At 59.1% G+C, this 57526-nt stretch carries 55 protein-coding genes (1 of these 55 cut by a window edge); 26 read left to right on the top strand and 29 right to left on the bottom strand.

Annotation, left to right across the window (positions count from 1 at the left end):
• The 9 genes from alsC to HGP17_RS32775 form a co-directional block, all read right to left on the bottom strand.
• Nucleotides 1-423: the start of a D-allose ABC transporter permease gene (gene alsC / locus HGP17_RS32815; protein WP_168816125.1), read on the bottom strand. It extends 519 nt beyond the left edge of the window; only the first 423 of its 942 coding nucleotides appear in the window; its start codon is at nt 421-423; its stop codon lies beyond the left edge, outside the window.
• A complete protein-coding gene (locus tag HGP17_RS32810; RefSeq protein WP_205926235.1) occupies nt 423-1970 on the bottom strand; it encodes an ATP-binding cassette domain-containing protein in 1548 nt (515 codons plus the stop codon). Before HGP17_RS32810 ends, alsC begins: the two co-directional genes overlap by 1 nt.
• A gap of 162 nt (nt 1971-2132) precedes the next feature.
• On the bottom strand, nt 2133-3071 hold the full coding sequence (alsB, locus tag HGP17_RS32805) for a D-allose transporter substrate-binding protein (RefSeq protein ID WP_205926234.1): 939 nt from the start codon (nt 3069-3071) through the stop codon (nt 2133-2135).
• A 114-nt stretch (nt 3072-3185) separates the two neighbouring features.
• On the bottom strand, nt 3186-4211 hold the full coding sequence (locus HGP17_RS32800; protein ID WP_168816121.1) for a hydroxyacid dehydrogenase: 1026 nt from the start codon (nt 4209-4211) through the stop codon (nt 3186-3188).
• Nucleotides 4212-4504: 293 nt separating this feature from the next.
• Nucleotides 4505-5149, bottom strand: coding sequence for a nucleoside triphosphate hydrolase (locus HGP17_RS32795; protein WP_168816119.1), 645 nt, complete (start codon nt 5147-5149; stop codon nt 4505-4507).
• Between the two features lie 3 nt (nt 5150-5152).
• Nucleotides 5153-5911, bottom strand: a complete 759-nt coding sequence (locus tag HGP17_RS32790; RefSeq protein WP_168816117.1) for a glutamine amidotransferase — start codon at nt 5909-5911, stop codon at nt 5153-5155.
• Between the two features lie 54 nt (nt 5912-5965).
• Nucleotides 5966-6976, bottom strand: a complete 1011-nt coding sequence (locus tag HGP17_RS32785; protein WP_168816114.1) for a rhamnose ABC transporter substrate-binding protein — start codon at nt 6974-6976, stop codon at nt 5966-5968.
• 51 nt (nt 6977-7027) lie between these two features.
• Entirely contained in the window at nt 7028-8038 is a 1011-nt protein-coding gene (locus HGP17_RS32780; protein ID WP_168816112.1) for an ABC transporter permease, read from the bottom strand.
• Complete coding sequence (locus HGP17_RS32775; protein ID WP_168816110.1) at nt 8038-10611, bottom strand: ATP-binding cassette domain-containing protein; 2574 nt, start codon at nt 10609-10611, stop codon at nt 8038-8040. Before HGP17_RS32775 ends, HGP17_RS32780 begins: the two co-directional genes overlap by 1 nt.
• A gap of 454 nt (nt 10612-11065) precedes the next feature.
• On the opposite strand from HGP17_RS32775, the gene HGP17_RS32770 reads away from it, so the two are divergent.
• The 8 genes from HGP17_RS32770 to HGP17_RS32735 all read left to right on the top strand — a co-directional run bounded on the left by HGP17_RS32770 (nt 11066) and on the right by HGP17_RS32735 (nt 19888).
• The gene (locus HGP17_RS32770; protein ID WP_168816099.1) at nt 11066-12304 is read left to right on the top strand and encodes an ROK family transcriptional regulator; all 1239 of its coding nucleotides are present in this window, start codon (nt 11066-11068) and stop codon (nt 12302-12304) included.
• A gap of 207 nt (nt 12305-12511) precedes the next feature.
• On the top strand, nt 12512-13798 hold the full coding sequence (locus HGP17_RS32765) for an FAD-binding oxidoreductase (protein WP_168816097.1): 1287 nt from the start codon (nt 12512-12514) through the stop codon (nt 13796-13798).
• 73 nt (nt 13799-13871) lie between these two features.
• Nucleotides 13872-14753, top strand: a complete 882-nt coding sequence (locus HGP17_RS32760; RefSeq protein ID WP_205926233.1) for an ABC transporter permease — start codon at nt 13872-13874, stop codon at nt 14751-14753.
• Complete coding sequence (locus HGP17_RS32755; RefSeq protein WP_168816095.1) at nt 14750-15568, top strand: ABC transporter permease; 819 nt, start codon at nt 14750-14752, stop codon at nt 15566-15568. Before HGP17_RS32760 ends, HGP17_RS32755 begins: the two co-directional genes overlap by 4 nt.
• 43 nt (nt 15569-15611) lie before the next feature.
• The gene (locus tag HGP17_RS32750; protein WP_205926236.1) at nt 15612-16673 is read left to right on the top strand and encodes an ABC transporter substrate-binding protein; all 1062 of its coding nucleotides are present in this window, start codon (nt 15612-15614) and stop codon (nt 16671-16673) included.
• A gap of 89 nt (nt 16674-16762) precedes the next feature.
• Nucleotides 16763-17353, top strand: a complete 591-nt coding sequence (locus HGP17_RS32745) for a cupin domain-containing protein (protein WP_168816093.1) — start codon at nt 16763-16765, stop codon at nt 17351-17353.
• Nucleotides 17343-18428 (top strand): ABC transporter ATP-binding protein, encoded by a 1086-nt coding sequence (locus HGP17_RS32740; protein ID WP_168816091.1) that lies wholly within the window; start codon nt 17343-17345, stop codon nt 18426-18428. The genes HGP17_RS32745 and HGP17_RS32740 overlap by 11 nt, the downstream gene beginning before the upstream one ends.
• 35 nt (nt 18429-18463) lie before the next feature.
• A complete protein-coding gene (locus HGP17_RS32735) occupies nt 18464-19888 on the top strand; it encodes an aldehyde dehydrogenase family protein (RefSeq protein ID WP_168816089.1) in 1425 nt (474 codons plus the stop codon).
• A 122-nt stretch (nt 19889-20010) separates the two neighbouring features.
• Here the strand turns inward: HGP17_RS32735 and HGP17_RS32730 are convergent, their stop codons facing one another.
• Together HGP17_RS32730 and HGP17_RS32725 are read right to left on the bottom strand one after the other, a co-directional pair.
• On the bottom strand, nt 20011-20769 hold the full coding sequence (locus tag HGP17_RS32730) for an SDR family oxidoreductase (RefSeq protein WP_168816087.1): 759 nt from the start codon (nt 20767-20769) through the stop codon (nt 20011-20013).
• Between the two features lie 18 nt (nt 20770-20787).
• Nucleotides 20788-22227, bottom strand: a complete 1440-nt coding sequence (locus HGP17_RS32725) for an aminotransferase (protein WP_246704320.1) — start codon at nt 22225-22227, stop codon at nt 20788-20790.
• A 207-nt stretch (nt 22228-22434) separates the two neighbouring features.
• On the opposite strand from HGP17_RS32725, the gene HGP17_RS32720 reads away from it, so the two are divergent.
• Entirely contained in the window at nt 22435-23199 is a 765-nt protein-coding gene (locus tag HGP17_RS32720) for a FadR/GntR family transcriptional regulator (RefSeq protein ID WP_168816085.1), read from the top strand.
• Nucleotides 23200-23243: 44 nt separating this feature from the next.
• Here the strand turns inward: HGP17_RS32720 and HGP17_RS32715 are convergent, their stop codons facing one another.
• From HGP17_RS32715 to HGP17_RS32695, 5 genes are all read right to left on the bottom strand, one after another.
• Nucleotides 23244-23966, bottom strand: a complete 723-nt coding sequence (locus tag HGP17_RS32715; protein WP_168816083.1) for an amino acid ABC transporter ATP-binding protein — start codon at nt 23964-23966, stop codon at nt 23244-23246.
• A complete protein-coding gene (locus HGP17_RS32710; protein WP_168816081.1) occupies nt 23953-24600 on the bottom strand; it encodes an amino acid ABC transporter permease in 648 nt (215 codons plus the stop codon). The genes HGP17_RS32715 and HGP17_RS32710 overlap by 14 nt, the downstream gene beginning before the upstream one ends.
• A 13-nt stretch (nt 24601-24613) precedes the next feature.
• Complete coding sequence (locus tag HGP17_RS32705; RefSeq protein WP_168816079.1) at nt 24614-25321, bottom strand: amino acid ABC transporter permease; 708 nt, start codon at nt 25319-25321, stop codon at nt 24614-24616.
• A gap of 120 nt (nt 25322-25441) precedes the next feature.
• Nucleotides 25442-26230: a transporter substrate-binding domain-containing protein gene (locus tag HGP17_RS32700; RefSeq protein ID WP_168816077.1), complete on the bottom strand. Its 789-nt coding sequence runs from the start codon at nt 26228-26230 to the stop codon at nt 25442-25444.
• A gap of 87 nt (nt 26231-26317) precedes the next feature.
• Nucleotides 26318-27757 carry an amidase family protein gene (locus HGP17_RS32695; protein WP_348649016.1) on the bottom strand — a complete coding sequence of 480 codons (1440 nt, stop codon included), beginning with the start codon at nt 27755-27757 and terminating at the stop codon, nt 26318-26320.
• Between the two features lie 561 nt (nt 27758-28318).
• Between HGP17_RS32695 and HGP17_RS32690 the strand changes: the two genes are divergently transcribed.
• The gene (locus tag HGP17_RS32690; protein ID WP_168816075.1) at nt 28319-28879 is read left to right on the top strand and encodes a cupin domain-containing protein; all 561 of its coding nucleotides are present in this window, start codon (nt 28319-28321) and stop codon (nt 28877-28879) included.
• A gap of 123 nt (nt 28880-29002) precedes the next feature.
• Here the strand turns inward: HGP17_RS32690 and HGP17_RS32685 are convergent, their stop codons facing one another.
• The 4 genes from HGP17_RS32685 to HGP17_RS32670 form a co-directional block, all read right to left on the bottom strand.
• Complete coding sequence (locus HGP17_RS32685; protein ID WP_168816138.1) at nt 29003-29479, bottom strand: L,D-transpeptidase family protein; 477 nt, start codon at nt 29477-29479, stop codon at nt 29003-29005.
• Nucleotides 29480-29562: 83 nt separating this feature from the next.
• Nucleotides 29563-30318: a DUF1266 domain-containing protein gene (locus tag HGP17_RS32680; RefSeq protein ID WP_205926231.1), complete on the bottom strand. Its 756-nt coding sequence runs from the start codon at nt 30316-30318 to the stop codon at nt 29563-29565.
• Nucleotides 30315-31559, bottom strand: a complete 1245-nt coding sequence (locus HGP17_RS32675; RefSeq protein WP_168816071.1) for a J domain-containing protein — start codon at nt 31557-31559, stop codon at nt 30315-30317. The genes HGP17_RS32680 and HGP17_RS32675 overlap by 4 nt, the downstream gene beginning before the upstream one ends.
• Nucleotides 31556-33274: a molecular chaperone HscC gene (locus HGP17_RS32670; protein ID WP_168816069.1), complete on the bottom strand. Its 1719-nt coding sequence runs from the start codon at nt 33272-33274 to the stop codon at nt 31556-31558. The genes HGP17_RS32675 and HGP17_RS32670 overlap by 4 nt, the downstream gene beginning before the upstream one ends.
• Before the next feature lie 278 nt (nt 33275-33552).
• Here HGP17_RS32670 and HGP17_RS32665 point away from each other — a divergent pair, with 278 nt between their 5' ends.
• Entirely contained in the window at nt 33553-34479 is a 927-nt protein-coding gene (locus HGP17_RS32665) for a LysR family transcriptional regulator (protein ID WP_168816067.1), read from the top strand.
• A gap of 58 nt (nt 34480-34537) precedes the next feature.
• Here the strand turns inward: HGP17_RS32665 and mgrA are convergent, their stop codons facing one another.
• A complete protein-coding gene (mgrA, locus tag HGP17_RS32660) occupies nt 34538-35563 on the bottom strand; it encodes an L-glyceraldehyde 3-phosphate reductase (RefSeq protein WP_168816065.1) in 1026 nt (341 codons plus the stop codon).
• 265 nt (nt 35564-35828) lie between these two features.
• A complete protein-coding gene (locus HGP17_RS32655; protein WP_168816063.1) occupies nt 35829-36725 on the bottom strand; it encodes a fructose bisphosphate aldolase in 897 nt (298 codons plus the stop codon).
• Between the two features lie 644 nt (nt 36726-37369).
• Between HGP17_RS32655 and HGP17_RS32650 the strand changes: the two genes are divergently transcribed.
• Nucleotides 37370-38029 (top strand): hypothetical protein, encoded by a 660-nt coding sequence (locus HGP17_RS32650; protein ID WP_168816061.1) that lies wholly within the window; start codon nt 37370-37372, stop codon nt 38027-38029.
• A gap of 94 nt (nt 38030-38123) precedes the next feature.
• On the opposite strand, the gene HGP17_RS32645 is transcribed toward HGP17_RS32650, so the two are convergent.
• Nucleotides 38124-38318 (bottom strand): hypothetical protein, encoded by a 195-nt coding sequence (locus tag HGP17_RS32645; RefSeq protein ID WP_168816058.1) that lies wholly within the window; start codon nt 38316-38318, stop codon nt 38124-38126.
• A 434-nt stretch (nt 38319-38752) separates the two neighbouring features.
• Here HGP17_RS32645 and HGP17_RS32640 point away from each other — a divergent pair, with 434 nt between their 5' ends.
• The 5 genes from HGP17_RS32640 to HGP17_RS32620 all read left to right on the top strand — a co-directional run bounded on the left by HGP17_RS32640 (nt 38753) and on the right by HGP17_RS32620 (nt 42739).
• On the top strand, nt 38753-39595 hold the full coding sequence (locus tag HGP17_RS32640) for a transporter substrate-binding domain-containing protein (RefSeq protein WP_168816057.1): 843 nt from the start codon (nt 38753-38755) through the stop codon (nt 39593-39595).
• 57 nt (nt 39596-39652) lie between these two features.
• A complete protein-coding gene (locus HGP17_RS32635) occupies nt 39653-40315 on the top strand; it encodes an amino acid ABC transporter permease (RefSeq protein WP_168816056.1) in 663 nt (220 codons plus the stop codon).
• A gap of 4 nt (nt 40316-40319) precedes the next feature.
• Nucleotides 40320-40979, top strand: a complete 660-nt coding sequence (locus HGP17_RS32630) for an amino acid ABC transporter permease (protein WP_168816055.1) — start codon at nt 40320-40322, stop codon at nt 40977-40979.
• 13 nt (nt 40980-40992) lie between these two features.
• Nucleotides 40993-41763, top strand: coding sequence for an amino acid ABC transporter ATP-binding protein (locus tag HGP17_RS32625; RefSeq protein WP_168816054.1), 771 nt, complete (start codon nt 40993-40995; stop codon nt 41761-41763).
• A 166-nt stretch (nt 41764-41929) separates the two neighbouring features.
• Nucleotides 41930-42739 (top strand): IclR family transcriptional regulator, encoded by an 810-nt coding sequence (locus HGP17_RS32620; protein ID WP_168816053.1) that lies wholly within the window; start codon nt 41930-41932, stop codon nt 42737-42739.
• Nucleotides 42740-42821: 82 nt separating this feature from the next.
• Here the strand turns inward: HGP17_RS32620 and HGP17_RS32615 are convergent, their stop codons facing one another.
• Both HGP17_RS32615 and HGP17_RS32610 read right to left on the bottom strand, forming a co-directional pair.
• Nucleotides 42822-43571 carry an SDR family oxidoreductase gene (locus HGP17_RS32615; RefSeq protein ID WP_168816052.1) on the bottom strand — a complete coding sequence of 250 codons (750 nt, stop codon included), beginning with the start codon at nt 43569-43571 and terminating at the stop codon, nt 42822-42824.
• Nucleotides 43572-43694: 123 nt separating this feature from the next.
• Nucleotides 43695-44600, bottom strand: coding sequence for a LysR family transcriptional regulator (locus HGP17_RS32610; RefSeq protein WP_168816051.1), 906 nt, complete (start codon nt 44598-44600; stop codon nt 43695-43697).
• 171 nt (nt 44601-44771) lie between these two features.
• Here HGP17_RS32610 and HGP17_RS32605 point away from each other — a divergent pair, with 171 nt between their 5' ends.
• On the top strand, nt 44772-45155 hold the full coding sequence (locus HGP17_RS32605) for a nuclear transport factor 2 family protein (RefSeq protein WP_168816050.1): 384 nt from the start codon (nt 44772-44774) through the stop codon (nt 45153-45155).
• A 110-nt stretch (nt 45156-45265) separates the two neighbouring features.
• Here HGP17_RS32605 and HGP17_RS33870 read toward each other — a convergent pair whose 3' ends face one another.
• Nucleotides 45266-45985, bottom strand: coding sequence for a hypothetical protein (locus tag HGP17_RS33870; protein WP_246704319.1), 720 nt, complete (start codon nt 45983-45985; stop codon nt 45266-45268).
• Here HGP17_RS33870 and HGP17_RS32595 point away from each other — a divergent pair.
• On the top strand, nt 45942-47069 hold the full coding sequence (locus HGP17_RS32595; RefSeq protein WP_168816046.1) for an NADH oxidase: 1128 nt from the start codon (nt 45942-45944) through the stop codon (nt 47067-47069). The two genes, HGP17_RS33870 and HGP17_RS32595, sit on opposite strands and share 44 nt — an antisense overlap.
• 47 nt (nt 47070-47116) lie before the next feature.
• Here the strand turns inward: HGP17_RS32595 and HGP17_RS32590 are convergent, their stop codons facing one another.
• Nucleotides 47117-48130 carry an AraC family transcriptional regulator gene (locus HGP17_RS32590; RefSeq protein ID WP_246704318.1) on the bottom strand — a complete coding sequence of 338 codons (1014 nt, stop codon included), beginning with the start codon at nt 48128-48130 and terminating at the stop codon, nt 47117-47119.
• Between HGP17_RS32590 and HGP17_RS32585 the strand changes: the two genes are divergently transcribed.
• Nucleotides 48124-48942, top strand: a complete 819-nt coding sequence (locus HGP17_RS32585; protein ID WP_168816044.1) for an SDR family oxidoreductase — start codon at nt 48124-48126, stop codon at nt 48940-48942. The genes HGP17_RS32590 and HGP17_RS32585 overlap by 7 nt on opposite strands.
• A gap of 81 nt (nt 48943-49023) precedes the next feature.
• On the opposite strand, the gene HGP17_RS32580 is transcribed toward HGP17_RS32585, so the two are convergent.
• Nucleotides 49024-50016 (bottom strand): Gfo/Idh/MocA family oxidoreductase, encoded by a 993-nt coding sequence (locus HGP17_RS32580; protein ID WP_168816042.1) that lies wholly within the window; start codon nt 50014-50016, stop codon nt 49024-49026.
• Nucleotides 50017-50351: 335 nt separating this feature from the next.
• On the opposite strand from HGP17_RS32580, the gene bioB reads away from it, so the two are divergent.
• The 6 genes from bioB to HGP17_RS32550 all read left to right on the top strand — a co-directional run bounded on the left by bioB (nt 50352) and on the right by HGP17_RS32550 (nt 56957).
• Nucleotides 50352-51356, top strand: a complete 1005-nt coding sequence (gene bioB, locus HGP17_RS32575; protein WP_168816039.1) for a biotin synthase BioB — start codon at nt 50352-50354, stop codon at nt 51354-51356.
• Nucleotides 51353-52501 (top strand): 8-amino-7-oxononanoate synthase, encoded by a 1149-nt coding sequence (locus HGP17_RS32570; RefSeq protein WP_168816037.1) that lies wholly within the window; start codon nt 51353-51355, stop codon nt 52499-52501. Before bioB ends, HGP17_RS32570 begins: the two co-directional genes overlap by 4 nt.
• Nucleotides 52498-53136, top strand: coding sequence for a dethiobiotin synthase (gene bioD / locus HGP17_RS32565; protein WP_168816035.1), 639 nt, complete (start codon nt 52498-52500; stop codon nt 53134-53136). The genes HGP17_RS32570 and bioD overlap by 4 nt, the downstream gene beginning before the upstream one ends.
• Nucleotides 53133-54401, top strand: a complete 1269-nt coding sequence (locus tag HGP17_RS32560) for an adenosylmethionine--8-amino-7-oxononanoate transaminase (protein WP_168816033.1) — start codon at nt 53133-53135, stop codon at nt 54399-54401. The genes bioD and HGP17_RS32560 overlap by 4 nt, the downstream gene beginning before the upstream one ends.
• Complete coding sequence (locus HGP17_RS32555) at nt 54398-55387, top strand: beta-ketoacyl-ACP synthase III (RefSeq protein ID WP_168816031.1); 990 nt, start codon at nt 54398-54400, stop codon at nt 55385-55387. The genes HGP17_RS32560 and HGP17_RS32555 overlap by 4 nt, the downstream gene beginning before the upstream one ends.
• A 220-nt stretch (nt 55388-55607) precedes the next feature.
• Entirely contained in the window at nt 55608-56957 is a 1350-nt protein-coding gene (locus HGP17_RS32550; protein WP_281412810.1) for a pilus assembly protein TadG-related protein, read from the top strand.
• A 231-nt stretch (nt 56958-57188) separates the two neighbouring features.
• On the opposite strand, the gene HGP17_RS32545 is transcribed toward HGP17_RS32550, so the two are convergent.
• Nucleotides 57189-57526: TOBE domain-containing protein (locus tag HGP17_RS32545; protein ID WP_168814815.1), on the bottom strand; the 338-nt coding region annotated here is incomplete at its 5' end.

The raw sequence follows: 57526 nt of genomic DNA, 5'->3' as shown, positions 1-57526 counted from the left end.
GCTTGCGCCGGAAATGATCAGCGTCACGCCACGGAAGATCGCATTGGTACCGAGCGTGATGATGAAGGGATGCAAGCCGGTAAAATTGACCAGCAGGCCGTTGATCGCGCCGAGCACGATGCCGACAAGCGCGCCGCCGATCAGAACGGCAAGCCACGGATCGAAGCCTGCCAGGAGCAGCTTGCCCGTCACGATCCCCGCAAGAGCGAGAATGGAGCCGACCGAGAGGTCGATGCCGGCGATCAGGATCGGGAAAAACTCGCCAAGGGCGAGAAGGATCGTGATCGAGCTCTGGAGCACGATCTGGATCAGATTGTCCTTGCGCAGGAAATAGGCCGGCGACAGGAAGCTGAATAGAACAAGGATGACGACAAGTATGCAGAGAGTACCGTAGGTCTCCCAGAATTTTTCAAGGCGGCCCATCAGGCAACTCCTCCGATTGCGTATTGTAGAAGCATTTCCTCATTGGCAGTGGCCCCGTCGACGAGACCGCCGATCGATCCTGAGCGGAACACCGCGATCCGGTCACACACGGCGAGAATCTCGGGAAGCTCAGACGAGACGACGATGACGGCCTTGCCCTCATCCGCAAGCTTTCGAATGATCGCGTAGATCTCCGCCTTGGCGCCGACGTCGATACCGCGGGTTGGCTCATCGAAGATGAAGACCTCCGGATTGGTCGCCATCCACTTGCCCACAAGCACCTTTTGCTGGTTGCCACCGGATAGCTCGGTCACCAGCTGGTCGACGGAACTTGCCTTCACGGCCAATCGCCTGCTCTCGGTCTCGGCAAGAGCCCTGTCAGCACGAGACGATACCAGTCCCAGAGCACCACGCATCGCGGCTTTCTTGACGCGGGCTGAAACGACCGTGTTTTCCATGATGGTGAAATTCGGCATGAAGCCGGTCTGTCGGCGGCTCTCGGTGATATAGGCCATGCCGCTCTTCAGCGCTTTCAAAGGGTTACGCGGCGTAATATCGCGCCCGTTGAGAACGACCGACCCCGATGCGCGCTTCTCGGCGCCGAAGAGGCAGTTCATCAGCTCGGTGCGGCCGGAGCCGATCAGCCCGGCAAAGCCGAAGACCTCGCCGTGATGCACGTCGAAACTGACATCTCTCACCCGTTTGCGGTCGGCGGAGGTGACGTTTCGCACCTCGAGCACGGGCTTCGCGGTTCGATCGATCGGATGAGACGACAGAAATTTCTGTTGGACGACGCGGCCGACCATCATCCTGATCAGATCGTCATTCGTATGCTCGGCAATGAGGCCGGTGCCGTTGGAGCTTCCATCCTTCAGGACGGAGAAGCGGTCGCCGATTGCCCGGACTTCATCGAACTTGTGGGAAATGAAGAGGATCGCCATTCCCTGGGCACGCAGCTTGCGCACGAGATCGAGCAGCCGGTCGACTTCGATCTTGGTCAGTGACGAGGTCGGCTCGTCCATGACCAGAACGCGGACCTTGCCCATCAGCGATTTGGCGATTTCGAGGATCTGGCGATGAGCGATCGGGAGTTCGCCAACAGGGCGGCGGAGATTGATGTCGAGCCCGAGCTGCGTGAGGATGGCCCGGGCTTCCGTTTCCATCTGGTTCCAGTCGATCATCGGAAAGCCGAAGCGCCGTTTTGTGCGAAGCCGCCCAACGAAGAGATTTTCGAGGGCCGAGAGTTCGTTGATAACGCTCAGCTCCTGATAGATGATCGAGATACCGGCTTCGGAGGCATCGGCCGGCGTCAGCTGTGGGAATGCCTTGCCATCGATCTCGATGGTGCCTGCCGTGGGCGCATGAATGCCGGACAGAACCTTCATCAGGGTCGATTTGCCTGCGCCATTCTCGCCAAGCACGACATGAACCTCGCCTGCGTGAATGTCGAGATCGACGCCCTTGAGGGCACGAATGCCTCCGAAGGATTTCTCGATGGCTTTCATTCTGACGACAGGCATTTTGATATTGGTTTCGCCATTCTCCATGGCCGTCCTCCTAGACCGGTTCAGTTTTTCACGGAATCTCTGAGCCGCTCTATCTCTTTGTTATCTAGCAATTCCGGACGGAAAACCGCTGCGCACTTTTCCTGGAATTGCTCTCATGGGGAGAGGCCGCCGCGGCGTTTCACTCGCCACGGCGGCTGGGCATTATTTCGTCACGAGCACTGAATCGACGGCGACCTGCTTCGGCTGCGTGCCGACCGGCGTCAGCGAACCGCGCTTGGCAGCTTCGACGACCAGCTCGAGGCCATCGGCGCCGAGCTTCTGCGGATCCTGGGCGACGGTTGCCGTCAGGCGACCGGCCTGGACGGAATCGCGGGCTTCCGGTGCGCCGTCCGTTCCGACAACGATAACCTGACCGGTCTTGCCGGCGTTCTGAACAGCCTGAACGACGCCGAGCGCCATGGTGTCGTTGGCGCAATAGAAGGCCTTGAGGTCCGGCGAGGACTGCAGGATGTTGCTTGCGACGTCGAGTGCCTTGAGGCGATCCCAATCGGCAGGCTGGCTGGCAACCAGCTTGATGCCCTTTGTGGCCTGGAACGCGGTCGTCGCACCGGTCTTGCGGGCTTCACCCGAAGCGACGCCGGCCTTGCCTTCGATGATGGCGACTTCGCCGCCGGCAGAACCGAGCTTGTCGATGATGAAGTCCGCGCCCTTCTTGCCGACTGCGACATTGTCCGTGGTAATGAAGGCTTCAACGTTACCGCCAGCCTGCTTCAGGGCAGCCATGTCGATCTGCTCGTCGATGTTGACGAGCGCAATGCCGGCCTTGTAGGCGCGAGCCGCCGGCTGAACCAGGTTCACCGACGAAATCGGCGCGAAAGCGACGCCCTTGTAGTTGCGGTTCAGCACATCTTCGAAGAGCTGGAGCTGAGCCTGCGTGTCGTCTTCTGATGGCGATGCAAAGATATCGACATCGACACCGAGTTCCTTGGCCTTCGCCTGGACGCCCTTCTGAACATCCTGCCAATAGGGGTTGGCGAGCGTCTTCAGGATAACGGCGTAGTCAGCGGCCTGGGCCTGGACGCTGCTGAACAACGAGGTTGCCGCGAGCGCGGCGGCGGCAAACAGCATTTTTCTATTCATGATCATTCTCCTCCGATAAATCACGGCTTCGCCGCGCCCGGTATCCAACACCAGGATTGGGGACCATTCCCCGATTTAGAAAAACGATTTTCTAAACTATAAACTTGTGCCCGCTCAGGTTACTGAGACGGGCTTCGACTTCAGCCGAGCGGCGGTTGCCGGATCGGCGCGCCGGCAAAGCTGCGGCGGCAGACCCTTCATGATCAACTCGGCGTCGGCGACTGCCATGGAGCCGAGCGCATAGAGGGCATCGCGCGTCCCGCCGGTCCTGTGCGCAGACAGAAGGATCCCAGGCGCCGATCGCACCGGATCGTCTGTCGCAACCGGCTCATCCGGAAACACGTCGGTCGCAACCCGAATATGACCGGATGCGGCTGCCTCGATCATCGCCGGAAAATCAACGACGGCGGCGCGGCTCATGAGCAGGAAGGCCGAGCCGGGCTTCATCATCGCGAACTCGCGGGCGCCGATAAAACCTTCATTCTCGCTGGTCACGCTTGCGAAAACGAAGACCACCTGACTTTCGGAAAGCACTTCGTCCATTCCAGCGGGCACGCAATCGGCCCGTTCAATGATTTCGTTAGGGAGCCAAGGGTCGAAAACGCGCACATGATTGCGGAACGGGCGGATCAGTTCGCGCAATTGCCGGCCAAGATCGCCAAATCCGATGATGCCGACGGAAGCGCCTGCAAAGCGGAACGTGTCTGCATTGCCGGCCAGGCCGTACTCTTCGACACCCTGGCGGAAATCGCGGTCGGCTTTGGTGATGCCGCGAGCCAGATCGAGCGCCATCGCCAGAGAGGACTCAGCCACCGGCGAAGCAAAGGCCGACGCCGGCGTTATGACCCAGATCCCGCGCTCGACGCAGGCCTGATAGTCGATATTCGGCATGAAGTTGGATTCGACGTTGATGATCGCCTTCAGCTTGGGGGCGCGATCGAGCCGCTCTTTCGGCATATCGGTCTGGCCGAAAATCAGCACCGTGTCGGGAAGAAGTTCATCGACCTGCTCGGCACCCATCTGGCGATCTTCGGAGATCACGACCTCGCCAAGCTGATGCAGCCTTGCCTTGACGCTCGGCTCCATAATGAGATCAACCGTCCGCGGCAACGGATCGACGAGAATGATATTGCGGCTCATGATGCCTCCCTCTGATGGCGGGAGTCGTATCAGAAAAACGATTTTCTGCAAGCATCTTTTGTTTATGGCGGCCAAAATTGCGCCGGAGCGATCAGCATAGCGCGATCCCGGCCGTGGATAACGGCTTCCGGTTGACGGATTTGCAAAAATCGAATGGATCTAGCGCTGCCAGAGACGGTTCTGGATCATCTGCCACGCCCAATCGCGGGACAACTCCATGATCGCGCGGGCACTGAAGCGCCCCACGCACATGGAACTGTTTAGGGAAACAAAATCGCCGCGATCGGTGCGGATCAATGCTCGGCGATTACATAGTTCGCTCTGCGGCTCGCCTGCAAAACGAGGTCGACATTGATCATATCGTTGGAATCGACCTGAGCCACGATCTCGTCCTTGGACTTGCCGTGTCGTACCCATCGATCGACAAGCCTGCTTCTCAGCGTCTCGCGAGACACATCGAGAGCGATCGTCATGTCGAAATTCAATGCCATCCAGGGGCCGCGATCGAGGAGAAGATAATTCCCCTCGACCAGAATGGCGCGCACGGCGCGAGGAATCATCGAAGCTCCTGCCCTGGCGATCTCGATATCGCGATCGAAAACCGGCACCGCGATTTCCTCACTCGCATTCGATCTCAGCCGCTCCAGCATGAAGCCGAAACCATCGACATCGAAGGTTTCCGGTGCGCCTTTGCGCGGGCGAAGGCCGCGTGGGATGAGGACACGGTCATCGAAATGGAAGCCATCCATCGGGAAGACTGCCGCATATCCGGCGGCTCGTGCGTTCAGGGCAGATTCGATCTGCGTGGCCAGGGTCGATTTGCCGGAGCCCGGCGGGCCCGCGATACCGATGATGCGCCGCTCTCCGGCCGGAATAGTGCCAAGAAGATCGATCAGTTGCTCGATGGTGATCTTCTTTGGCGCGGTATCGATTGCCATCGTTCAGATCTCGCCGGCAAGCCAGCGAACCATGCCCGCCATCAGCTGGTCATAGCCATCCCACTGCATGAAATCGTTCGATAGCCAATGCGGGCCGATATCCGTCATCCATGCCAAGCTGCGGCCCGCGTGATAATTTCGAACGGCAAGCAGAGGCAATTCTCCGCCAAGTGTCGGGCAGCCGACCAACGTCGTCGCTTCCGGTTTCGTCTGGACGCGGTTCATGCCCAGGACGTAGGGAAGTGCTGACGTCACATCCGCGAGCACGGGATGGTCTTGCTTGCCGATGATGGGATCAAGGCCTTCCGGTGCTTCGAGGCCATCCGGGCCAGCATGGATGGTGACGGGAAGGCATTCTTCTATGGCCGTGCCATGAAACATTGCGCCGCCGTCCATGCCCTGAAAGCTGGTATAGCCGCCGGCCATCATCAACCCGCCGCCCTGCTCAACCCAGCTGCGCAATAGCTCGAGACGATTGACCGAGCGCCGACCGGCGCGCGTTTCCGGCGTGTAAAGCAGCGTCAGCGCGTCGATATCCGACAGTACGACGACGGAATAGGCATTCAAAGCCTCAAGGCTTGTCGGAAACTCGGCTTCGCAGCGCTCTCCCCCGATCTGCACGACATCAATGCCGCAGCTGCCAAGCGCCTGAAGATAGCGCAGGGCACCGTTGGAATAGCGGGAGGATGCGCCGACGTTCAGGCCCTTGGACGCAAAGGAAGTGACGTGAAACGTCTCGCCTGCAAGCAGTACTGGCTTCATGATGGAACTCTCGATGGGAGGAAGGCAACGCCAAGATGGCGTTGCCCTATGATATCAAAACTTGAATTCTTCGACATTCGTCGGCGTAACGATCTTTGCCGGTCCGAGTAGAACTTCGCCCTTGGCGCCAACCTTGAACGATCCGAGACGACCGGCGGTGAAGGTTTCGCCTTCCTTGCCCGTCACCTTGCATTGCGCAACGGCCTGCGCTGCATAATAAGTCAGGTAGCCGAGATCCTTGACGTTCCACCAGATGTCCTGAACCGAGCCGTTCTGGATATACTTCTTGATCAGGGTTGCCGGTGCGAGACCGGTAAGCTTGATCTTGCCGAGAAGACCGGCTTGATCCATCGCGCGAGCTGCCGCGGGCAAACCGATGCCGGCTGGGATGATGATGCCCTTCAAGTTCGGAAATGCCTGCGCAAGGCCCAGCGCCTGCTGCTGATTGACCTGCTCGCTTTCCTGGCCGTAAGCGACCTGAACCAGCTTCATCTTTTCGAACTTCTTGTCGCTGGCCATCTTCTTCTTCATGAAGTCGATCCAGGCGTTCTGATTGGCCGCCGTCGGGGTCGAGGACAGAATGGCGAACTCGCCATCGTAGTTGATCAGCTGGCCCATCGATTCCAGCATCATTTCCGCCAGGCTGTCGCCGGCTGCCTGATTGAGGAAGACGGTGCGGGCGGCCGTCGACACGTCGGAATCGTAGGAGACGACTTTCACGCCCTGCTTTTCCGCGCGGCGAAGGGCAGGCGCAACGGCGTTCGCGTCGTTGGCGGAAATCGCGATGACACCGACCTTCTGGGAAACCAGATTGTTGATGAAGTCGATCTGCGCTTCGGCCGTGGCCTGCGACGGCGCCTGCTTGATGGCTTTGCCGCCGATTTCGCCAGCCGCTTCCTCAGCACCCGTCTGAGCGACCTGGAAATACGGGTCCGTATCGAGTTTCGGCAGGAAGCCGACCGTAACGGGCGCCTTCGCGCAATCTTCGGCCTGAGCGCTGGTGACGGCAACGCTTGCAAGAAGCGTGCTCGCCATAAGCAATGACGTCAAGATTTTCGATTTCATGTGATGACTCTCCTCCAAATCCGGCTTGGACAAACATGCGAGCGCCGGAACTTACTCGCCTGCCTTTGGTTGAAAAAATCGGGCTCTGACCCCGGCGAAAATGCGCTCCGCAGCATTGCTGGCGAGCAGTGAGACGATCAGCAGCAGGCCAATGACGGTGCCTTGCGCATCGCCGCCGATCTGCAGCAAACCGAGGACATTGCGGATGATCGCAAAGAGCAGAAGCGCCCAAAGAACGCCCGTCAGCTTGCCTTTTCCGCCGAAAACGCTGATGCCGCCGAGAAGGGCGATGGTGATGACATCCAGTTCGATCCCGAGCGCATTATTGGCGCGAGCATTGGCAAGACGCGCCGTGTAGACCATCCCTGCCGCCGCGCACACCACACCAGATGTGATGAACAGGCCGAGCACCGTGCGGGCCAAGCCAATCCCCGAATAGCGGGCGGCCTCCGGGCTGCCGCCGATCGCGTAAATCCTGCGGCCGACCGGCATCTTCTGCAGCGCGATCGCAAAGATCGGCGCCAGCACGAGGAAAGGCACGATGGTCCATGGCACAGGAGAATCGCCAACGGTATTGATGCCGAAATCCAGGAAGCTGTCGGGAAAATCGTTGATCGAATCCGAACCGAGCAGGATGTAGCCAATGCCTCGGAACAGGGCCATCGTGCCCAGTGTCACCACCAGCGACGGCAGACCGAGCTTTGTGACCAGAACCCCATTGAAGGCGCCGCACGCCGCGCCCGCAAGCAATGTCAGCGGGATGGCGGCATAGAGCGGCACGCCAGCCTGCGTGAGCAATCCGAAAATGACGCTGGTCAGTGCCAGGGTGCTTCCAACCGAAAGATCGATTTCTCGCGCAATGATCAGCAATACCATCGGAAGCACGATGAGAGCGCGCTCGGAAATGCCGGCAACGGCCTGCGAGATATTGAAGGTCGACGCGAAATTCGGCACGCCGAAGACCGCATAGAGGATGACGAGGATCGTCAGCGCTGCAAGGAAATTGTCCCAATTGCCGATGCGGGCGACAAAGTCGGGCTGATGCTTTGATTTGGCATTCATCAATGCGTCCCTCCACGGGTGGCGCGCCGCGCCACATAGGCGTCAATGGCGATAGCGACGAGAATGACCAGTCCGTACACACCCTGAAGCCAGAGCGGATCGACGCGCACGAGGGTCAGGCCATTGTTGATGACAAGCAATAGCAGCGCTCCCGCCGCCACACCGAGCACGGTGCCGGAGCCGCCTCGAACGGCCACGCCACCGACAACGACGGCAGCGATGACTGTCAATTCGAAGCCATAGGCAACACGCGCATCGACGGTCGCATAACGCGATGCCCAGAGCGCTCCGTCAAACCCCGCCAGAAGACCGGCCGCGGCAAACGCGAGAAGGATACGCGGTCTGGAAGGAATACCGATCAGGCGTGCACCATCCGGGTTGGACCCGATCGCATAGAGCTCGCGACCGAGCGATGTATAACGCAGGATATAGCCGACGATCGCCAGAGTTAAGACCGCGATCAGGAGGATCGCCGGCACTCCAAGGATGTTCGCGCTGGTCATATCCAGCCATGACTGCGGCACCTGATCCGCGCTGACCTGTGTGCCGCCGGCCCAAAGACTGTTCAGCCCGCGAAACACCGACATGGTGCCGAGTGTCACGACGATGGCCGGCACTCTTCCATAGGTAATGATCAGGCCATTGGCCAAACCGGCAACCAGACCTATGCCACAAGCAAGAAGGACGGCGCCGGCAACACCGATCTCGGGATGCAGGTGGAGCGTCGAGGCCGCCCCATAAGCGGCCAATCCAATCACAGCTGCGACCGACAGATCGATGCTGCGCGTGATCAGTACGAGCATCTGCGCGACCGCGACGATCATCAAAAGCCCCGCGTCCATCGCGAGAGCCGCAAGATTGGCGCCGCTCAGCATGCGGATATTCAGGAAAGAGATGGGAATGATGACCGCAAGGATGGCTGCCACCAAACCGAACTCGCGCCGTGCGAAAAGGCGTGACCAGACGCTCCGGGACGCCTCGTGCACAGAGACATCGCCTGCGGTGTCGCTTGCCTTGACGACGATTTCGGCATCGGCTCTTGCCACGATCGCGTCTGTGGCCGCCTCGATGATCTTTTCCTGCGTTGCCTCGCCCTGGCCAAAGCGGCCGGATATCTTGCCTTCGCGAAGGACGATGATCCTGTCGGACATGCCCAGCAACTCGGGAAGCTCGGAGGAAATCAGAATAATCGCCATGCCCTGGCTGGCGAGATCGGCCATCATCTCATGCACGCCGGCCTTGGATTGCACGTCGATGCCCTGCGTCGGTTCATCAAGGATGAGGACACGCGGATTCGTTGCCAGCCATTTCGACAGCACCACCTTTTGCTGGTTGCCGCCGGAGAGCGAACTGACGGGCTGATCGTAGGAGCTGAACCGAAGCCGCAAGCGATCGAGAAATGGTTCGGCAAGCGCCAGTTCCTTCGATTGCGACATCAGGCCACCCTGCGTTGCCTCGTCAAGCACGGTCAGGGACGCATTGTTCAGAATGGAGAAATCCATGACGAGGCTCTGGCCGAGTCGATCCTCGGACACATAAGCCACCCCGCCCTTCATCGCCTCGCGTGGAGACGAGAACGCCACGTCACGTCCGTCGATGACCACCTTGCCCGCATCGGCCTGATCGATCCCGAACAGGACACGGGCAATCTCGGTACGGCCGCTTCCCACAAGACCGCCGAAACCGAGGATCTCGCCGCCCCGCAATTCGAAGGACACATCCTCGAACGCACCGTCTCGCGACAGGCCCTCGACCTTCAGAACGACCTCTCCCGGCACTGCGTGATGTCGGGGATAAAGACCATCCAGCGCACGGCCAACCATCATCTGAATGGCACGTTCGCGTGAGAGATCGCGCGTCAGCTCCGTTCCGACAAAACGGCCGTCCCTGAGCACAGTGATGCGATCGGCAATTCTGTAGATTTCGTCCATGCGATGGCCGACGAACATCATTGCGACGCCATGTTTACGGAGCTCGTCGACCACCGAAAAGAGCCGCTCGACTTCTCGCTGCGACAGCGCTGCGGTGGGCTCATCCATGATCAGAACGCGCGCATTGAGAGACAGGGCTCTTGCCACTTCGACCAGTTGTTGCTCGGACGTACGCAGGCGGCCGAGCGGCAGACTGACATCCGCATCGAGGCCGACAGTCTTCAGAAGCCGTCGTGCTTCGGCCTGCATCGCGAGATGATCGAGCTTCCACCGCGTGCCGGTTTGCCCGATGAAGAGGTTCTCGGCGATGCTGAGATCCGGAAACAGGCCCGGATGCTGATGCATCACCGCGATGCCGGCATGCTGCGCTTCCAATGGCGACGACAGCCGAACCGACTGGCCGCCTATGGCGACATGACCACCATCAGGCCTGTAGACACCCGCCAGAAGCTTGACGCAGGTGCTTTTTCCCGCACCGTTTTCGCCGAGCAGAGCAAGAACCTCACCCGCCCTTAACTCGAGAGTCACGTTGGAAACAGCGACGGTTCCGCCAAACACCTTGGTGACATTCTCAAGCGAAGCAACAACGGCGCCTGCACTTGGCGAATTGGCCGAAGCCGCTCCCGCAGCGAGCTCAGACATATCGCTCACCAAATCCGCTCGCGGACCTTTGCCGGCCAACTCCCATTCGCAGTCCTCCCTGCACGTTTTCGATCGTCCATTTATTAAAGCAAATTACTATAATTGATATTAATGTTCGTCAAGAGAGAGCTCTCTCACTTTTTGAACACATGCCTCGCATCTCAAATTTGAAGTGAACACCGACCAATTCCCGGAATAAAGGCAGTGTTTGTCGATATTTCCGCGCTTCCGCTATATAGGTGATTATTAAATCTCGGCCACGGCAGGAGCGAGCAAAAATAGTCGCAATTAAATAAGACTGATTAATTTAATAGCGGATTGTTCGGCTGAAAATCACGTTCCACGGTTGCGGCCGCCGATGCAAATCTGTAGATATGAGGCCATATGCCTGACACCATCGCGTCGATCGGTCGCGATATGACGACCTCCAACTTGATGTGGCGATTGAGACGAAATGGCAAACAAGGGAAGCAACTCAGTTCAGCTTCGTCATTACAATGAACGGGTTGTGCTCGAAGCCGTCCGCCGCTTCGGCCAAGCTTCCAAAGCTGAGATTGCACGCTTTGCGCATCTGACGCCTCCAGCCGTCGCCAGCATCGTCGACGCATTGGTCGCCGGCGGCTATCTCGCCGAAAACGGCAAACGGTTCGGCGGAAAAGGCCAACCGTCGGCCATGTATGCGCTTGATCCCGGCGGCGCCTATTCGATCGGCCTGCATATCGGCCGCCGCGCGCTCGATGCATTGCTGATCGATTTTTCCGGCCAGACCTGCGCATTCGAGACGCACGACTACACCTATCCGGATCCGGAAAATGTAAAGAAGCTTGCGAATTCGATCATTGGCCGTTTCAAGGCGCAGCTGGGCGAGGATGCACAGGCGCGATTGATCGGGCTGGGCGTTTCAGCCCCTTATTTTATTGGTGGCTGGGATGAAGAGCTCTCGTTTCCGGCAGACGTGCAGCAGGCTTGGCGCTCGCTTGATCTCAAGACCTACTTTTCAGAAACCCACGATCTCCCGACGATGATCGAGAATGATGCCTCGGCGGCAGCCGCAGCCGAACTCATTTACGGTCTTGGAAAGCAATATTCCGACTTCATCCATATCTCGCTGAGCACATTTGTCGGCGGCGGGCTGGTTTTGGACGGCACGCTGCAGACCGGCCCAAACGGCAATACCGCCGCCTTCGGACCATTCCCGGTGACAGCATCGACGCTGAGTTCCGTGCCGCCGCTGGCTCCCGGCAAGAAGTTCGAAGTTCTGCTGCATCGCGCTTCGATCTACACGTTGATTAGGCATCTCAATGTCAACGGCGTGGGAATAAAGCGCGTGCGCGATCTGGCGCCGATGCCGCCCGAAGCCCGCAAGTTCGTCTCGGAATGGCAGGACGACTGTTCGGATGCGCTGGCCCAGGCCTTGATCGGCAGCATTGCGGTCGTCGATGTCGAGGCAATCATCATCGATGGCCTTCTGCCTGCTCCGCTGCTGATGGAAACGGTCGCCCGCGTGCGCGAACGCTTTTCGGAAATGCTGCCCTCCGGCCTGATTGCACCGGCAATCTCGATGGGCGCCTTCGGCTCGCGCGGGTCCGCTCTCGGCGCAAGCATATTGCCCATCTTCTCCATGTTCGGCCCGGACACCGGCGTTCTCATGAAAAAGGGCAGCGACAAGAAGCCGTTGCTTATCGGCTCCTAAAGCTTTCATAACATTGCACCGATCGCGGCAACGTCGATATCGACGCAGGGTCGTTCGTTCAAAATCCCGACATGGCCTTCAATGCCGAGGCTTCCTGAGCCCATTGGCACGGGCCGACTTCGATTCCGCGCAACGTGAATATGAAAATGCTATTTCATATTTTTGAAAATTGTATAAAGATTTTCATAATGTCGTTGGAGGCCACACGTGTCGCAAGATCTGAACGTCCGCTCAGCCTGGCAAAAAGTAGTCGATCCCGGCTCGCTGCATGCGCCGATCGGGAACGGGGAGCAAGTGGATGTAACGATCATCGGCGCCGGCGTCATGGGCCTTTCCACCGGCCTGGAGCTTGCTCGGCAGAGCAAGTCGGTACGAATTATCGAGGCGAGTGACGTTGGCACCGGCGCCTCCGGCCTCAATGGCGGGCAGGTCATTCCCGGATTGAAATATGATCCGGATTGGCTGCTGCAGCATTTCGGCCAGGAGCGTGGCGAGATCGCCATCGCCTTTGCGCAATCGACGGCGGATGCGGTTTTCGATCTGATCGAGCGTGAGGGTCTTGAGGTTCCCCGCGTTCGCAACGGCTGGATACAGGCCGCGCATACCGAAAGCGCGCTCGCAGCGGCGCAGCGGCGCGATGCACAGTGGCGAGCGCGCGGCGCCGACGTACGCATGCTGGATGCGCACGAGATCGAGGCAATGACAGGCGCTCGCGGCTATCTCGGCGGCTGGCTCGACAAGCGGGCCGGCATTATCGACCCGCTCTCTTTCGTCACGCAGCTTGCGCTTGCCGCGAGGCGAGCCGGCGTCCAGATCGCCGAGCGCACGAAGGCGCAAGCGCTTCGGCGCGACCAGGCCGGATGGAGCGTGGAAACCTCCACAGGACACACGATCCGATCGCGTTTCGTTGTTGTCGCGACCAATGCTTATAGCGATGGCCTTATCCCCGGGCTTGCACGCAGCATCGTCCCGCTGCATTCGTTCCAGATCGCCACGGAGCGCTTGCCCGGTCGGCTTCAGGACGCGATTCTGCCGGGCCGGCAAGCCGTTTCCGATTCCCGCCGCATACTCGTCTATTATCGCAAGAGCCCGGATGGCCGGCTGGTGCTTGGCGGTCGCGGGCGCATGGCCGAGCCGAAGTCAGAATCTGACTGGAAACATCTGGAGCGCGCCATGCGACGTCTCTATCCCAGTCTTGACGGAATTGCGATCGAGCGGCGCTGGTTTGGCCGCGTTGCCATGACGCCCGATCACCTGCCGCACATCCATGAGCCGCAACCAGGCTTGATGACAGTCGTTGGCTGCCAGGGGCGCGGCGTCGGCATGATGACAGCACTCGGTCAGAAGTTCGCGCACTATATCGCAAGCGGAGACCGCGCAATTCTGCCACTCCCCATATCCGCGATCAAACCCATCCCGCTTCACGAGTTCCGCCAGATCGGCGTCGCGGCAACGATCGCCTGGTATCGGTTGCTCGACGCGCTTGAAAAGTAAGTTTGCAAAACCGTTCTTGACATTTTCATGAAAATGAAAATTATCAGGTAAATTTCATATTGCAGGTTACGCCATGATCAATGAGGGTGCCTCTCCTCAAGCACTGGACGGGACACGGCTCTTTCGCAGCGCCATGTTGACGCCGGGCATGTTGATGACTTTCGCACTGGTCGTCTTCGCGCTCTGCCTGGTCATATTTCTATCGTTCCGCAGCAATGACGGCTCGCTGCTCGGCGCTGGTATCTCGCTGCAAAACTTTGTCGCCGTGTTCACCGATCCGCTTTACGCGCTTGTGGTGATGCGCTCGCTTATCATTGCCGGCCTCGTCACCCTTGCAACCGTGGTGACGGCCTACCCAGTCGCCTATTATCTTGCCTTTCACGCTGGCCCGCGACGCAGCCTCATACTCTTCCTCGTGACGCTGCCATTCTGGACAAGCTATCTGCTGCGCGTCTTCGCCTGGAAAATCGTTCTCGCCTATAACGGCGTGTTGAATTCCGCCTTGATGCTGTCGGGTCTGACATCCGAGCCTCCGACGCTTTTCCTGAACACGCCGTCTGCCGTGGTGCTGACACTGGCGCATGCCTATGCACCCTTCGCGATCCTGCCGATCTTCGTTGCACTCGACACCATTCCGAAATCGCTGATGGAAGCGGCGGCCGATCTCGGCGCAAGACCGTTCACCACGTTTCGCCGCGTCATACTGCCAAACTCGATGCCGGGTGTTTTGTCGGGCGCAGTCGTCGTGTTCGTGCCGACGGTGGGCGACTATGTGACGCCCGCGCTCATAGGCGGCCCCACCAGCACCATGATCGGCTCACTGGTGCAGGCTCAGTTCGGCAAGGCGAACGACTGGCCGTTCGGCGCAGCACTCGCCGTCGTCGTCATGCTGGTCATCCTCGCCGTGGTGCTGATCGTCCGCAAGGCGGATCGCCTGTTCGGGAGCCGCACATGACGAGCAGGAACAAACCGCGCCGGGAAGGCGGATGGCTGCGATGGTATGTCGGCCTCTATCTGATCTTCCTTTACCTGCCCGTAGCACTGATCCCGCTGTTTTCCTTCAACGACTCAATTCAGGCCGCCTTCCCGCTGAAGGGATTCACGCTCGACTGGTACAGGAGCCTGATCGGCAACGAAACGCTGACCGGCGCGTTGATGACCAGCTTGACGATCGGCGTCACGGCTGCCGCGCTCGCAACGCTCTGCGGCATCACCATCGGCTATATGGATACGCAGGTGCGCTCGCCGCTCGCGAAGCTCGTTTCCGGCCTGGCGCGACTGCCGATCCTCATTCCGGGGGTCGTGGTCGGCATATCCCTGCTCATCCTTGTCAATCTCCTGGGCCTCGGTCCGTCCAGGATCGCCATTGTCCTCGGGCATGTTTTGGTCTGCCTGCCGACCACGGTCATCATCATGCGCGGACGGTTTGCCGCCATTCCCAGGAGCATTCCGGAAGCAGCCGAGGATCTTGGCGCCGGCGAGATGATCATCTTCAGGCGCATTATGCTGCCCTTGGCGCTACCGGCCGTGGGCTCGGCCTTCATGCTCGCCTTTCTGACATCGTTCGACGAATTCATCGTCGCTTTTTTCCTGGCCGGAACGCAACCGACGTTGCCGCTCTACATCTGGAGCCAGCTACGTTTTCCGAAGTCTCTTCCGACCGTGATGGCCTTGGGGACGGCCATCCTCGCCACCTCGATTGTGATTGCCGGCTGCGCGGAACTGCTGCGACAGCGCGGCCTGTCACGATCCGGAACATCCCGCGCCTGATAACGATCAAAATCACAAGAGGAGAACCAAGATGCCAATGTCCATGAAACGCCGCTCGCTCAAAGACGCATGCCGCGTCCTTGGTGCAGCCGCTCTCTCGCTTTCACTCGCGCTGCCGGCCGCCGCCGCCGACAAGCTCACCTATTTCACCTGGTCGGGTTACGAGCTTCCGGATTTCCATAAGACCTTCACGGCTGCCCATCCCGATAGCGTCGACATCTCGGTCTTCGGTGATGACGACGATGCCTTCACCAAGGTCAAGGCCGGCTTTCATCCCGATCTCGCCCACCCCTGCTACGACAAGGTCGCGCGCTGGAACAAGGAAGGCTTGCTGCAGCCGATCGACACCTCTCGCATCAAGAACTGGGACAAGATCTTCCCGATCTTCCGCAATCTTCCGGATATTCAGGCTGGCAATGGCAAGGTCTGGATGGTTCCCTGGGACTGGGGCAATACGTCCGTGCTCTATCGCACGGACCTCGTGAAGAATCCGGAGCCGAGCTGGAACCTTCTCTGGGACAAGCAATATACCGGCCGAATGGCAACGATTGACGCCGTCCATGATACGCCGATCGTCGCGGCCCTGCTGGCAGGCGTCAATCCGTTCGACATGACGCCGGACCAGTTGAACAAGGTGGCGGACAAGCTCCGCGAACAGCGCCCGCTGATGTCGGCCTATACCACGGACATGACCTCGGTCGAACAGTCGCTCGCCAGTGGCCAGCTGGTCGCGGCCATGACCTGGAACGCCTCGGCCGTGGCGCTCAAGAAACAGGGCGTGCCGGTCGAGTTCATGAAGCCGAAGGAGGGCATGTTGACCTGGGCTTGCGGCTTCGTCATGCTGAAGGACGCCAAGAACGTCGATCTGGCCTATGACTTCATCAACAGCCGCCTCGAGGCGGACTCGGGCAAGGGCCTGATCGAAAACTACGGCTACGGCGCATCGACATCGACAGCCTTTGCCTCCGTGCCGAAGGAAGACCTTGAGAAGTTGCAGCTTCCCTCCGACCCCGAGACCATGCTGAAGTCAACCGTCTTTACCGGACCGATGAAGCAGAACGACGATCTCGCCAAGATGTTTGAGAAGGTGAAGGCAGGCGGTTAAGCTTGCCATATGTGGCCCGGACGCGGCGCGACCGGGCCATTTCCATAGGATTGAATATTGAGGGCCGGATGGACGCGGATGATTTGACAATGAAGGCCGAACGCGAAGCGGATGAGGCAGATATCCGCATCGGCCGGCGCGTGAGAGCTTTGCGGCTGGAGAAAAACCTGTCGTTGGCCGACCTTGCCGCGAAAGCCGGGATATCGATCGGCGCATTGAGCCAGATCGAGCGCGGCATGTCATCGCTGCGCGTGCGCGTGATCTGGCCGCTGGCCGCCGCACTCGATGTCGAACCTTCGGCTTTGATTACCGACGGCAATGAGCCGGTCAACGATCTCTATTGCGTTCGCGCCAACAGCCGCCGTGCCCTCCCCGTACATTCAGACGGCATCACCAAGGATCTGCTGTCGCCGCCCGGCGCATCGCTGACCGGCATGGTGGTGACGGTCGAGCCCGGCGGCGGCACCGAGGCCTATGCTCATAGCGGCCATGAATTCGGCATCGTCACCACAGGCGAAGCCGAACTGGTGGTCGATTCCACACGCTATCTCTTGAAGACGGGCGACAGTTTCGCCTTCAAGAGTACGCTCCTGCACTCCTTCCGCAACCCCGGAACCGAGCGCTGCACCATTCTCTGGGTCAACACGACCAAGCCTTCGGAGGCGCGCGATGGCGAGTAATGCCCTGCTTCGTCTCGAAAAAATCTCTAAGCACTTTGCCGGCGGCATCGTCGGCCTCAACGATATCGACCTCTCGATCGCCCAGGGCGAATTCCTGAGCCTGCTCGGCCCTTCCGGTTGCGGCAAGACGACGACGCTGCGCGTCATTGCCGGCTTCGAGGCGCCGACAGATGGCCATGTCTGGCTCGATGGCCGGGATATTACGCCGCTTCGCGCCTTCGACCGGCCGGTGAATACGGTGTTTCAGGATTATGCGTTGTTTCCGCATATGTCGGTCGCAGACAATGTCGGCTTCGGCCTGTCGCTCAGAAAAATCGCAGCCGCCGAGCGTCGCAAGCGGGTAGCAGCGGCGCTCGACATGGTCGGCCTTGCCGACAAGATAAACCAGCGCGTCCAGGCGCTTTCCGGCGGCCAGCGCCAGCGCGTAGCCCTTGCGCGGGCGATCGTCTGCGAGCCGCGTGTCCTTCTTCTCGACGAACCGTTGTCGGCACTCGATGCCCATTTGCGCGAGCAGATGCAGATCGAACTGAAGCGCCTTCAGCGCGAACTCGGGACCACTTTCGTTATGGTAACGCACGACCAGACGGAGGCGCTATCGATCTCCGATCGCATCGTGGTCATGAACAAGGCCCGCATCGAACAGATCGCATCACCCTCAGAACTTTACGATCGGCCGGCTACGACGTTTGTCGCGGGCTTCATCGGCTCGATGAACCTGCTCTGGGCAAAGCTCAGGAGCCGTGACACCTCGACCTTGCATCTTGCTTCCGGGAGCCTGGCTTTATCGGTGCCAGCGGCCGGCGATGCCGCGCTGAAGTCGGGCGATGCCACAACGGTCGGCGTCCGGCCCGAGGATATTCTTCTTTCACGCGAGCGCATCGACGGCGCCGCCGGCGCAAGAGTGGAAAGCGTGGTCTTCCAGGGCCGTAGCCTGCGGGTCCATCTCTTGACGGACGATAATATCAGCCTGACAGCAGACATACCGCGCCAAGCCGAATTGGCAGCCATGGCGGTTGGCGAGCAGATCTTCGCCTCGCTGAGGCCCGGTGCCGCCTGCCCGGTTCTGCCGAGCTGACCGGCAAATGAAAGAGTGAACGACAAGGAGGACACATGAACAACCACCTGAAATTCTTTATCGACGGCTCCTGGGTCGATCCCGTCACCCCCAAATCGATCGAGGTCATCGATCCTTCGACCGAGGAAGCCTATACGGCAATATCCGGCGGTTCGGCTGCCGATGTCGACAAAGCCGTGGCAGCTGCAAAGAAAGCCTTTGTAAGCTTCTCGCGTACGTCCAAGATAGATCGCCTCGCTCTGCTGAAGCGAATTCTCGAATGCTATAACGAGCGCTTTGAGGATATCGCTCAGGCTGTCAGCCAGGAAATGGGTGCGCCCTTGCCCTTCGCCCGCGATTCTCAGGCCTGGGCCGGTCGCGGCCACATGGAAGCGACGATTGCCGCTTTCGAGGAATACGAATTCACCGAGAAGCGCGGCACGACGACAGTCGTCAAGGAGCCGATCGGCGTCTGCGCGCTGATCACGCCCTGGAACTGGCCACTCAATCAGATCGTCTGCAAGGTTGCTCCCGCGATCGCCGCCGGCTGCACTGTCGTCCTGAAGCCCTCCGAGATCGCGCCGATCAGCGGCATCATCTTCGCCGAGGTCATGGAAGCCGCCGGCACGCCAAAGGGTGTGTTCAACCTCCTCAACGGCACCGGCCCGGATGTCGGCCAGGTGATGGCCGGCCATCCGGATGTCGACATGGTGTCCTTCACCGGCTCGACGCGAGCCGGTATCATTGTCGCCAAGACTGCGGCCGATACCGTCAAGCGCGTTGCCCAGGAGCTCGGCGGCAAATCGGCCAATATCATCCTGCCGGACGCCGATTTCGACACGGCCGTGACAAAGGGTGTACAAGGCTGCTTCAGCAACACCGGCCAGTCCTGCGACGCGCCGACCCGGATGCTGGTTCCCGCCGATCGCCATGACGAGGTGCTTGCAATCGCCAAGAAAGCGGCGGAAGCCATCAAGACCGGCGATCCGCGCGCCGATGGCGTCAATCTCGGTCCTGTCGTCAGCCAGATCCAGTACGACAAGATCCAGCGGCTGATCGAGAGCGGCATCAATGAAGGCGCAACGCTCGTCACCGGCGGTCCTGGCCGGCCCGAAGGGCTCAATCGCGGCTACTACATCCGCCCGACGATCTTCGGCCATGTCAAACCGGAGATGACGATTTCACGCGAGGAAATCTTCGGCCCTGTTCTCTCCATCATTTCCTATGAGAGCGAAGAGGATGCAGTGCGCATCGCCAACGACACGGTCTACGGCCTTGCCGCCTATATCCAATCTCAAGATATCGAACACGCACGCGCTGTCGCCCAGCAGATGCGCGCCGGTTCGGTCTATCTGAATTACCCCGACTGGGACACGTTCGCGCCGTTTGGCGGATACAAGCAGTCCGGCAACGGCCGCGAATATGCCGATTGGGCCATTCACGACTTCCTCGAAATCAAGGGCATCGTCGGCTGGGGCTGAGGTGCTAGCGGCTGCCGCGCCACGCAAAACGATCAATATGGATAGGATCAGACCCGGGATTGCGCTTGCAAACCCGGACCTGAATCTTTGGCAATCAAGCGAATATCCTCATCATCATGACGTCACAGAGACGCGGTGATGCCGCCATCGACGTAGAGAATATGGCCATTGACGAAGGAAGAGGCATCGGACGCAAGGAAGACGCAGGCGCCGATCAGCTCTTCGATTTGCCCCCATCGTCCGGCAGGCGTGCGCCGTTCCAGCCAGCGCGAGAATTCAGCATCGGCAACGAGCGCCGCGTTTAGCGGCGTATCGAAATAGCCCGGCGCGATGGCGTTGCACTGCAGGCCGTGCCGTGCCCAATCGGTCGCCATTCCCTTGGTCAGGTTGCCGACTGCGCCCTTTGTTGCGGTGTAGGGGGCAATACCCGGACGAGCGAGCGCCGTCTGGACACTGGCGATGTTGATGATCTTGCCATGACCACGCTTGATCATGTGCCGGGCGACTGCCTGCCCGACATTGAACACCGACGATATATTGGTATGCAGCAATTTCTCGAATGCGTCGGGCGGAAATTCCTCCAGGGGCGACCGATGCTGCATGCCCGCATTGTTGACCAGAATGTCGATGGAGCCAAGTTCGACCTCCAGCGCATCAATAGCTATTCTGGCTGCCGCGTGATCGGTGACATCGAATGCCGCCGTCTTCACCGTGCCGCCCAGACGTTGGGCGGCGTCGGCCAATTTGCTGATGTCACGGCCGTTCAACACGACTTCGGCGCCGGCATCGAGAAGCCCTTTGGCCAGTCCAAAACCGATGCCCTGGCTTGAGCCTGTAACCAGAGCCCGTTTGCCGGACAGATCGAAAAGATGATGGGTCATGGTTCTCTTCTCAGCCTGTTACGCGCCGCGCAACTCGCTCTCGACCTTGAAGAGGGACTCTTCGAAGACGTCGGCGATTGTGTCCACCTGCGTCTCGTCGATGACGAAGGGCGGGCAGAAGGTGATCGTGTTACCCTGTGGCCGCAGAATGATACCAGCCGCTTTCGCGTATTTGTCGATCCGCGACAAGACGTCAAGCTCCGGAGCCGGTGGAGCGCCGCTTGTCTTGTCCGCCACGATCTCGACACCCAGAATGAGGCCGCGACCGCGCACTTCGCCGACGATGGAGGATGCCTCGCCGATTGCCTGCAACCGCCGCATCAGGCGACCGCCCAGCCGGCCGACTGTTTGGACGACGTCCATATCGCGGTAGATCGCAATCGTCTCGTTGATGATGGCAGCACCGACCGGATGACCCGAATTGGTGAAGCCATGTCCAAAGTTGGTCTTGCCGCTGTTGATGCTCTTGACCGACTCGTAGATGTGCGGCCCGACCGCGACAGCGGAAATCGGGAAATAGGACGACGACATGCCCTTGGCCATCGCCATCATGTCGGGTTGGATCCCCATTGTATCGCAGCCGAACCAGCTGCCCGTGCGACCGAAGCCGCAGACGATTTCATCCGCCAGAAACAGGATCCCGTATTTGCGCAGGATCTGCTGGATTTTGGTGAAGTATCCATCCGGCGGCACGATGACGCCCGCACCAGCATTGATCGGCTCGGCGATGAAGGCGCCGATGGTTTCGGGTCCCTCTCGCAAGATGGTCTCTTCAAGTTCGTTGGCGAGACGCGTCACGAAGTCTTCGACGGTTTCGCCGGGGTGACGACCGCGATAGGCGTCCGGGCAGGAAACATGCACGATGCCGTCAAGCGGCAGGCCGAACTCGCGATGCATATGCGGCAGTCCGGTCAGCGAGGCGGCAAAGATCGTGGAGCCGTGAAAGGCGCGATCTCGGGCGATGATCTTGCGCCGGCCTTCCTGCCCCAGGGCCTTGAAATGCAGCCAGGTCAGCTTGACCATGGTTTCCACCGCCTCGGAACCCGAGGTTGCAAAGAAGACGCGCGCATCGTTGATCGGCACAAGCTCGGCAACGGCTTCGGCCGCCGTGATCGCCGACGGCGAGGCCCGCCCCCCAAACGTGTGGTAAAAACCCAGCGTGTCATAGGCCTTGGCGGCGGCAGCCGCGAGGCGGTCATTGGTAAAGCCGAGCGAGGCACACCAAAGCCCTGCCATGGCGTCCAGATAGCGGTTTCCTTCGCTGTCTATGACGTAAGGCCCCTCTCCGCTCGCAATGATGAACGGCCCGGCTTGCTCGTGTAGCGCGGGGTTGGTCTGCGAATGCAACGTGTGACGCAGGTCGCGATCACGCAGGGAATTGGAGCCGGATAAGGTCATGGAAGCCTCGATTGTATCGGCGAGCCATTGGTCGCCGAAGCTGAAATGCGTCTGTTTCATCAATCCGGGCGATCCCACATGGCGCCGCCATCAAACGATGGCAGTTCGCGGCCGAATTTGATATTGGTATATCCAAAGTGGTTTTACCAATTTTGTCAAGTCGAGGTTTATGCTTTAGAAGGTGCCGAACGAAGAGTTTCGGCTTACACGTCGAGCGCGATTGGCATAATCTGGCGCAACAGGCATGAGAAAAGAGAGCGACGCCGTATGGAGTTGAATGAAGCATCCAAGGCCACGGAAAACGCGGAAATATCCAAGGAGCCGTCCTTTCAGCGTGCCTATGAGACTGTGGCGAGCGATATTGCCGCGATGATCCGCGCCAAATACGAGATCGGCGACAAGCTGCCGGCGGAGCGTGATTTCGCGGCCCGATTCGGCGTATCGCGCCCAACAGTTCGTGAGGCGTTGTTGCGCCTTTCTCTTGCGGGCATGGTCGAGGTCCGCAAGAATAGCGGCGTTTACGTCACGAGCCGGCAGGAGCTTGCCAACATCGTCGAGGCCGGCACCGGCCCGTTCGAAAACCTCGACGCGCGCATCACGATCGAGCCTGAGATTGCAGCGCTTGCGGCCGGAAAGATGACGGATCCGTTTCTTGCCCAGCTCGCCGACGCGATTGCGATGATGCGCTGGGAGCATTCTCAAGGGCAGGAAGCCGACGTCGGCGATCGCCGCTTTCATGTCACCATCGCCAGCGCCACCGGCAACGCAACGCTCGTCAGCATCGTCGACCAGCTCTGGAAGAGCCAGTTGGAGTCGCGAATCTGGAATGAAATTCACCGCCGGATGCATATGCGTACCTATTGGCCCATGTGGCTCGCGGATCACGAGCGGATATTCGAAGCGATGCAGTCGCGAAATCCCGACGATGCGCGGCGTGCCATGCACCGGCACATCCGCAACATCAAAGACACGCTTCTGAAGGAGTCCTCACCGGCGAAAACGAAAGCCGCAGATGAGGACGACACACTATAAAGTCGCATGTTCGGTAGCAGTGGTCCCAAGATCATCGTGGGCACTCACAGCGACAGAAAGGTCCGGAACTCCTGGCTGCTCGGCGTGTTGAAGACCATGTCGGGTGGACCGTCTTCCAGAATGCGCCCGCCATGCATGAAGATCACCCGGTGGGCGACCTTCTGGGCGAAGCTCATCTCGTGCGTGACGACGACCATCGCCATGCCTGACTTGGCGAGATTTTCCATGACGCTCAGCACTTCGCCGGTCAGCTCCGGATCAAGCGCGGACGTCACCTCGTCGAACAGCATGAGCTTCGGTTCCATCGCAAGCGATCGTGCGATGGCGACGCGCTGCTGCTGGCCGCCGGACAGACGATCCGGATAGGCATCGAATTTCTCGAGAAGACCGACTTTCGCCAGCACCGCTCGCGCTCTTTCCTCGGCCTGTGACGAGCCGAGCTTTTTGACCAGCTTCGGTGCCAGCATGATGTTCTGCCCGACCGTCAGATGCGGAAACAGATTATACTGCTGGAATACGATACCGACGTCCTTGCGCAGATCGCGTAACGGCGTGGCATCGTAGCTCATGTTATGGCCGGCGACCTCGATCGTACCGGCCTGCACTCTTTCGAGGCCATTGAGGCAACGCAGCAGCGTCGACTTGCCCGATCCGCTGCGGCCAAGCAATACCAACACTTCTCCGGCCGCCACCTCCATGTCGACCTCGTGAAGCACGACGTGATCACCGAAGCTCTTCCGCAGCCCCTTTACCTTAACGACCGGCATGCAAACGAACCTCCAGTTTACGACTGAGCATGGAAAGCGGGAAGCAGATCACGAAATAGATCAGGCAAACCACCGTGAAGACTTTCATGGGAGCCATGGTGGCATTGTTCATCATGCCCGCCGCGCGCATCAGCTCCGTCATGCCGACTATACTGGTGAGCGAGGTGTTCTTGACGATCTGGACGAAGAAGCCGACCGTCGGCGGCGTCGAGATGCGAATGGCCTGCGGCAGGATGACGTAACGGTAGAGTTGCCAGGGCGTCAGCGCCAGAGCCTCGGCCGCCTCGAATTGCGTTCGCGGCACGGCCTCGATGCTGCCGCGCCAGATTTCTCCCAGAAAGGCCGAGGCAAAGAAGGTCAACGCGATGGCTGCGGCGACGATCGGCGACAGCGCGAAGCCGACCAGGCTCAGCCCGTAGTAGATGAGGAACAACTGCATCAGCAGCGGCGTGTTTTGAAACACCTGCACATAGGCGCCGCTGACCGCACGCAGGATCGATGAAGACGACACCCGCGCCAGTGCGATGACGAAGCCGACCAGGCCACCGAGAATGAACGTCAGCACCGAGAGATAAAGGGTCCACTGAGCCGCCTGGATCAGGAAGATAACGTCGTTGGATCCGAAGTAACGCATCTGTTTTCTCCCCTCAGGCTCGGCTTCGCCGCGCGCCGCGCGGCATCCAGGGCCAGATCGCGCGAACGACAAGCGACAGGATGCTTCGCAGCACGAAGGCCAGGACAAAATAGATCGCGGTCACCACGAGATAGGTTTCGAATGTGCGGAACGTCTCCGACTGGATTCGGCCGGCCGCCGCCGTCAATTCCTGCACCGCGATGACGGAAACCACGCTCGATCCCAGCATCTGCAGCACGAATTGGCTGGTCAGAGCCGGAAAGACCTTCGCAAGCGCCGGCGCCAGCTTCACATGCAGAAAAATCTGGAAAGGCGTGAGCGCCAGACTTTCCGCTGCCTCAACCTGTGCTTTCGGAATGGCATCGAGCCCTGCACGAACGATTTCCGTCACATAGGCCCCAAGATTGATACTGAGCGCGACGCTTGCGAGTATGTAAGGCGACGGGCGGATGTGGAGACCGAACCAGAGCGCCATCTGCGGCAGCCCGAAAGCGACCATATAAAGCTGCGCCAGAAAAGGCGTATTGCGGATGATCTCGACATAGGTCGTCGCCAGCCAGCGGCTGACAAGGCTCCCCTCTCGCGTCGCCCTTGCGCAGATCACGCCGAGCAAGAAGCCGGCAATGGTGGCGATGACGGAGAGCTTGATCGTCATCAGCAAACCGCTGACGATCAAGTCCGTTCTCTGAAAAACGGCGCCGAACTGGAAGACGTAGTCCATCAAAGCATCCCAGTTTCATGGAAAGATAAATCTGCGCCAGCCGGATGAAGCCGGCTCGCGCGACAATTCATTGTCTCGGACGTTGCCTGGACGGCAAGCGATCTTCAACTGGCTCGCGGCTCAGTGCAGCGGCGGCATCGGGATGCCCAGCCACTTCTTGTGAAGCTCGTTCAGGTACCCATTCTTCTCGTTGAAGAAGATCCAGGTATTGACCCATTGCAGGAGATCGGTGTCGCTGCGGCGCATGGCGATGCCGGCATAGACGGAGAACGCGTCGAACTTCTGCTCGAGATGCAGATCGGGGAAGCGCTTGGCGAGATCGTCCGCGACGCTCGTGCCAAACACGGTCCCGTCGATCTGGTTGGTTGCCAAAGACTGGATGACCGTCGCGTCGTCATCGTAGCGGCGGACATCGGCACCGTTGGCGAAGCGGGTGACGATATCGTCCTGCATGGTGCCGCGGGTCACGCCGATGACCTTGCCCGACGTATCGCCGAACGCTTTCATGGCGGTATCCTTCGAGGCGATCATCACCATCGGATAGGAGGTGTAAGGATTGGAAAGTGCGACGGTCGCTGCGCGCTGCGGATTGATGCCCACCGTTGCGATGACGAGATCGGCCTTGTTCGTCACCAGCGCCGGAACGCGATTGGCGCCCGTGACAACAAGCATATCGAGCTGGACGCCGAGATCCTTGGCGATTGCCTTGGCGATATCGATATCGAGACCTTCGACCTCGTTGTTGGCGCCGATGCGGCTATAGGGCGGAACGTCGTTCTGCACGGCGATGGTGATTTTCTTCGACGAGATGATGCGGTCGAGCGTCGATTCCGCATAGGCGGGTGCAGCGGCAATCGTCATGGCTGCCAGGGCAGCCAGCATCTGGATCGATTTTTTGAAACGTCTCATATGTAGTTCCCCTTTTTCTTCGCGCTTTGCGCGGGCGTTATTGTTCCAGAGACCGGTTGCCCGATCTCTGGCCTGCGGTTGAGAGCACTATTTGTAGCTTTCGAAGGTCGGTCTCGTCTTATAGACCGGGAGCGCCTGCTCGAAGGCGGCTGATGCCTGAAGCACCCCGAGATCGTCGAAACGTTGACCGACGATTTGCAATCCGACAGGCAACCCTGCTGTGTCGAAGCCGCACGGAATGACGGCCGCAGGGTTTCCGGAGAAATTGAACGGATACATGAATTCCGCCCACGCCATCCAATCCCAATCGTGCTGCGGCCAATGGTCCGGGCGCATCTGCTTCGGCGGGAATGCGGTAACAGAGGCCGCCGGAGTGAGCAAGAAATCCCAGTCCTCGAGGAACGTCTGCATCTCGGCGATGTAATCGTATTTATCCTGACGGCGCAGCAGATAGTCGGCGGAGGTATAATCGGCGCCGGCCCGCATGCAGGCAACAAAATCCGGACCCATGCGATCTTCCCATTCCGGAAGGATCGACAGGCGGCGCGCCTCTTTTGCCGCCCAGAAGAAGCGTGCGAGATCGACGCCCTTCGGTCCCCAGGATGGCGTCACTTCCTCAACCGTCGCGCCGAGCGAGGCAAAGACGTCAGCCGCTGCGCGGATTGACTTTTCGACATCGGGGTCCACGCGCGCATGACCGAGATCGATGCTGAATGCGATCCGCTTGCCCTTCATCGACGCGCCAAGCGCCGAGAAGTAATCCGGCGGCGGCGTCTCGGAGCTGGTGTGATCGAGATAGTGCGGCCCTGCCATGATGCGCAGCATGATCGCGCTTTCGGCGACCGTGCGCGTCATCGGACCGATATGCGTGCCATAATCATTGTTTGAAACCGGAACATGCGGCACGCGGCCATAGGTCGGCTTCAGGCCGTAGATCGAGCAGAAGTGCGCGGGCATGCGGATCGAGCCGCCGCCATCGGACCCGAGATGAAGCGGGCCAAAGCCGGCAGCAGCAGCAACGGCGGCACCCGCAGACGAAGCGCCGGCATTCAGGCCCTTTGCAAATGGATTGTGCGTGATGCCGGTGCGCGGGCTATAGCTGAGACCGGACCAGGCCATTTCGGAGGTCGTCGTCTTGCCGAGAACGACGGCACCCGCGTCACGAAGACGCTTGACGACAACATTATCTTCCGACGCAACGCCCGTCGTGCCGGCGAGCCAATTGGAGCCCGTCTCCGTCTTGAAGCCTGCGACGTCATAAGCATCCTTGATGGTCACTGGGATACCGAGAAGAGGCTTGGAAATGCCTTTGGCGCGATCCTCATCCGCCTTTTTCGCGTCGGCCAGCGCCAATTCCGGCGTCATGACTGCGAATGCGTTCAGATGTGGATTGACCTCATCAATGCGCGCCAAAACGGCTTTCGTCACTTCCGTTGCGGAGAGATCTCCACGCGCGTAGCTCGACGACAGCTCCATGGCAGACATGTAGCCAATTTCGGCATTCTTCGAAAAATCAGTATTGCTCACCAGACTTCCCTGTTCCCGATAGTCATGCGCTCACCGACGTAGCGCGGTGTTTTTTTGCAAAGTGGTCTAACCACTCTGGTAACTCCAATATGCCGTGTGTTTTTTTGAAGTCAAATGGATTCTTGTGCGCTGGAAACATCCAAGCCGACCGGAAGCTTCAGCGGTTTCGACAGGAAGAACCGCGCGAAAACCGGTATCCTCGTTCTTTCTCCGGATAGGGGGCTCGCTGAATTTAGACCACGCTCAAGAATGGTATTTGACGGCCATGGTCACGACGATCGAATTCAAGAAGCCAATGCGAGGCTTTACAACTTTTGAATTTGGAGAAGCACGCCAAGAGCAGCGCGGTTACGCCGAATAAGCCATGCATGAAATCAGCCAGCACCGCGCCTTGGTACAGTCCGTTGTGCCGATCTTGGTTCTGTTTGACGAACAACACCTCTCATATTCTTAGTCGATAACCGCTCGCTATCGAGCCTGCGCATATCGACGTGCCCGGAACAACTTCCCCACGGCAGCCGATGCTCCACGGTTCGAAGCGGCAGGGAAGAGGAATTCGAAATGACCACGTCTTGGTCTGGCAGCGGCCGATGGAACGTCTTTGCAAATGCAAAACTCAGGGAAAGGCCCGCGAAGGTGGGTATTGCCGCCGCGATCTCGCTCGCCGTTGGCGCCGCAATCCTGGCAATCGGCTTCAGCCACCACACATCAGGCACCGATTTCACCGTGGCGATGGAGCATCATGCCGGCATGCATGCCTCCGAAACAGCCACTCCAGCCGAGGCAGGCAGGCCCACTACCGTCGTAAAGCCGATATCCTGCGAAAAACTGCCGAACGTTCCAGGGAAATCCCTGACGCTGGCGCTCGTGGATTATCCTCCCGATGCCTATACCCCGCGCCATCGCCACCCCGGTTCGGTGTCCGCCTTTGTCACGAAAGGGACTTTGCGCTCGCAGCTCGCCGGAGGGCCGGTCGGCACATACAGCGTGGGCCAGACGTGGTTCGAACCGCCGGGCGCCGTTCATCTCTTTGCCGAAAACGCCAGCAAGACGGAGCCCGCGCAAATCCTCGCCATGTTCATTGCCGACGACAATTGCGGCCCGCTCGTCATTCCGGATTGATCCGCGATCGAGGGCAACACCCATTAGCGCTTCGCTCGATGAGCCTCGGCCTGCACCGGTTTGCATCGCTCAACCTCTCCTTTTCGAGGTAGTCTTCGAAGAGGAGTTGGTACTTTCGGTCGACTAGGGCTCGATCGTGATCGGGGTGCCGTTTGGCACCAGCGCCCATATCTCACGCATCTGCGAATTGGTCACGGCAATACAACCATCCGTCCAATCCCACAGGTGATGGATGCCGCCGAGCCAGCCCCAGCCATTCGGCAACCCATGCACCATGATATTGCCGCCGGCGGAATAGCCGGCGCTCTTTGCTCTCTGGCTATCCTCCGGACTCGGATAGGAGATATGGAGGCTGAGATAGTCGAACGATCGGCGGTTGCGCCAATCAATGGCATAGGTGCCGACGGGCGTTCTGCCATCGCCTTCACGCTGCTTGGCGCCGGCATTCGCACCCCGACCAAGCGAAATGCGATAAGAGGCGATCACCTGGTGCGCGCGCAGTAGGTCCATGCGCCGGCTGGCCTTATAGACGTGGATTTCGTCGGCCTGCCTGTCTGCCTCCAGTGCGGCTGGCGGATCTCCAGGGGCGATGCGGGCCATCAGAATGGTGTAGCCGAGCAGGACAAAAACCAGAACAGTGACGAGAAGAACAATCCGTGCGATTTTGGAGTCGATAAGTCTCTTCACTCGAGCGACCACACAGGCATAGCGGGATCGATGGCCCTTGCCGGGCGCGGAATCTCAAGCCCTGCCGTCGGCCAGGGCAGCCGGCGCCAGGGACTTGCCCTATCGCTGAGCAACTGCTGCACGATCCCATCAAAATGATCGAGGCGGTTCGTCCCGCGCCAGAGGTTACGTGAAAGACGAAAATCCTCGGCATATTCGGCCCAGCTGGTGAACCGGCGCTGCACGTCGCGCGCCACGTCGAGCAGATAGTCCCACATGAATTGATCGGAAATCCAGCCGAGCAGCCATCCGGAACGCGCGAGCATAACGGCACGTGCTGCGTCGAAACCGATCAGATCGCCGCCGCGCACGCCATCGGCATCAGCCTGTATGGCATCGACGCGCCACAACTCCTCCAAGGCATCCGGATTCTCCCGGCCGATGTCGCGAAGCTCTTCGCGACGCGCTGCGATCGACGGCCGCCGCCAGATGCTGTAACGGCGCAATTCCAGTCCATGATCTCGCCTGTGCCCTTCCACACCCAGCCAGTTCAGCACACGCAGCAGGTCTTCCGGCCCCTCCACAGACCATCCATCCTTCAACATGTCCCTGAGGGCGGGAACCGTATCCTTGACGGGCTCAGGCAGCGCGTTGAGCGGTACCTGATGCTGCACGTGATAGGGCGCACCCAGTGCGTAGGCCCAGGCTTGGGCGGGCGTCCATTCAGGCGCCTTGCGCATGAGGATCAACTTCGGTGCCTGCTTTGCCATCATTGGCCCTTTTGTCGATAAAGATGGACTTTTGACGCCGAGCCATCCTTGTAAATGACCTTCACACTGACGAATTGCAGGCCAACGGGAGCTTCTACATAGATACGCGTCTGCGGGCCGATTTCGGCCGGCCATGTCTTTGCATCGCCTTCGACCGGAAATGTCTGGTCCGGATCTTCACGATCAAGCCCGTAGCGGATTTCCTTGACTGCCGCCGCGCATGACAAAATCTGTGAGAAATAGACGAGTGTGTGGCCATTGAAGCGGCGTAACTCGACCCAGGCTGAAACGGTTTCGTCGAGGATCTGGCGCGCCTGTTGATCCCCCGACTTCTCCGAAAAAGTTGGACCAGAGCGGAGAAGCCCGAAACCTTGTGTGCTGTAGCCGACGACGATCACGCATAAAACGAGAATGAGGGCGATGGTCCACGTCAGTTGCGAATATTCACGCTCGTAAAATTTCAGAGGTTTTTTGGGGGCAACCGATGGCGCGGCGCCAGCAACAATCAGAGGTGGGCCTTCGACGGCCTCGCGCAATGCCGCAAGTCGGCGGGGATCGAAGCGCAGCAGCACAAATTCTCCGTGCTCCAACAGGGCATTCATCAACGCCCCTACTCCCTCCTTCTGGGCATCGGTCAATCCAGAGGCAGGCATCGTCGCTTGACCGCGGCCAAGTGCAAAGGCGGCGACAACGTCACCGGAATTCGCGGCGCGTTCTCTGAGCTCTCCATACCAGTCCTCGGCGGCCACACGCCTCATCAGAATGGAATGCGCTCTTGGATCGGCCATGGCGGCAAAGCCGCTTGCGTCGCGCCATTCGAAGCGATCCACGAGATGATAGAACAGCCGGGCAGACAGGTTTCTCTGCAATGCCACGGCATGAAACAGGGCCGCACCGATCGCCGCGAGTGACGGATCGCCCGGCTGCTTCACCGAGAAAAGCCGATCGACCAGCTTGACGGCGGCATCAACATCTCCAGCCTGCCGGAAACTTGTCAATCGACGAACGAAGGCATCAGCCTCCTCCGCATGCGGATCGACTGTAGGGGCAACCGCTTCAGCGGCCACCGGCCTTGCGGCGAGGATCCGTTCATAAGCTTCACGCAACGCCTGGAAGCCGGCCGGATCAGCTTCGGGATTGACCGATTTCAGCTTGCGACCATAGGCCCGACGAATGGCCGTCTCATCCACTGTCGGCTCGAGGTCCAGAAGCGCCCAATCTTCCATGTTCAAGAACGCGTTCATCGTTTCTGCGCCGCTTCAATTCTGTCGATCATAGCTTCGAGTTCCGCCCCGCTCATTGCGGCCGCCTGTTGTTCCTCATTGGCCAGCGCGGCCTCGAAATGAGCGATGCACCGCGCGAGTTCCTCGCGATGCGAACCCAGGCTCTCCTCATAAGCGCGCTCGGCGCGTGCCAGCAGCAACCTGTTTCGCGCCGCCTCACGCGCCGGCAACTTCAGGTGCGCCAGAGCCGCCATCTTTTCCTTGATCTCGTCCGCGCTTAGCACGCCGGCGTGCTGCTCGATAATAATACGTTCGGCGACACCATCGATCATGCTGCGGGCGGAAACTTCGAGTAGACCGTTGATGTCGTAGGTGAACCGCACCTCGATCGTTTGCTCCTCCCTGCGGCGTGGCTGAAGCTCGAGCATCAGCTTGCCGAGCGGGATATTGTCTTTCACCAGACGGCTTTCGCCCTGATAGATCCGGACATTGACCTGCGGCTGGAAATCATGAACCGGCGTCACCGTCTGCACGCGGCTGACGGGAACCACCGTATTGCGTTCGATGATCGGCAGCAGCCGCCCGCTTGCGCTTCCGCCACCGAAGGATTCCACCACCTCGATACCGAGCGTGTAGGGCGCAACATCAGTCAGAACGACATCGGAAAGCGCCTTGTCGCGCGTCTTCAGGCCGGCCTGAACGGCTGCGCCAAGTGCGACCACGCGGTCCGGGTCGATGGTCTGGAGCGGAAAGCGGCCGAACAGCGTGGCCGCAAGCTTTCGCACCGCAGGCATCCGCGTCGCACCGCCGGCAAGGACGATATGCGAGAGGTCTTCGCGGCGGATGCGGCTGTCGGCCAGAGCGCGCGCGACAGGCTTTCTAAGACGATCAAGCAGCGGCTCGCTGATGCGCAAGAACGTTGCCGCATCGAGAACCGCTTTCGCCGTACGGCCGTCGATCTCAAATTCCATCACGGCCTGATCTTCAACGCCAAGCGCACGCCGAGCCTGTTCGGCTGCGCGACGCAAGCGCATATGCGCCGAAGAGCCGGAGGAACTCGCATCATCCTGCAAGGGGATATCGATCCGGGCTGTCTCCCGGAACCAGTCCATGATGGCTGAATCGAAATCTTCCCCGCCAAGGAAGTTGTCGCCGGCCGTCGCCCTGACCTCCATGACGCCGTCAAACAGATCGATGACCGACACGTCGAACGTGCCGCCTCCAAGGTCGAAGACCAGAATTTTGCCGTCGCGGCCGGCCTGCTGTTCGTGCAATCCGTAGGCCAATGCCGCTGCGGTCGGCTCGTTGAGCACGCGCTCGACGCGCAATCCGGCGAGCTCGCCGGCAATCTTGGTCGCCTTGCGCTGCGCATCGTTGAAATAGGCCGGCACCGTGATGACGGCTTCTTCGACTGGCATTCCAAGAAAGGCTTCTGCATCGGCCTTCAAGGCCCTCAACACAAGGGAGGACAGCTCCTCGGCGCGAAAGGACCGATCGCCAAGCGTTGACGTTCGGCCGGTTCCCATCATTCGCTTGAACACAGCGGCCGAATGCTGGGGATGGCTGACCATGCGCTCCCGCGCAGCAGCTCCGACCAGAATATCGCCATTGCGATCCAGACTGACGACCGACGGTGTCAGCACCTCCCCCAAGGAATTGGGCACAAGCGTTGCTTCGCCGTCACGCCAGACGGAGGCCAGACTATTCGTCGTGCCAAGATCAATTCCGATAATCATGGGCCGCAAACTTGAATATCGTCGGGCATGGGGGCCTTCGGCAGAATGTCGATGAAATGCGCCGTTTATAGGCAGACTAAACGGCAATATTATCCCGGCAGAATCTATGCGCGCATGCGAAATTTCAACCCATGAGGGTCAATTTCTTTCCGCACGATGGCGCAGATCTTCACAGCCCAATCTTCCCTGTGCTGAATTTGGATAGGAACTGCGACAAGGGATAGGATAGGGTGCTCCGCCCGCTTCAGCGGCGCGAGCGCAGTCGAAGAGATAAGATCATGCCCGGACTTCAGCGTACCGACCTTGCAGACCTGAACACGTTCCTGACGATCGTCAGAAGGGGAAGCTTTACGGCGGCCGCCATCGAGCTGGGATTGACCGCCTCGGCCGTCAGTCATGCCATGCGACGGCTCGAATCCCGGCTGGGCGCGAAGGTGTTGAACAGGACAAGCAGGGCCGTTTCCCCAACGGATCTCGGCCAAAAGCTGGCGCGACGGCTGGAGGATGGGTTCGACCTGATCGGCGCTGCAATCGAGGATCTCGAAGCGCCGGGGAGCGGACGTTTCGGCGAGCTGAAGCTTAATGTTTTTCGCGACGCCGCACATCTGCTGATAACGCCGTCCTTGCCGGAATTCGCGAAACAGTGCCCGGATGTCCGCCTGACCATCGTTGTCGACGATCGGCCGATAGATATTGTCGCCGAAGGCTACGACGCCGGAATGCGATATGGCGATCATGTGCCGGAGGACATGATCGCTGTTCCGTTGACCGGCCCACAGCGCTGGGTGGTTGCGGGCTCGCCAGCCTATCTTGCGGAACACGGCGTGCCCGCGACGCCGAGCGATCTGCAACGGCATAAGTGCGTGCAGCTTCAGTTGGGCGACAACACGGCATTTCGATGGGAGCTTGGAACGGGTGCGGAGGAGCAGCGGCTGCGGGTGCCCGGCCTGATCACCATCAACGACACGGCCACCACGATTTCAGCGGCGCGGGACGGACTTGGTCTGGCCTATCTCCTGCGAGCCCGCATCGAGAGCGAACTTGAAGATGGCAGCTTGCAGCAAGTCCTGGAAGATTTCGCGGCCGAGGGCGCGCCATTCTACATGTATTATAGCAGCCGGCGCCACAATCATCCCGCACTTCGCACCCTCATCAATATCATCAGGGCTCGAAGCGGCTTGGCCAGACTTAGCGAGCGACCTTGAGGGCCTAGCTTTCTCGGCGTGAGTGCCCCCGGACAAGCCGGGGGCCGTCATTGCAATCTTAGAGCTTCGCAGACTGCGCGCGCCAGAGGTCGATGCCGCTTTCGGTCGCGAAACCGTCGATCTCCTTGAGTTCTTCCGCCGAGAACGAAAGGTTCTTCAACGCATCCAGAGAGTCATCCAACTGCTCCACATTGCGAGCGCCGATCAGCGATGAGGTCACTGCAGGGTTTCGCAACGTCCAGGCGATCGCCATCTGGGCCAGAGACTGCCCGCGACGTTCGGCGATTGCGTTCAGGCTGCGCACCTTTTCCAGCACTTCCGGCTTGAGCAACCGATCGCTGAAGGAAGAACCGCGTGCCACACGAGCATCCGACGGAATGCCGCTCAGATATTTCGACGTCAGAAGTCCCTGCGCCAGTGGCGAGAAGGCAATGCAGCCGACGCCCAGCTCTGAAAGCGTATCGAGAAGACCTTCCTCGACCCAGCGATTGACCATCGAATACGAAGGCTGGTGGATCAGCAGCGGAATGCCTTCCTGCTTCAACAACTCATAAGCCTTGCGCGTCCGCTCGGGACCATAGGAGGAAATACCGACGTAAAGCGCCTTGCCCTGACGCACCATCTGGACGAGAGCACCCACCGTCTCTTCCAGCGGAACATCTTCCGTCGGGCGATGCGAATAGAAGATATCGACATAATCGAGCTTCATGCGGCGCAGGCTCTGGTCGAGGGAAGCAAGCACATGCTTGCGAGATCCACCGAGACCATAGGGGCCGGGCCACATGTCCCATCCAGCCTTGGTCGAAATGACCATCTCATCACGATAATTGGCGAAATCCTTCTTGAGGATAATGCCAAAATTCTCTTCGGCCGATCCATAGGGAGGTCCGTAATTGTTGGCGAGATCGAAATGCGTCACACCGCGATCGAACGCCCTTCGGATGACAGCACGGCCGGTTTCGAAGACGTCGGCTCCGCCGAAGTTCTGCCAGAGGCCAAGCGAGATGGGCGGCAGCTGAAGTCCGGAAGCGCCGCTTCTGCGGTACGAGATACCGTCATATCTGTTTTGTGCTGGAATATGCATGGGTCTACCTTTCTGAATTGCTTGAACAGAAGATAGACCGCGATCAGCTCGGCCTCAAATGAGCCAGCTTCACAGCTTCAATGAATCGAGTTCACAGATGTATCAAAACGAGCGGCCGCAGCTACGCTCATCATCCGCGCTTTTGGCTGAAGCCGGGGCCGCCGCGGGCCTCATCGATCAGCTAGCGCCTTAGCACGGTTTGCGCTGCCCCGGCGAAAGAGCGCGGGCGCCGGATTCCTTTTTCGAACCCGGCGCTGCGAGCCGATCAAGCCTTCACGACGCTCGCGGTATAGATCTCGTCGATGGTCTTTCCGAGGCTGGCGTCAAATTCGGCATCGCTCATCGATACGCGCAGATCCTCGGTCAGGGCGCGCGAGAAGCTGGCGATCATGCCATGGTTGTGACTGAGCTTTTCACAGGCATCGCTGCGGGTATAGCCACCAGACAGGGCGACGACGCGGGCAACGGCCTTATGCTCGACCAGCGGCTTGTAGAAATCCGCGACCGTCGGAATGGTGAGCTTCAGCATGACCTTCTCGCCAGCCGGCAGAGCATCGAGGCTGCGTGCGATCTCATCACGCAGGATGGCTTCAGCCTCAGCCTTGGTCGGGCTCTTGATGGAGACTTCCGGCTCGATGATCGGGATGAGACCATGGCCGAGAATCTGGCGGCCGATTTCGAACTGCTGCTTGACCACGGCGGCAATGCCGGTCTTGTCGGCATTGGCGATGACGGAGCGCATCTTGGTGCCGAAGATGCCCTTCTTGACGGCACGCGCCAGCAAGGCGTCGAGATCCGGCATCGGCTTCATCACCTGTGCACCGTTTTCCTCGGCAGCCAGACCCTTGTCGACCTTCAGGAAGGGCACGACGCCGCGATCTTCCCAAAGATAGGACGGAACGGGCTTGCCTTTCGCTTCACCATCCATCGTCTTTTCGAACAGGATCGCGCCGATCACCTTGTCACCGGAAAAGGATGGAGCCGTCATGATGCGCACGCGCATTTCATGCATCAGACGGAACATTTCCTCATCGCCGCTATAGTCTGAATCGGCAATCCCATAGAGACGCAGGGCGCCCGGTGTCGAGCCGCCGCTCTGATCGAGAGCCGCGATGAAGCCCTTCTTCTCAGACATCTGCGACATCATCTTTTCGTCAGCCATGCTATTCTCCCTATGTATAACGACGCGCGGCGCGTACGGACTTTGCAACTCGAATGGCCTTCGGTGGCTCCGACCCAGGTAAGCCTGCCAGCTTCAGCACTCAAACTGACTTTCACCCGGCTGCACAGATGACCATTTTCTGAGGAAACTATAGGATTTCGCGTCCATATCCAGTCGAAATGGGAGGGTTTTGCCGAAAATCCGACGTACCGCCTGCAATGCCGAATTTAAAACGTTTGTATCCGCATTTTTACCGGACTGCAGCCGCGAGCCGTAACGCGCAATGGGCGCCTATCATCAACACCAAACACCTTTGAACCAATTCAAGTCGACGCCTGTTTCATGTTTCTGCTGTCCTATGATTCCAGATTGCATTTTCCGAGTCGGCACCAGCTTCGCTTCGCGGGCTACTGTCTGGAGCGGTAGACGCAAGTTTTCGCCTCACTCAGACGTTCTGAATTACGACACCAAATGCGTGTTTTCTCTTAACCAGAACAAACATCTATAGGTTGATTTAGATCATTGGCTGTTATATGCCTTGAATGAGGGTTTCAGACAAAGACGATGAACAGACGGCAAGCACATTCGCTTTCAGCCGTGAGGGACCCTTTGCTTGATTTTCAACGCCAAAGGAGTTGTCGAACATGGCCGGAACATTCACCATCAATGTTCAAAATCGTCAGCCACAGACACAGAGTTTCTATTTCTTCCAGCAGCCGTCGATCTTTTCGGGAGGTGGACAGGCCTATTCAAACAGCCTTTTTTCTCAGGTGCTTGCAAGCTACGACACGAGTGGGGCAGTCATGACATTCATGGTCGAGCAAAATTATCATGCCGCTATCCAGCAGGCGAACAGCATGCCGCAAGTCGGAATGCCTTCCGGATTTGCAAGCGCGAGCCGCGCTATAGAGCTTGCAGGCATCAACGGCGGCCATTCGAATGACTCGACGATGGCTTCGGTGAATCCGCTCGGCCTTTCCGCACCGGTCAGTTATCAGGGTGTTCAGCCAGGGGCTTTTCGCATCACCACGCCAGGGTTCACCCCACCGTCAATGTACAACGTTGGATCGGCGGTTTCCACCAATGGCGGCATCATTCTGTCGAATTTTGTCGTCGCATACCCGATGAACAACACGGACTGCCAGCCCGTTCTCAAATTCTATGTCCAGACAGGGACTTATATGCCGGGCGCTGTCATCAACTTCACTCAAGCCAGCATAGATGCCGCAATGGTGGATTTCACCGGCGGCCATAGCAGATGCAATGTCACGCTGAACGCCGACGGCACCACGCAATTTCAATAGACATGATCGTTTTCGCGAGCGAGGGAATGCATTGACCTCGCTCGTAAGGATCGTCAATCAATCGGTCATAATGGCGCCTTCGAACCTGTGGCGTCTACAGATTGCCGCATATGAGGCGTCTCGATCGCAACCAGTTCAATAACGTCGTGAAATCCTCGGCGTCAGCCTTGGTCAAGCGAACCAGCTTGAGATCGCCGATCTCGGCGACTTCTCCAGTCACCTTGTTAAAAACCGTCCAGTTCGTATCGGGATCTTGCCGGACCGCATAAAGATCATCAGCCGCCGCCATCGTCAAAGGTCCAATTTCCTACACCGCTGCGCATGCTTTCAAAGCCAAGCTGGCCCCCTCTTCGACCGCCCGCGCGAACAGATACTTCAATGCCTTCACCATCTCGCTAGTTTAGCGACGCCAAAGCGATCGGCCTGCGCCAAGCGCCACGTCGATGCTGCTCTTGGTTCGCCGCCGCAAACGCTAGGTGGATTCCAAATCACTGTCTCCGTCCATTTCTGATCGCTTCAGCGGCGTCCCGACCCGCGCATACAGCGCTGATCAACACCCGACGTGGCTCTGCGACCATAGCGAGCCGTTTTTCACGCACACCACTTGGATCGCCAAACTATTGACAAGTCGGCGAGCGTGCCGCTTGATACACCTATCCGAGATAACAGACACATGTCCGATATATTGGATTATCAGGAAGCGCTTATCCAAAGGGGACCACCATGACCATTTCTTTCCGCACCGGCGTTATGTCGCTGGTTGCCGCAACACTCCTGTCCACGACACCGGCCCTTGCCGATGGCAGCAAGCTCGACGAAGTGCTGGCGCGCGGCCATCTCGTTCTTGGAACCGGCAGCACGAACGCGCCGTGGCACTTCAAGAGCGCCGACGACAAGCTGCAGGGCTTCGATGTCGACATGGGCCACATCATCGCCAAGGCACTGTTCGGCGATCCCGACAAGATCGAGTATGTGAACCAGTCGTCCGACGCCCGTATTCCGAACATCACCACCAACAAGGTCGACATCACCTGCCAGTTCATGACCGTGACGGGCGAGCGCGCCCAGCAGGTGGCCTTCACCATTCCCTATTATCGCGAAGGCGTCGGCCTGATGCTGAAGGCCGATGGCCAGTATGCCGACTATGCGGCGCTGAAGGCAGCAGGTTCGTCCGTCACCATCTCGGTTCTGCAGAACGTCTACGCAGAATCCATGGTTCACGCCGCCCTTCCGGATGCGAAGGTCGACCAGTACGAATCCGTTGACCTGATCTACCAGGCGCTGGAATCCGGTCGTGCCGATGCGGTTGCGACCGACCAGTCGTCGCTCGCCTGGTACATGACGCAGAACCCGGGTCGCTACAAGGACGCCGGCTATGGCTGGAACCCGCAGACCTATGCCTGCGCCGTCAAGCGTGGGGACCAGGATTGGCTGAACTTCGTCAACACCGCCCTTCATGAAGCCATGACCGGCGTCGAATTCGACAGCTATGCCAAGTCCTACAAGACCTGGTTCGGCAAGGACCTGACCCCGCCGCAGATCGGCTTCCCGGTCGAATACAAGTAATGGCCGAGCGGAGCGGGATATCCTCCCGCTCCGCCAGTCTGAAAGGGGCGGCCCGACATGGGTTACACGCTGAATTTTGCCGCCGTCTGGCGCAACTCCGATTTTCTCATAAGTGGTCTGGCGCTCAGTCTCGGGCTGGCGATCATATCGATTCTGATTGGTGCCCTCATCGGCCTGATCCTCGCCTTCGCGCTGACGTCGAAAAGCCGTGCGGCAATGATCCCGGCGCAAGTCTATGTGACCGTGATCCGAAATCTGCCGATCCTGGTGCTGGTACTGTTCGCCTTCTTCGCGTTGCCGCAGATGGGCTTTCGCCTGGACAAGATCAAAAGCTTCGTGCTGGTCCTCTCGATCTACTCGGGCGCTTATCTGGCCGAAGTGTTTCGCGCAGGCTTGCTGTCGATCCCGAAAGGTCTCTCCGAGGCGGGTCTCGCAATCGGCCTGACGCCGATGCAGATCCGTGGGTCGATCATCGCACCGCTGATGCTGCGCAACGTGCTTCCGTCGCTGTCTTCGACCATCATCTCGCTGTTCAAGGATACCTCGCTTGCCGCCGCCATTGCCGTGCCGGAGCTGACCTTCGCTGCGCGCAAGATCAATGTCGAAAGCTTTCGCGTCATCGAAACCTGGATGGTCACGTCAGCGCTCTACGTCGCAACCTGCTTCCTCATCGCCGCGCTGATGCGTCTCGTCGAGCGCAGGCTGGCCTTGCCGAGGTAAATGCATGTCTCACAGTTTTCTCGAACAACTCTGGATCGCCCGATACGTCATCATCAATGGGCTTGGCGTGACGGTGTCGATTTCTCTTCTCGCCATTCTCGCCGGCTCCGTCGTCGGTGTCTTCGTCGGTCTCGCGCTTGTCTATGGCAATGTCATTCTGCGCCTGATCATCCGCGCCTACACCGACATCATACGCGGCACGCCCGTGCTGGTGCTCGTGCTGGCGAGCTACTACGTCTCCGCCGCCGTCGGCTTGGATCTGGGGCCGTTTTCGGCCGGCGTCCTTGCCCTTGCAATCTTCTGCTCCTCGCATGTCGGCGAGATCGTCCGTGGCGCGCTGCAGGCCATTCCGAAAGGACAGACCGAGGCGGCGAAGGCAATCGGCCTGACGTTCAGCCAGACGTTTACCTCGGTTTTGTGGCCTCAGGCCATGAGGCAATGCCTGCCGTCCTGGGTCAATACAGCAGCCGAGATGGTCAAGGCGTCGACGCTTCTGTCTGTTATCGGCGTGGCGGAGCTTCTTCTGCGCACGCAGGAGATCATCTCCCGCAACTTCATGAGCCTACAGTTCTATTTCCTGGCTGGCGGCCTCTATTTCATCGTCAACTTCGGCATCGAACGTTTCGGCAAATATGTCGAGCGCAAGACTGCACTGCCGTCCTGAGGAGATCCGACTGGTGGCCAAGACTATTCTCGATATTAAAAAGCTGCGTAAGACCTACGGCCAGAACGAAGTCCTCAAGGGCGTCGATTGCGCCGTTCAGGAAGGCGAGGTCATTTCCATCATCGGCTCCTCCGGATCCGGCAAGACGACCCTGCTGCGTTGCATCAACATGCTGGAGGAATTCCAGGGCGGCACGATAAGCCTCGATGGCGAGGAAATCGGCTATCACGGCGAAGGCGCAGCGCGTCGCCGCAAGAGCGAAAGGGAAATCGCCCGGCAACGGGCGCTGACCGGCATGGCCTTCCAGCAATTCAATCTCTTCCCGCATATGAGTGCGGCGGAAAACGTCATGCTCGGCCTCATCAAGGTCAAGAAGATGTCGAAGCCGGATGCGCGCGCGTTGGCGGAGAAATGGCTCGACCGCGTTGGCCTCTCCGCCAGGACAAACCATTATCCCGGTCAGCTCTCCGGCGGTCAGCAGCAGCGCGTTGCGATCGCACGTGCCATTGCCATGGCGCCACGGCTGATGCTGTTCGACGAGGTCACCTCGGCCCTGGACCCCGAACTGGTCGGCGAAGTGCTGCAGGTCATCAAGGGGCTTGCCGCCGATGGCATGACGATGCTGCTCGTCACGCACGAGATGCGCTTTGCCTATGAAGTCTCGTCGCGCGTCATCTTCATGAATCAGGGCGTCATCTGCGAAGAGGGCAACCCCAAGGAGATGTTCGCAAGCCCGAAGACGGAGCGGCTCGCCGAATTCCTGAAGACATCGAGTTTCAATTGAGGTTCTGGAAAGCAAGCCGGCACGGGCATTGCGCCATCGCAAAGGCCGATGCTATCGGAGCCTCGTCTTGAGGTTCCGCGGCATCGACGCCGAATAATCGGCAAGAACATGCCGGCGCATGCCCCTTGCGCCGGTTGCGACTGGTTGAGAGTATTCGGAGAAAAGCATGGCCGAGACTGCAAACGACATTGGATCGCGACGCATGCGTGGGCTGGATCGCGCTTTCGAGATCCTCGAGTTCCTGCGCGTCAAGCGTCAACCGATGCGTCCGAACGAGATTGCCAACGAAATCGGCGCACCGCGTTCCTCCATCTACGAGCTCGTCAATCTTCTGCTCGGCCATGGCATGCTCGACTATCAGGGCGGCGACGGCCGGGTGTTTCTCGGGCGCCGCCTCTATTTTCTCGGAACGGCTTATGCCGAACAATTCGATCTGATGCGCGAATGCGGGCGCATGCTGAGCACGCTTGCCGAGGAAACACGGGAAACCGCTCAGATGTGCCTGCTCGAAGGCAACAAATACACCGTCGCCATGATGCGTGAGGGCATTCGACCGTTTCGCATCTCCTCGAATGTCGGAGAGCTTGTCGCCATTCCCTGGACGGCATCGGGCCGCCTCCTCGTGGCACATCTTTCGGATCAGGAGATTCTTGATTTCATTCCGCCGGATGACTTTGTCCTGCCGAACGGCAAACGACTGGAAGCGGGGGATTTCATCGCGCAGGTGCGGCAGGCGGCGAGCGACGGGTATTTCACCTTCAACAGCGAAGTCGAAAACTTCACCCACTGCTTCGCCGTTCCGATTTACCAGGCCGAGGGCGCATGCATCGCCACGCTTTGCCTCGTGACGCCACGGGAAGACGGCCTGCGCAATCGCGAGGCCTATCTCGACAGCCTTTTGAAGGCGGCCCATGAAATCTCCGAGAAACTCGGCTTCCGTTCGTCGAAGAGCCGCTTCTTCGCATCCCAATCCTGATCACAAGCCTGGGAATTTCAGTTTACCAACCAGACATCGGTCGATGCCGGGATTCGGGTCGGCGAACCCCGGCGTCATGCTTTCAGATCTGCGCGAAGCCGCCGTCCGCAGTCAGCTCGATGCCGCTGATATAGCTTGAATCCGTTGATGCGAGAAAAAGGGCGGCCGAGGCGATATCCTCACCTGTCCCGATGCGACGGAGCGGTGTTGCCGCTATCATCTGGGTCTTCACGCCGGCAATCATGTCGTCGCTCAGGCCGGCTTTGCGCATGATATCTGTGTCGATCAGGCCGGGCGACAGGGCGTTGGTGCGGATGCCGGTCGGACCGAGCTCCGCCGTCAGCGTGCGGGCAAGCGAGCGGATCGCGGCCTTGGTCGCCGAATAGATTGCAAAGCCGGGGATCCCTTTCTCATCCTGCATCGACGTCGTCATAATGATAGAAGCGCCGGCCTGCATCAATGGCACCAGCTTCTGCACGGTGAAGAAAGTGCCTTTGAAGTTAGTATCCGCAACCGCGTCGAAATCATCTTCCGACGTCTCGTGAAGCGGGATCGGCCTGCCGCCGCCAGCATTTGCAAAGAGAATATCGAGCCGACCATATCGGGATTCGACATGCGTCTTCAGCGCGTCGATATCGGATAGTTTCGAAATATCGCTTCGGAATGGCGCAACTCCCGAACCGATGTCGCGAGCTGCCGCATCAAGCGCCGCCTGATCCCGCCCGGTGATGACGACCTTTGCGCCCTCGCGCGCAAACAGCTTGGCGGTTGCAAATCCCATACCTGTGCTGCCGCCAGTGATGACTGCAATTTTTCCGTCCAATTTACCCATAGGTACGTCCTTCCTTATCCATCATCTGCTATCGCAGATCGGCAAGGACCCTAAACGTCGTGCGGACACAGTCGTAGAATGGCCGAACGACTAGCATCCATTCCTAGAGGGAATGGATGTGGCTTACTCTATCCGGAGGGTGAGCTCACTAGCGCAGATATTGGCAAGGAAATCGATCACCACCCGAAAGCGTTGCGCGAGCCGACGGCCGCTCTGCGTCAAAACATGGATAGGCACGGAATCGGGTGCGAACTCGTCGAGAATCTGAACGAGACGACCCGAGGCGAGATCCGACGCAAACAGCGCTCTGGACGAATGACCTATGCCTAGGCCGGCAAGTATGGCCGACCTGATGTCTTCTGAATCGTCCGATGCAAAATTGCCGGAAGGCTCGAGCGAGAATTCACCATCCGGTCCCTTGAACCGCCATAGTGCGGCAGCGCCTCGGGAGTGGCGCACTACCAGCTTGTGGGATTTCAGCTCAGCCGGATTCTGCGGCGTGCCATGCCTGGCAAGATAATCCGGCGTCGCAACCGTTATATGGCGAACGCTGCCGATCTTGCGCGCCATCAACGATGAATCGCTTAAAAGGTCGACACGCAAGGCAATATCGATGCCTTCCCGCACAAGATCGACCCGATGGCCCGCGACCGAAATGTCGATTGCTATCCCTGGAAACTCCGCAAGGAAGTCTGGAAGGCGCGGTATGATGAACTGGCTTGCGAAGCCAGGCGGCGTGGCAAGCTTCACCAGACCAGACGGGTTAACACTGCTGCGTGTGATCCGGCTCTCCGCCTCTTCAAAATCGTCGAGAATACGCACCGCCGAATCGTAGAGGTCCTGCCCCGCCGCCGTCAGCCGAAGGCCGCGCGAGGTTCTGCTTAAAAGCTGCGTGCCAAGCCAGGTTTCGAGACCGGCGATTTGCTTGCTGACGGCCGGTTGTCCAAGATTGAGTTCGCGAGCAGCCCTTGTGAAACTTTCACACTCCACCACCCTGACGAACAACTGCAAAGTCGAAAAGCGATCCATGCGCTACCATTCCCTGTTGGAATGCATAGTGGCCCATATGGCGCCAGGCAACAAGCCAACCGGGCGCATCTTCCGATCGCTGTTCAACGCGATGTTACCTGCCGTGACCCTGTGAAACTCAATTCGCGCGCTACCTTCACCAGTGACCCGCCCAATTGCTAAGAGGCTCACATGCAGGAAATGAATGACGTTAACGCTGCCGCCGAAAAACGTGCCGCCGCCATGATTGCCGGCGACATCGATGGCATTGCCGCCCTTCTCGACGAGCGCCTGATTTATACCCATTCCAGCGGCGTGGTCGACACGCGCGAATCCTACATCGCCGCTTTGAACAGGAAGGAATATATCTATCATTCAGTCGAGACGGTGAAGACCGATTATTCCCTGACGGATGGCGACCTTGTCATCAGCAACAAAGTCATGGCCGTCTCCATGACGGTTCGCTCTTCTGGTCAAACCGTTTCCAGGCAGATCCGGGTAACCGAGATTTGGACACGCGGCAACGGAGACCGGGCGTGGCGTCTGCTCGTCAGCCATTCGACCAATATCAGCTGAACAAGGCTGAGGCATTCGACGCCTCGTTTATACCGAGGCGGTTGCCGGTGGGCTGAAGCGCAAATTCGCAGCCCAAGCAACGTGGTCGGATGCCAACGATGTTGACACCGTCAATTTCCGTGCCTTAAATGGGCACTGTCAACATTGGAAGAACCGCCATGGCCTATCACCATCACGATCTGCACCGCGCGCTCGTCGATGCAGCTCTTGACCTTGTCACCGAGGAACAGGCGTGGGATTTCTCCTTGCGGAAAGTCGCGCGGCGCGCCGGCGTATCGCATAATGCGCCCTATAATCATTTCACCGACAAACGCGCGCTTCTGGCGGAGGTCGCTGCAAGTGGCTTTCGGCTCTTGCAACAGCACCTTTTTGCGGCGATAGCGGACGAGCCAGACGCGAAACAAGCCCTTTTCCGCCTGGCCAATGCCTATGTCGATTTTGCAAGCGACAACCCAGCGCTTTACCGTTTGATGTTCGGTCCAATGCTTGCGGATGGGCACCAAAACAGGCCCGATGTCACGATCGAAGCCGGCGCGAAGGCAAAGACCGTGCTTGTCGGCCTCTTGCAGCGAGGTGCAGCAGCGGCTGCATTCTCCTTTCATCCGGAGAATACGGAAGGGTTGGAAACCGCGCATCTGACCGTCTGGTCGGCACTTCATGGCCTCGCCTCGTTCGTGGTCGATCGGAAAGCGGAGACAAATTTGCCGGAAGGGAAGTTGGCCGATTTGGTGCTCACTCTCCTCCTGAACGGCCTCGCGAACCCCAAAAATCGAGAGTCTCAAGACAATGGCTGAAACCCTTTCGGGAATGGAACTGCGCTCGACGATCACTTCGGACGCATGGCTGGAACTCGCCTTGATAAGGCAGGAAGTAGCCTCGCCTGAGGCCGGTGAGGTGCTGGTGCGGATCGCCGCGCCCATCAATCCCGCGGACATCCTCGTGATGTTCGGCCCTGCAGATCCCGCGTCCTTTGAATTTCTCGAACGAGACGGCGTGCCGCTCGTCAGGGCAAGGGTTCCTGCGGAAAAACTGGCTGGCGTGGCTGCAAGGCTTGATCAACCACTCCTTGTTGGCAATGAAGGCGCCGGCATCGTCGTCCAGGCTGGAGCCGGCGCCGAGCATCTGCTCGGCCGCTCGGTCGCCCTGCGGGACCGCATGTTTGCCGAGTATCGCACGGCGAAGCTCACCGATTGCATCGTGCTGCCGACTGGAATGTCGCCACACGAGGGTGCATCCGCATCTATCAACCCGATGACCGTTCTTTCCATGGTCGATACCATGAAACGCGAGGGACATTCCGCGCTCGTCCATACCGCAGCCGCATCCAGCCTTGGTCAGATGCTCAACCGCTTGTGCCTGACCGACGGTATTCCGCTCGTCAACATCGTGCGCAGTGACGAGCAAGTGGCTCTGCTTCGACAGGCAGGCGCCATCCATGTCGTGAATTCCGCGTGGAACGATTTCCCCGCCCGATTGCTCGACGCGATCGAACAGACGGATGCCACGCTTGCCTTCGATGCGATCGGCGGCGGCACGATGGCCTCCGATATCCTTCATGCCATGGAAATCGCGCAGTCACGGAAATCGGCGCAGTTCAGCCGCTACGGATCGCCTGTGCATAAACAAGTCTACGTCTACGGCCTGCTCGATCCCGGTGACCGGGTGTTGAGAACCAATATCGGCACGGCGTGGAGCGTTGGCGGATGGTTGATGAGCTGGCATCTCGCGAAGATCGGCGCGAACGCTACTGACGCGCTCCGTGCACGCATGTTGAACGAGTTGACGACGATATTCCGGACGGATTACGCCGCGGAGATCGCACTTGCGGATATGCTGAACCCGCACGAGATCGCTCGATATGGGAAGCCGGCTACCGGCAGTAAGTTTCTCGTCGTGCGAGGGAAACACTGCTGATGGCGTCGATTATCGAAGCAGGCACGTGATAGTCATCTGCCCCGTTATCAACGAGACAGCAGTTGATTGGCGCGCATGGACTTGGCAAACGCGCCGGGAGAACACCCTATTCGACGGCGGAACGCAGTGCTGAAAGCGCTTGCCGATTCGTAACCTGCCTCCTCCGCAATTTGGCTCAGGGAAGCCTCGTTCCGGCCCAAGGCGTCGATTGCCAAGGTCATGCGCCAGTTGGAAAGATAATCCTTCGGCGCCCGCCCCACCAACTCCGAGAAGCGGTCCGAAAACGACGATCGTGACATCCCCGCAAGTGCTGCCAGTTCCACAACGGTCCAGGCGCGAGAGGGCTCGCCATGCATGGCATGGAGCGACCGGGCGATACCGGGATCGCGCATGCCGGCGAACAGGCCGGGGTCAAGAGAATTGGCTCCGAGGAAAGCGGAGCGAAGCGCTTCGATGAGCACGACTTCCAGAAGACTGCGAACGATCATATCTCGCCCCGGCCGATCGGCCGCCGACTCATCGACAATGAGATCTATCGTCCGTGCCAGACGGCTTGTATCGGTTTCGCTGGCCCAGACATGGATCACACTGGGCAGAAGGGGTTGCAACAGCGCCTTGTTGAGTTGCCCCACTTCGAACGAACCGCCAAGCATCTGAAAGTCAGGCGCGGAATCCTGATCGCCATGATGCACCGCATCGGCGGAGGGCACCCCTTTCAATAACATCGCGTCCGGATCGCTTGTGAGACAGAAGGCCGGCATCCGCGGGATCAGCACGAAATCGCCACGAGACAACTCGAAGGGCGGCGCCCCGTCCAACGAAAGGAGACAGCGCCCTTCGATGACGATGGCGAAACTTGGAGCCTCGTAAGCATCATATTGAACACCCCATCGCCCGCTCGCGGTGATTTTCTTGGAGACGACGGTGGCGGGTTTCAGGACGGATATGATGCTCGTTAACGGGTCCATTTTGGCCAAACAGTAAATAAATATGGATGATTGATTATAGATTGTCCGATCACTTTGTCCATAATGATGGAAAAGGAGATTGAAAAATGTCAAAAACAGTTCTGATCACGGGTACGTCTTCCGGCTACGGCCTCGCCATAGCGCAGCATTTTCTAACGCAAGGATGGAACGTTGCCGCGACGATGAGAAAGCCGTCCGCAACTGCCTTTGCAAAAAGCGATCGGTTGAAAGTGTTTCCGCTCGATGTGACCGATACCGCATCGATCGACGAAACGATCGCACAGGCGAAGGACCATTTCGGCGGGATCGACGCCTTGATCAACAATGCCGGTATCGGATTGGCATCCGCCTTCGAGGCGACGCCCGACGAGACGATAAGGGAGCTGTTCGACACCAATACGTTCGGCGTCTTTGCAACATGCCGCGCGATCATTCCGCTCATGCGCAAACAAGGAGGCGGCACGATCGTCAACGTCACCTCAAGTGCGGCGATCGCGCCAACTTATCCGCTCGTTTCCGTCTATGTGGCAAGCAAATGCGCGATCGAGGGATTTACCGAATCCGTCGCCAACGAATTGCTGCCATTCAATATCAGAGCCAAGCTGGTGGAACCCGGGCTTGCGCCGACGACACGGTTTGGTGCCAACGCCGCAACGCGCATGGACGGCCTCATCCCGCATGACTATCAGGACTATGCGCAGCGCTACTTCCAGAAGATGGCGCATTATCCGACCGACTATTGCAAGGAAACCGAAGTCGCAGCTGCAGCCTTCGAAGCCGCGAGCGATGGCAGCAACCGTCTTCGCTATCCCGCGGGCGCGGATTCCGAACTGCTCGCATCCTTGAGATGGCCAACATCGGAGGAGGCTTACCTGACCCGGATGCGGGAACTCTTCGTGCCGTAACCCCTCAGTACAGCAAACGGCTTCGGCAATCGCGCCGAAGCCAAAGTCCGCAGATCGGCCCGCTTCACTAGCGCTACCAGCCTATGCCGTTTTGGCGGCAAGAGCCTGCCACTCCGTCAGGAAGCCCATGATATCGAGTGAATCCCTCATTCTCGGCGACGGCCGCGGTGCCTCAGTGCGTCCGTTGCCGAGGCAGTTTTCGACCATCTGCACCTGGGAATCGAAGGCATCGTATCTGGAGATCAAGACCGTCTTTTCCGGAGCTTGCCCGTAGATCTCTACCTCAAAGCTGTTTTCACCGGCGACCGGAAGCCATGGATTGGTGACGAAACGGACGGAGCCAAGCTCTCCACGCACGGTGAAGTCGTGCGACATGCCGAAACTATCCGTGCTGGCGAGCGACGCAAGCAGGCCGCTTTCAAATTGCACGAGCGCCGTCGTATCACAAATATTTCCGTCCTTAGACGATCGATTGCCGAAGGCTGACATCTGCCTTTGCGAAAAGGCACCATCGCCGAAGGCCGTCTGCAGGACATAATGCAGCAGCGAGGCCGGATAGCAGCCGAGATTGAAAATCGTCCCGCCGCCATTCGGATTGACGACATTCCATATGTCGGCCGCATAGGTGGCGGAAATGGTCCGCAAGCGCCCCAATCGTCCCGACGCGATGACATCGCCAAAAGCTGCGATCAGCGGGTGACTGAGATACATCAGCCCCTCCACGAAGAACGCGCCGCTTTGACTGACGGCGCGGGCCAGCGCATTGGCATCATCCCTATCCGTCGTCAGGGACTTTTCGCAAAGAATGGCTTTTCCCTGCGCTGCCACACTGATGACGGCCGCGGCGTGAACATCGTTTGGCAAGCCGACATAGACGACATCCACATCGGCGTCAGCGGCGAGCGCCTCGATGCTCTCATAGCACCGCGCAACGCCATACTCGCTTGCGAAAGCCTGCAATCTTCCAGGGTCACGGCCGTAAACCGCCAGCAGTTGCGAATTGTCGCTATTGGCAATCGCCCGCGCCATCGTGTGCGAAATAAAGCTCGTGCCCAGAAATCCCCAACGCAGCAATGTGCTTTCCTCCTACCTGAGTGTTCAAGCCATAAGCGCTGGCCGGCCAAGTGGAAAGTGTTCAAAAACTGCCATTCAGAGCAGAAAATCTGCCATGCCTTGACCGTCGACATCTTGAGAAGCGAACGACCTCGTCGGCAGAATTTTACCTGGGATACAGGGACAACAGAGGTCGAGCGCGCATCCCTCGCCAAAGCTACAGCCTACTTCGCGATTGCTTGGTTGCATTCGAGATCGCAGCGCTACAGCCCATGGCCTCTTGCGCAATACCCTCTTGTCAAAAATAATAGATAAAATTATTTGGATATCTATAGATTCGCTCAAGGAGGACTCTTATGGATCAGCTTCCGATATCAAAACAGGATGATTCAACGCATTTCTCGACCGCCACGCCTACAACAACGATCGAGAACGCACAAATTATCTATAATTTACCCTTCAACGATCTCTTGTTCCGTGCCCACGAAGTCCATCGCAGGAATTTCGATCCCAACGCCATCCAGATGAGCCAGCTTCTGTCGATCAAAACCGGCGGCTGTCCTGAAGACTGCGGCTATTGTAGCCAGTCCGCCCACAACCCGACGGGCCTTAAGGCATCCAAACTCATGGAAGTTGAGCGCGTGCTCACCGAGGCCCGCAAGGCGCAGGAAAAAGGGGCGACGCGCTATTGCATGGGCGCTGCGTGGCGCAATCCCAAGGACCGCGATATGGACGCGCTTGTCGCCATGGTCGAAGGCGTCCGTGCGCTCGGGATGGAAACCTGCATCACGCTCGGGATGCTTACGGCTGAACAATCGGCAAAACTCGCCGAGGCAGGCCTCGATTACTACAACCACAATGTCGATACGTCAGAGCGCTATTATTCGCAGATCATCACGACGCGAACGTTCCAGGACCGGCTGGATACGCTTGCCAACGTGCGCAATGCGGGCATCAAGGTCTGCTCGGGCGGCATCCTGGGCATGGGCGAGACGATCGAGGACCGCATTTCGATGCTCGTGACACTCGCCAATTTGCCCACGCCACCAGAAAGCGTGCCAATCAACATGCTGATACCGATCCCCGGCTCCAAGCTCGGCGATGCCGCGCCGGTCGATCCGATCGATTTCATCCGCACAGTCGCGCTCGCACGGATTCTCATGCCGTCTTCGCACGTGCGCCTGTCTGCGGGGCGCACAAGCATGAGCGACGAAATGCAGGCACTTTGCTTCTTTGCCGGAGCCAATTCGATCTTCGTTGGCGAAACGCTTTTGACAACGGAGAATCCCGGCGAGGATCACGATAGCGCGCTGTTCCGCAAGCTTGGCCTGAAATCCATGCCCCTGGAGCCGTTGCGTTGAGCGCGCCGGCCTTTGGCCGCCATGAGGCAACACTTGCCGGTCTCAGGCGCAGGTCGAGAATTCGCGATCTCGTGCCGCACCAGGGCGCGGACTTTACCTCGAACGACTATCTCGGGCTTGCCAACGCGCCGCGCATGAAAGCAGCAATATCGGCAGCGCTGGAGGCTGGCGTACCTGCCGGCGCCGGCGGCTCCCGACTGTTACGGGGCAATCACTGGATGCACGAAGCCTTGGAGACGGAGGCGGCTGCATTCTTCGCAACGGAAAGAGTGCTCTATTTCGGCAGCGGCTTTGCCGCAAACGTCGCGCTTTTTTCCTGCTTGCCGCAACGCGGCGACCTCATCGTCTACGATACCCTTATTCACGCGAGCGCTCGTGACGGTATTTCGGCAAGCAAGGCGGAAACTTTGGCCGTGCCACATAACGATGTCGAGGCGTTCGACAAGGCGATCGGGATTTGGCGCAAGCGGGGCGGCAGGAGGTGCGTCTGGATCGCCGTTGAAAGCCTCTATTCGATGGATGGAGATCGGGCACCGCTCTTCGACCTTAAGGAATTGGCGGACCGGCACGGCGGACTTCTTGTCGTCGACGAGGCACATGCCACCGGCGTTTTCGGCCCTGGTGGTCGCGGTCTTGCTTCGGATCTGGAGACCGCCGGCAATGTGCTCGTGCTGCATACTTGCGGCAAAGCACTCGGCATGTCCGGTGCGCTGTTGGGGCTGCCGGGCGTGCTGGCCGACTATATGGTCAATCGCGCCCGCAGCTTCATCTATTCCACGGCACCGTCGCCACTGATGGCGGCGGGCGTGCGCGAAGCGCTGCACATGATCGAAGACGAGCCCGAGCGCCGCAGCCGTCTCACCGCGCTGAAAGATTTTGCCGGCGATCGATTGCGGTCGAAACTCGGACTCAATTCGGGTAGCGGCTCGCAGATCCTGCCGATCATGATTGGCGACAATGCGGCTGCGTTGCGCATTGCCGAGCGCATGCGCAGCGAAGGCTTCGATGTCAGGGCCATCCGGCCGCCAACGGTGCCCGAAGGCACGGCACGGCTGCGCGTTTCCATCACGCTCAATATCGATGAGGGCCAGATCGCCGACATGATCGAATGCCTCGCAACCATAATGGATGGAGAGAAAGCATGATGCCCCGATACGTCGTAACCGGCACCGATACGGGGATAGGCAAGACGATTTTTTCAGCCGGCCTGACCGGAGCTCTCAACGCCCGCTACTGGAAGCCCGTCCAGTCAGGTCTGGACGAGGAGACCGACAGCGAAACTGTACTGCGGCTGAGCGGCGTCTCTCCCCAACAGATTCTGCCGGAGGCCTATCGCCTAAGAACGCCCGCCTCGCCACATCTTTCCGCTCGTCTCGACGGCGTTGAGATCGAAAGCGCGCGGCTCCAGCCGCCAGAGGTCGAGGGACCGCTGATCATCGAAGGCGCTGGCGGACTTCTGGTCCCGTTGACGGACGACCTCGTCTTCGCCGATCTCTTTGCGCGCTGGCAGATCCCCGTCATTCTCTGTGCGCGGACGTCGTTGGGCACGATCAATCACACATTGCTGTCGCTCGAGGCCTTGAGGCAACGCAACACTCCGGTGTTCGGCATTGCCTTTGTCGGCGACGAAAATTCGGAAACGCAACGCATCATCGAAAAGATGGGCCGCTGCCGCCTGCTCGGACGTCTGCCATGGATGGCGGACATCGATGCCGACGCACTCCATCGAGCCTTTCGCGACAATTTTAATGTGAGCACTTTTTCGGAGTCGTGGCCATGAACCGTTCGACCGTCTGGCATCCCTTTACCCAGCATGCACTCGAACCGCCGATGAAGCGCATCGCGTCCACGCAAGGTGCTTATCTCACGGATGAAGACGGCAATCGTATCCTCGATGCGATCTCGTCCTGGTGGGTCATCACCCATGGCCACCGCCACCCGACGATCATGGAGGCAATTCGAGCAGCAACCGAAGCCTATGACCAGATCATCTTCGCCGAATTCTCGCATGAGGCGGCCGAGCGGCTCGCGGAAGGATTGATCGGGATTGCGCCTGCGGGATTAAAGCATGTTTTTTATTCCGATAGCGGTTCGACCGCGGTAGAAGTCGCGGTCAAAATGGCGCTCGGCTATTTTCACAACCAGGGAGAACCGCGCGACCGGATCGTTGTCATGGAGCACGGCTATCACGGCGATACGATCGGCACGATGTCGACCGGAGAACGCGGCGTCTTCAACGCCGCCTATGAACCGCTGCTATTTGGTGTCGACAGGCTTCCCTTTCCGGAAGCGAACTCAGAGCAGGACACACTCGATCGGTTCGAGGCGTTCTGCCGTACCGGTCGCGTCGCGGCCCTGCTGATAGAGCCGCTAATCCTCGGCGCCGGCGGCATGAAGATTTACGGCGCCACGTTGCTGGCAGGATTGAAGAAGATTGCCGAGCAGCACGGTTGCCTTTTCATTGCCGACGAGGTGATGACCGGCTGGGGTCGAACCGGAACGATGTTCGCCTGCGAACAGGCCGGCTTGACGCCCGACATTCTCTGCACGTCGAAAGGTCTGACCGGTGGCGCGCTGCCACTGGCGGCAACACTTGCGACCGGCGATATCTTCGACGCCCATCTGTCAACCGATCGGCGCAAAACCTTCTTCCATTCGAGTTCCTATACCGCCAACCCGATCGCCTGCGCCGCAGGGGTTGCCAATCTCGAGGTCTGGCGAAACGAGCCCGTGATCGAACGCATCCGGGATCTCGAGACTGCGCACAGGCTGAATCTCCTCCGATACGAGGCCGATGCGCGGTTTGCCAACATCCGGCAACTGGGCACGATCGCAGCACTCGATCTCATCGTTCCGGCGGGCGGCTATCTCGCGAAGGTCGGCCCGCATATGCGCAGGCTGTTTCGCGATCGCGGACTGCTCATCCGTCCCCTGGGCAATGTTCTCTATCTGATGCCGCCCTATTGTGTCACCACGAGCGAGCTTGAATATGCCTACGACACCATCGGCGAAGTCGCGGCGATCGCTCTGGAACACGCACAATGAACGGCGGCCGTTCTTCGCGCATGGCAGGCTTTGGTCACGCCGTGCCAGGCCGGTGCGTGCACAACGCGGAAATCGAGCTGAGCCTTGGGCTGGAAGCTGGCTGGATCGAACGGCGGACCGGCATCAGAACGCGGTATTGGGCCGAAGATGGCGAGACGCTGAGCGAGCTTGCCGCCGCCGCCGGAAGAATGGCAATCGAAGACGCTGACATAGCTGGCGAGGATATCGCGCTGACGCTGCTTGCGACTTCGACGCCCGACCATCTGCTGCCGCCCTCGGCACCGCTTCTCGCCCATAAGCTCGGCCTTGCGAGATCGGGCGCCATCGATCTTGCCGGCGCCTGCTCCGGATTTCTGTATGCACTTGCCCTCGGCGACGGTTTCGTCAGGACGCATGGCCGCGCCGTGCTGATCGTCGCGGCGAACATCCTCAGTCGCCGCATCAATCCTGCCGAAAGAGCGAGCGCGGTACTTTTCGCCGATGCCGCCGGCGCCGTTGTGCTCAAGCCCGCGCACGATCCTCGACGCGGCCTTCTTTCCGTAGATCTGTCATCCGACGGAAGCGGCTACGATCTGATCCAGACCCCGGCGGGGGGAAGCAGCCGCCCCTTTTCCAGGGAGATCGGCTCGGAGGATTATCTGATGTCGATGCGGGATGGCCGCATGGTTTTCTCCAGAGCAGTCGACATGATGACCGAGACGTCGCGACGTGCGCTGACGGACGTTGGAATCGCCACCGGCGAAATTGATCATTTCATCCCGCATCAGGCGAATGCACGGATGTTCGATGCGGTCTGCGCCAATCTGACCATCGATCCGGCACGAACGGTGCGCACGATTGAAACCTATGGCAATTCGTCGGCAGCGACGATCCCGCTCTCGCTCTCTATCGCCAATTGCAACAAGCGGTTCGGCAGCGGAGAAACCTTGCTCATGACAGCAGCCGGTGCCGGATTCTCCGGAGGTGCTGCCGTCGTTCGCATATAACATCAGGCAAATCTCACATACCTCGCGAATTTGCTGCAGACCCATAGAGAAGCAACTAAGAGACGCGCCAAATACAAATACATCACGAGAAAATGAAGACATTTCCTAACTTTCGCACCTATATTGCAGCTAATCTGTCGTCTCCTAACTCTTAATAAAGCAAAGACCTGTAAGAGGTAACTCTATCAAAGGGTTAGCCCGCTAAAGGTTTTAGACTAAAATGTCTTTATTTCAGAATTTCTTTAAAGACCGCCGCGGTAATTTCGGCGTATTGACAGCTCTGCTTATCATCCCCGTCATAGGCTGTGCAGGCATGGCCGTCGACCTCACCAATGCCTATCAGATCCGCACTCAGTTGATGGAAGCCGCCGATGCAGCAGCGGTGGGTGCGATCTCGGACTCCTCGCCAGCACTCGCGCAGGCCCAGAAGATGACGCAGGACGGCGAAATCACATTGGGCGATACAGATGGAAAGAACATCTTTTTCGGTCAGAGGACATTCGAACTCTCCCAGCTGCCGCTGGATGTGTCAGTCAAAGTCACGAAGTCTGGCGGCAGCATCTCGTCAACAGTGACATTCTCGGCGCAGGTTCCGACAACATTCATGCAGATCCTTGGCGACATGACAGTGCCGGTTTCCGGTAGTGCAACGGCAGTCTACAAGAGTGAGAGCTATAGCGATTTCTATATGTTGCTCGATAACTCTCCTTCGATGGGAATTGGCGCAACGCAGCAGGATATCAATAAGCTGAAGACCGCCACGGCGAACTCCGGCGATGCCGCCGGACGAAACTGTGCCTTTGCCTGTCATATGGGCAGCATCGACAATAACGGCAATTTTCATGAAGATCCGAATAGCGACTATCTGATCGCCCGCGCCAACAATGTTACCCTGCGCATCGATGTGGTGACCAAATCGGTCAATACGCTGCTGAGTACAGTCAATACCTCGCAGAATACACCCGGCCAGTTCCGGGTCGCCGCATATACACTTGGCAGCATGGCATCCGAGTCCGGCTATTCCATCCAGAAGATCATCGGATTGACATCCGATCTGGCATCGGCAAGCAATGCAGCAGGTCAGATACAGTTGATGGTGACGCCGCACCATAGCTACAACGACGATGCGCTCACCAGCTTTGATACCGCCTTGACCGATATCGGCAAGGAGATGCCCTCAACGGGCGGAACGGGCAGTAGTTCCTCCAATAGACAGCAGGTTCTCTTCTTCGTCACGGACGGCGTCAGTGACGCCTTGCAGACGACGACCTGTGGCGGCGGCTGGGCGGATTCGAAACGCTGTATCGAACCCATCAACTTGGCTCAATGCAATGCACTCAAGAGCCGCAATATCAAGATCGCCATCCTCTACACGACCTACGTGCCGCTGACCGGCGATCATCTATGGGATACCTATATCAATCCTTTCGCGACTCATATCGGCCCGCAGCTGAAGCAATGCGCGTCCGACAATCTCTATTTCGAAGTCAGCCCCTCGGATGACCTCCAAGCGGCGATGAATGCGCTTTTCGTCAAGGCGTCAAACACCAATCTACGCCTGTCGAGCTGACACAAGAGGCGGCCAGCCGTTTCATGGGTATAATCGCGCCCATGATCCAGACCCTCTCCTTTCGGCAACTCGCCTGCGATCTCGTGAGGCGGTTGCTGAGAGACTGACGGAGAGGAATCGGCGTCTGGAAAACAGAACCGCCTCGCCTGTGATCATAAAACAGCAATCGGCGCGGTCCTTTCTCAAAACCGCGCCGACGAAGATGATGGAATACCGGTCTCAATCCCCCGTTCAAGCGATTCTGAGTTGAGAGTTTGGATCGAAGAAGACGGCCTTGTCGAGGTTGAATGCGAGGCGTGCGTGTTGGCCTGCGTGGATGCGGGCATCGGCGCGCAGGCGAGCGACGACTTCCTTGCCGCCGAGCTTGATGACGGCGAAGGTGTCGGAGCCGGCGGGTTCGACCACCTCGATCAGGCAGTCGTTCTCGGAGACGGTCTGCGCATTGCGGTCGGCGCCATCCGGGTCGGTCAGCGCCTCGGGGCGGATGCCGAAGACGACGGGACGGCCGGCATGGGCTTCGAGCTGCTCGCGGCCGGGTGCGATCGGCAGCCTGACCGGCTCGCCGTCGG

This window comes from Rhizobium sp. P38BS-XIX (genome assembly GCF_012641435.1).
Classification (GTDB): domain Bacteria; phylum Pseudomonadota; class Alphaproteobacteria; order Rhizobiales; family Rhizobiaceae; genus Rhizobium.
Note: the sequence above shows the minus strand (reverse complement) of the source record. Positions and strands in the feature narration are given on the sequence as shown.

Coding starts and splice junctions, on each gene's coding strand:
- HGP17_RS32555 (WP_168816031.1), top strand. CDS start 54,398: ATGAACGGCGGCCGTTCTTCGCGCATGGCAGGCTTTGGTCACGCCGTG.
- HGP17_RS32725 (WP_246704320.1), bottom strand. CDS start 22,227: ATGAAACAGACGCATTTCAGCTTCGGCGACCAATGGCTCGCCGATACA.
- HGP17_RS32665 (WP_168816067.1), top strand. CDS start 33,553: ATGCCCGGACTTCAGCGTACCGACCTTGCAGACCTGAACACGTTCCTG.
- HGP17_RS32605 (WP_168816050.1), top strand. CDS start 44,772: ATGCAGGAAATGAATGACGTTAACGCTGCCGCCGAAAAACGTGCCGCC.
- HGP17_RS32560 (WP_168816033.1), top strand. CDS start 53,133: ATGAACCGTTCGACCGTCTGGCATCCCTTTACCCAGCATGCACTCGAA.
- HGP17_RS32795 (WP_168816119.1), bottom strand. CDS start 5,149: ATGGCAATCGATACCGCGCCAAAGAAGATCACCATCGAGCAACTGATC.
- HGP17_RS32550 (WP_281412810.1), top strand. CDS start 55,608: ATGTCTTTATTTCAGAATTTCTTTAAAGACCGCCGCGGTAATTTCGGC.
- HGP17_RS32595 (WP_168816046.1), top strand. CDS start 45,942: ATGGCTGAAACCCTTTCGGGAATGGAACTGCGCTCGACGATCACTTCG.
- HGP17_RS32650 (WP_168816061.1), top strand. CDS start 37,370: ATGGCCGGAACATTCACCATCAATGTTCAAAATCGTCAGCCACAGACA.
- bioB (WP_168816039.1), top strand. CDS start 50,352: ATGGATCAGCTTCCGATATCAAAACAGGATGATTCAACGCATTTCTCG.
- alsB (WP_205926234.1), bottom strand. CDS start 3,071: ATGAATAGAAAAATGCTGTTTGCCGCCGCCGCGCTCGCGGCAACCTCG.
- HGP17_RS32675 (WP_168816071.1), bottom strand. CDS start 31,559: ATGAACGCGTTCTTGAACATGGAAGATTGGGCGCTTCTGGACCTCGAG.
- HGP17_RS32690 (WP_168816075.1), top strand. CDS start 28,319: ATGACCACGTCTTGGTCTGGCAGCGGCCGATGGAACGTCTTTGCAAAT.
- HGP17_RS32705 (WP_168816079.1), bottom strand. CDS start 25,321: ATGGACTACGTCTTCCAGTTCGGCGCCGTTTTTCAGAGAACGGACTTG.
- HGP17_RS32615 (WP_168816052.1), bottom strand. CDS start 43,571: ATGGGTAAATTGGACGGAAAAATTGCAGTCATCACTGGCGGCAGCACA.
- HGP17_RS32800 (WP_168816121.1), bottom strand. CDS start 4,211: ATGAGCCGCAATATCATTCTCGTCGATCCGTTGCCGCGGACGGTTGAT.
- HGP17_RS32680 (WP_205926231.1), bottom strand. CDS start 30,318: ATGATGGCAAAGCAGGCACCGAAGTTGATCCTCATGCGCAAGGCGCCT.
- HGP17_RS32700 (WP_168816077.1), bottom strand. CDS start 26,230: ATGAGACGTTTCAAAAAATCGATCCAGATGCTGGCTGCCCTGGCAGCC.
- HGP17_RS32780 (WP_168816112.1), bottom strand. CDS start 8,038: ATGAATGCCAAATCAAAGCATCAGCCCGACTTTGTCGCCCGCATCGGC.
- HGP17_RS32670 (WP_168816069.1), bottom strand. CDS start 33,274: ATGATTATCGGAATTGATCTTGGCACGACGAATAGTCTGGCCTCCGTC.
- HGP17_RS32790 (WP_168816117.1), bottom strand. CDS start 5,911: ATGAAGCCAGTACTGCTTGCAGGCGAGACGTTTCACGTCACTTCCTTT.
- HGP17_RS32620 (WP_168816053.1), top strand. CDS start 41,930: ATGGCCGAGACTGCAAACGACATTGGATCGCGACGCATGCGTGGGCTG.
- HGP17_RS32710 (WP_168816081.1), bottom strand. CDS start 24,600: ATGCGTTACTTCGGATCCAACGACGTTATCTTCCTGATCCAGGCGGCT.
- HGP17_RS32745 (WP_168816093.1), top strand. CDS start 16,763: ATGAAGGCCGAACGCGAAGCGGATGAGGCAGATATCCGCATCGGCCGG.
- bioD (WP_168816035.1), top strand. CDS start 52,498: ATGATGCCCCGATACGTCGTAACCGGCACCGATACGGGGATAGGCAAG.
- HGP17_RS32735 (WP_168816089.1), top strand. CDS start 18,464: ATGAACAACCACCTGAAATTCTTTATCGACGGCTCCTGGGTCGATCCC.
- HGP17_RS32775 (WP_168816110.1), bottom strand. CDS start 10,611: ATGTCTGAGCTCGCTGCGGGAGCGGCTTCGGCCAATTCGCCAAGTGCA.
- HGP17_RS32755 (WP_168816095.1), top strand. CDS start 14,750: ATGACGAGCAGGAACAAACCGCGCCGGGAAGGCGGATGGCTGCGATGG.
- HGP17_RS32685 (WP_168816138.1), bottom strand. CDS start 29,479: ATGGCCCGCATCGCCCCTGGAGATCCGCCAGCCGCACTGGAGGCAGAC.
- HGP17_RS32760 (WP_205926233.1), top strand. CDS start 13,872: ATGATCAATGAGGGTGCCTCTCCTCAAGCACTGGACGGGACACGGCTC.
- HGP17_RS32630 (WP_168816055.1), top strand. CDS start 40,320: ATGTCTCACAGTTTTCTCGAACAACTCTGGATCGCCCGATACGTCATC.
- HGP17_RS32770 (WP_168816099.1), top strand. CDS start 11,066: ATGGCAAACAAGGGAAGCAACTCAGTTCAGCTTCGTCATTACAATGAA.
- HGP17_RS32730 (WP_168816087.1), bottom strand. CDS start 20,769: ATGACCCATCATCTTTTCGATCTGTCCGGCAAACGGGCTCTGGTTACA.
- HGP17_RS32810 (WP_205926235.1), bottom strand. CDS start 1,970: ATGGAGAATGGCGAAACCAATATCAAAATGCCTGTCGTCAGAATGAAA.
- HGP17_RS32585 (WP_168816044.1), top strand. CDS start 48,124: ATGTCAAAAACAGTTCTGATCACGGGTACGTCTTCCGGCTACGGCCTC.
- HGP17_RS32715 (WP_168816083.1), bottom strand. CDS start 23,966: ATGCCGGTCGTTAAGGTAAAGGGGCTGCGGAAGAGCTTCGGTGATCAC.
- HGP17_RS32610 (WP_168816051.1), bottom strand. CDS start 44,600: ATGGATCGCTTTTCGACTTTGCAGTTGTTCGTCAGGGTGGTGGAGTGT.
- HGP17_RS32720 (WP_168816085.1), top strand. CDS start 22,435: ATGGAGTTGAATGAAGCATCCAAGGCCACGGAAAACGCGGAAATATCC.
- HGP17_RS32655 (WP_168816063.1), bottom strand. CDS start 36,725: ATGGCTGACGAAAAGATGATGTCGCAGATGTCTGAGAAGAAGGGCTTC.
- HGP17_RS32750 (WP_205926236.1), top strand. CDS start 15,612: ATGAAACGCCGCTCGCTCAAAGACGCATGCCGCGTCCTTGGTGCAGCC.
- HGP17_RS32640 (WP_168816057.1), top strand. CDS start 38,753: ATGACCATTTCTTTCCGCACCGGCGTTATGTCGCTGGTTGCCGCAACA.
- HGP17_RS32645 (WP_168816058.1), bottom strand. CDS start 38,318: ATGGCGGCGGCTGATGATCTTTATGCGGTCCGGCAAGATCCCGATACG.
- HGP17_RS32785 (WP_168816114.1), bottom strand. CDS start 6,976: ATGAAATCGAAAATCTTGACGTCATTGCTTATGGCGAGCACGCTTCTT.
- HGP17_RS32740 (WP_168816091.1), top strand. CDS start 17,343: ATGGCGAGTAATGCCCTGCTTCGTCTCGAAAAAATCTCTAAGCACTTT.
- mgrA (WP_168816065.1), bottom strand. CDS start 35,563: ATGCATATTCCAGCACAAAACAGATATGACGGTATCTCGTACCGCAGA.
- HGP17_RS32635 (WP_168816056.1), top strand. CDS start 39,653: ATGGGTTACACGCTGAATTTTGCCGCCGTCTGGCGCAACTCCGATTTT.